The organism is Parvibaculum sp., assembly GCF_045863935.1.
Classification (GTDB): Bacteria; Pseudomonadota; Alphaproteobacteria; order Parvibaculales; family Parvibaculaceae; genus Parvibaculum.
In genome coordinates, this window is record NZ_BTVP01000012.1 from 1 (window position 1) to 57671 (window position 57671).

Consider the following 57671-nt stretch of genomic DNA (forward strand, 5'->3'; position numbering starts at 1 on the left):
CTGTGCTGCGGCATGCCCCAGTCGGCGGCGGGGTCGAAGAGACCGAGAACGCCGACCGTCGTGTTGATGCCGAAGCGGCTCGCCGTCGTGCCGGCGCGTTCCCACTCGCCTTGCAGGAGGTCGTTGGCGAGGATCACCGGGCTTCTCAGATTGTCGAGGAAGTTACGCACGCCGTCGCGACCGGGTTCCGGCACCACGCCGTCGTACCAGGTGGCGACGGGCTTCAGCAGGATCGTGTCGAAGAACTTGTTGAGTTCAAAGAAATAGCGATTCATCGGCTCGAGCGGATCGTTCTCGTCCGCGCCATTGTCGGCGGTCGCTTGTGCGGCAGGCTCGTCGGCCGCCATGGCCGCGTGCGGCGCCGACGTCAGGCCGAACAGCAGCGCGAGCGTGAGGATCGCCTGCATCGCGATGTGCCGTATGCCTGTCCGGTCTCTGGTCTTCATGTCAGCCCGTTCCAATCCTGTGCCCCGGCGAGTCTCGTGCCGTCCCGTCGCCGCAAGCATTCCGTCTGCGGCTTAATTCCATATGAACAAAGGGTCTTTTTCTGCAGTTTCTTGCCGATTCCCGCACCCCAACGGCCCTCCTAGCTACCATAGGAGGGCAAGGTTAACCAGCATGGGGCAAGCGGCCGGGATCAGAATCCCGTGAGGCGTCGAGAAAACGTCACAGTCGAGAAAAAGGTTTTGAAAGACATAAAGATATGTTTATATCCTTCGCGAAACCGTAAGGACTGACTGGCACATGGAGCAACTTCTCGCAGGATTGCGGGCGGCAGGCGAGCCTACAAGGCTGCGTCTTCTGGCCCTTCTGGCGCATAGCGAGCTGACGGTCACGGAACTGACGCAGATTCTGCGGCAGAGCCAGCCCCGCGTCAGCCGGCATCTCAAGCTGCTGTGCGAGGCAGGACTGCTGGAGCGCTTTCGTGAGGGAAGCTGGGTTTTCTATCGCCTGGCGGGCAGCGGGCCGGTTGCCGAACTCGCCGACGTTCTGAGCGGGCTCATCCCGCAAGAGGACCTCGTCATTGCGAGGGATCTCGAGCGGCTGGAGGCGGTGCGGACGGCACGGGCGGAAAAGGCTGCGGCTTATTTCCGGGCCAATGCCGAGGAGTGGGACAGGATCCGGTCCCTCTATGTGCCGGAAGACAAGGTGGAGCAGGCGATGCTCCAGCTCGGTGGTTCCAGCGCGATCGAACTCGTGGCGGATCTCGGTACCGGCACCGGACGGATGCTGGAACTTTTCGGGCCGAAGGCCAAAGCAGGGCTCGGTATCGATCTCAGCCCGGAAATGCTGGCGCTCGCCCGCGCTCAACTTGAGCAGCGCTCGCTTCAGCACTGCTCGGTCCGGCAGGGCGATCTCTACGATCTGCCCATGCAGGACGAGACGGTCGATCTCGTGACGTTGCACATGGTGCTTCACTATCTCGACGATCCGGCCGCTTCCATCGCCGAGGCCGCGCGCGTGCTGAAGCCGGGCGGGCGGTTGCTGATTGCGGATTTTGCACCGCATGAGCTGGATTTTCTCCGCGAGAGCCATGCGCACCGGCGGCTCGGATTCGCGGAAGACGAAGTGAACGAATGGCTCGCGGATGCCGGTCTGGACGTCGCGGAGACAAGGGTTCTGCCTCCGGAAGGTGGCGAAGACGCAAAGCTCACCGTGTTGATCTGGGTTGCCGACAAGCGCGGTGAACCCGCCCGGCGCGCCGCGGCCAAAGTCGAATTCGAAGGAGTGAAGTAGAGGCAATGGCGAAGACGCAGAAAAAAGACGTAAACGAGCGGACGCGCGTGTCGTTCGAGTTCTTCCCTCCGAAGACGCCGGAGATGGAGGAGACGCTGTGGAAGTCCATTCGCCGGCTTGAGCCGCTTCAGCCGGAATTCGTATCCGTGACTTACGGAGCGGGCGGGTCGACGCGCGAGCGCACGCATGCAACGGTGAAGCGCATTCACGACGAGACGTCGCTGGAGCCCGTGGCGCATCTGACCTGCGTCGGTGCCTCGCGCGTGGAAGTCGACGATGTCATCCGCGGTTACTGGGATGCGGGCATCCGGCACATCGTGGCATTGCGCGGCGACATGCCCGAACTCGGCGCGCCTTACCAGCCGCACCCAGAAGGTTATCAGTCGACGCCGGAGCTCATCGAAGGCATCTGCAAGATCGCGGACTTCGACGTTATCGTGTCGGCCTATCCCGAGAAACATCCGGAATCGGTTTCGATCGACGCCGATATCGAACTCCTGAAGCGAAAAGTCGATGCAGGCGCGACACGTGCCATCACGCAGTTCGTCTTCGATACGGACAAGCATATCCGCTTCCTTGAAAAGGCGAGAGCGGCGGGCGTCGAAGTGCCGATCGTTCCGGGCATCATGCCGACGACGAACTTCAAGGGAACGAAGCGCATGGCGGGCCGCTGCGGCGCGAGCATTCCGAAATGGCTCGACGACTATTATATCGGTCTCGACGACGACCTGCCGACGCGGAAGCTGATCGCGGCCTATGTGGCGGCCGAGCAGGTCAATCGTTTGCGGAGCTACGGCTTCGACCGTTTTCACTTCTACACGCTTAACCAGGCGGATCTCACCTTTGCGATCTGTCATGTGCTGGGACTTCGCCCTCAACCCGTTCCGGCAGAACCGGAAGCAGTCTGAGCCGCGAAACGACCCGCACCTGGAGGAATGAACATGTCTCACCCGAAAACACGCGAAGAACGCATCGCCCACCTGAAGAAGGAAGTGAAGGAGCGCGTGCTCATTCTCGATGGCGCGATGGGTACGATGATCCAGCGCTACAAGTTGCGTGAAGAGGACTATCGCGGCGAGCGCTTCAAGGATCACGAGTACGATGTGAAGGGCAATAACGAGCTCATTTCGCTCGTTCAGCCGGATATCCTGCGCGACATCCACCTTCAATATTACAGGGCCGGTGCGGATTTCGCCGAGACCAATACGTTCGGCGCGACGCGCATCGCCCAGGCCGACTACCACATGGAAGACCTCGCCTATGAGATGAATGTGGCGAGCGCACGGATCGCGCGCGAGGCGGCAGACATCTGCGAGAAGGAGGAGCCGGGCCGCGTCTGCTATGTGGCGGGGGTGCTCGGGCCGACGAACCGCACGGCGTCCATTTCGCCGGATGTGAACGATCCGGGCTTCCGCAACGTCGACTTCGACCGGCTCTACGAGGCCTATAAGGAAGCGACGAAGGGGCTGATCGAGGGCGGCGCCGACACCATTCTCGTCGAAACGATCTTCGACACTTTGAACGCCAAGGCGGCGCTCTATGCGGTGGAAGACGTCTTCGAGGAACTCGGCTTCGAGCTGCCCGTGATGATTTCGGGCACCATCACCGATATGTCCGGCCGTCTCCTCTCCGGGCAGACGCCGGAAGCCTTCTGGAACTCGGTCCGGCATGTGCAACCTTTCTCCATCGGGCTCAATTGCGCGCTCGGTGCGAAGGAGATGCGTCAGCACATCGACACGCTTTCGCGTATCTCCGATACGAATGTGTCGGCGCATCCGAATGCGGGCCTGCCGAACGAGATGGGCGAGTACGACGAAAGCCCGGCGCAGATGTCGGCGCTTGTCGGCGAGTTTGCGCAATCGGGCCTCGTCAACATTCTCGGCGGGTGTTGCGGCACGACGCCGGACCATATCAAGGCCATCGCGGATGCGGTGAAGGCCGGAAAACCGCGCGACATTCCGGAGGTCGAGCGGCGGATGCGGCTTTCCGGCCTCGAGCCTTTCGCGGCCGACTGAGCCACGCATCGAAAAGGCGGGCCGCTGCGCTCTTCGAGCCGGCGGCCATGTCCGAAACCAATACGAGTAAAATTCAGATCGGGATGAGATGACTCAAACCACGGCGAACTTCATCAATATCGGCGAGCGGACCAATGTGACGGGCTCCGCCCGCTTCCGGAAAATGATTCAGGAAGACCGCTACGACGACGCGCTCTCGGTGGCGCGCGAGCAGGTCGAAAACGGCGCGCAGATCATCGACGTCAACATGGACGAGGGCATGCTCGATTCCGAGGCCGCGATGATCAAGTTCCTGAACCTGATCGCTGCCGAGCCCGATATCGCGCGCGTTCCGGTCATGATCGATTCCTCGAAATGGAACGTCATCGAGGCGGGCCTCAAGCGCGTTCAGGGCAAGGCGGTCGTGAATTCGATCAGCCTCAAGGAGGGCGAGGAGCCGTTCCTGAAACAGGCGCGCAAGATCAGGCGCTATGGCGCGGCAACCGTCGTCATGGCCTTTGACGAGGAAGGCCAGGCCGATACCGCGGACCGCAAGTTCCAGATCTGCGAGCGGGCCTACAAGTTGCTGACGGAGAAGGTGGGTTTCCCGCCGGAAGACATCATCTTTGATCCGAATATCTTCGCGGTCGCCACCGGCATCGAGGAGCACAACAACTACGCCGTCGAGTTCATCCGGGCTTGCGAACGCATCAAGCAGAACCTGCCTTACGCGCATATTTCCGGCGGCGTGTCCAACGTCTCCTTCTCCTTCCGCGGCAACGAGCTTGTTCGCGAGGCGATGCATTCGGTTTTCCTCTACCACGCCATCCAGGCGGGCATGGACATGGGCATCGTGAATGCCGGCCAGCTTGCCATTTACGACGACATCGACGCGGAGCTTCGCGAGCGTGTGGAGGACGTGATCCTCAACCGCCGCGACGATGCGACCGAGCGTCTTCTCGAAGCCGCCGAACGCTACAAGGGCGAAGGCGGCAAGAAGCGCGAAGAAGACCTGTCATGGCGCGAGAAGCCGGTGAACGAGCGCATTTCGCATTCGCTGGTGAAGGGCATCAATGCGTTCATCGAGGAAGATGTCGAGGAGGCGCGTCATCACTTCGAGCGCCCGCTGCACGTCATCGAAGGCCCGCTGATGGACGGCATGAACGTCGTCGGCGACCTGTTCGGGTCCGGCAAGATGTTCCTGCCGCAGGTGGTGAAGAGCGCGCGCGTGATGAAGCAGGCGGTGGCCTATCTCATGCCCTTCATGGAAAAGGAAAAGGAAGAGCTCGGCATCACCGACGACGATGCGGCGGCGCGCATCCTCATGGCGACCGTGAAGGGCGATGTTCACGATATCGGCAAGAACATCGTCGGCGTCGTGCTTCAGTGCAACAATTTCGAAGTCATCGACATGGGGGTGATGCAGCCGGCCGAGAAGATCCTCGAGGCGGCGAGGGAACACAAGGTCGATATCATCGGGCTGTCGGGCCTCATCACGCCTTCGCTGGACGAGATGTGCCATGTTGCAGCCGAGATGGAACGTCAGGGGTTCAAGGTGCCGCTTCTCATCGGCGGCGCGACGACGAGCCAGATACACACCGCAGTGAAGATCAGCCCCAACTACAAGGCGGGGCAGGCGATCTATGTGACCGACGCGAGCCGTGCGGTGGGCGTGGCGTCCACGCTCATCTCCGAGCGTGCGGACGCCTACATCACCGGCATACGCGAGCAGTACAAGGACCTCGCCGCACGCCACGCCGCGGGCAGGGAAAAGAAGGAACGCCAGACCATTCAGGGCGCACGGGAAAACCGCCCGAAGATCGACTGGAAGGGCTACAAGCCCGTGAAGCCGGCCTTCCTCGGCACCAGGGTGTTCGAAGACTATCCGATCGAGACGCTCGTGCCCTATATCGACTGGACGCCTTTCTTCCAGACCTGGGAGCTGCATGGCCACTACCCGCAAATTCTCGACGACGATAAGGTCGGCGAGGCGGCGCGCTCGCTCTTTGCCGATGCGCAGGAAATGCTGAAGCAGATGGTCGAGGAGAAATGGCTGAAGGCGCGCGCCGTCATCGGCTTCTGGCCCGCGAACGAGATCGATGTGGACGATATCGAGCTCTATGCGGATGACGGCCGGAAGGAGCGGCTCGAAGTGTTCCACACCCTGCGCCAGCAGATGAAGCGTTCGTCGGAGCGCGCGAATTTTGCGCTGTCGGATTTCGTTGCGCCGAAGGAGAGCGGCGTCGCCGACTATATCGGCGGCTTCTGCGTCAGCGCCGGCTTCGGCGAGGACGACATCGCCAGGGGGTTCAGGGAAAAGCACGACGACTATCGCGCCATCCTCTCGCAGGCGCTTGCCGACCGTCTGGCGGAAGCCTTCGCCGAGCACATGCATGAGCGTGTGCGCAAGGAGTTCTGGGCCTACGCCGCGGACGAGAACCTCAGCAGCCAAGAGCTGATCGAGGAGAAGTATCAGGGTATCCGCCCGGCGCCGGGCTATCCGGCGCAGCCCGATCACACCGAGAAAGTGGCGCTCTTCAAGCTGCTCGATGCGGAAGAGAAGATCGGCGTGAAGCTGACCGAAAGCTATGCCATGTGGCCCGGCGCCTCGGTGAGCGGCCTCTATTTCAGCCACCCGCAGTCGGAATATTTCGGCGTCGGCAAGATCGAGCGCGATCAGGTGGTCGAGTATGCAAAGCGCAAGGGAATGGACCTGAAGGTGATGGAGCGCTGGCTGGCGCCGATCCTCAATTACACGCCGGGCGCCGAGCCCGAAGAGGAAGCGGCCTGACAATCAGCCGAGCGTTTTTGCCCATTTTTCGGACCAGACGGTGAGGGGCGTGAGGTGCGAAAGCAGCTCGCGCCCCCATTTTGTGAGCGCATAGCCTTCGTCGGGCTTGAGCTCGACAAGGAGCGCATCGCGCATTTCCGCGAGCCTTGTGTTCAGAACGCTCGGCGACGTGCCGCCGCATGCGGCCTGCAAGTCGCGGAAATTGAGCGGCTCGTCACGCAGTTCCCAGAGAATACGCAAGACCCAGCGCCGGCCGAGAAGGTCGAGCAGGGCCATGACCGGCCGGCCGGTCGAAGACCCGCGCACGCGGCGGCCGGGGCGGGGAGGGCTTTTTGCCTGCTTCGTCATGGATTGTTTCGTCATGAGGCGAGAATAGGACTTGCGCTACGAAAAGAGAAGCGCCATCTTGTTTGCTACGTTAATAGTAGCAATGGAACCGATCATGACCCCTCGCATCGAACCAGCCGCAAGGCCATATGAAGCGGATATGGAGAAAACGCTCGAGAGGCTGATGCCGCCTGGCGTCGAGCCGCTTGTTCTTTTCCGGACATTGGCGCGCAACCCCCGCGTCTTCCGGCGTTTCATGGCGGGCGGGTTGCTCGACAAGGGAACGCTCACGCTGCGCGAACGCGAGATCGTGATCGACCGCGCCTGCGCGCGGTGCGGCGGCGAATATGAGTGGGGCGTGCATGTCGCGTTCTTCGCGGACAAGGTCGGCTTCGGCGAGGAGGAGATTGCGGCGACGGCGGCGGCGGGTACCGATGCTGCCTGCTGGACGCCGCGCGAGCGGCTGATCCTGCGTCTCGTCGACCAGCTTCACGATACGAGCAATGTGGACGACGACCTCTGGGGTCAGCTCAAGGCCGAATTCAGCGACGAGCAATTGCTGGAACTCGTCGTGCTCACCGGCCTCTATCACATGGTCTCGTTCACGGTGAATGCGCTTCGCCTGCCGCTGGAGCCCTATGCGGCGCGCTTTCCAGATTGAAAAATGAAGAGGGCGCATGTTTGTCATGCGCCCTCTGGAATTCTTGAATGCTGTCTGCCCTTCGAGGGGGGCGGCGTGTCCAGTCAGAACACGCCCATCGTTATGGCGCCAACAAAGAGAAATGCCAGTCCGGTCGCCAGGTACCCAATCTTCATCGCAAGCATTCCGGCCTCCCGTATCTTGGGTGGAGGAGGACTCTCGGGCCGAACGATGCCGTTTCGCAAGAGGAATCGTGGCTGCGCTGCGGCATGGGTTTGAAGGCATTTGAAGATCGTGCCGCAAGCCTTTGAATCAGGCTCCGGAATCGCATGTGAATGAATTTCTGTCAGTGTCATCGATTCGTCGCGTATGAGGCGCGGCGGCGGCGGCAAGGCGGCGGATGTGCATTTTCCGCTTCGTCGCTGTGGTTCACTGGCGGAAGTGGATGACGGGCTTGCCGATGCTCTCGCGGTCGAGAAGCCGTTGCAGAACGGAAGGCGCCTGCGCCAAGGGGAAGCTCGCCGAAGGTTCGGGATTGATGCGGCCTTCGCTTGCCCAGTCCGTCAGTGTCCTGAGCAGCGGAATGTTCGCGGCCGGATCGGCGCGGACATAGCCGCCCCAGTCGACACCGACGATGGAGCTGCGCTTCAGCAGCGGCAGGTTCAACGGAATGCGCGGAATGTCGCCCGCGGCGAATCCGACGACGAGGTGGCGTCCGCCCGGCGCGAGACACCGGAAGGCCGTTTCGGACATATCGCCGCCGACCGGATCGTAGACGAGATCGACGTCGCGCCGTCCCGTCAGCGGTTCGAGCGTCTTGCGCCAGTCGGGCGCCGTGTAGTCGATGGCGAAGTCCGCGCCGCGCGCCACCGCGGCCTTGCGCTTTTCTTCGGTGGATGCCGCCGCGACGACGGTTGCGCCCATCGCCTTCGCGACATCGATGGCCGCCATGCCGACGCCGCCCGCCGCGCCGAGCACCAGCACGGTTTCGCCGGGTTTGAGATGACCGCAGGTCTCGAAGCCGTAAAGCGCGGTGCAATAGGAGACGATGAAACCGGCGGCGGCCTCCGCGCTCATTATCGCGGGTACCGGAATGCAGGTGGCGGCGGGAAGCGCGATCTTTTCCGCGAGCGCGCCCACGGGCGAGAGCGCCATCACGCGTTTGCCCATCAGTGCTGCCGGCGCGTCTTCGCCGAGCGCGACGACCTTGCCCGCGACTTCGCTTCCCGGCGTGAAGGGAAGCGGCGTCTTCACCTGATAAAGCCCGGCGACGAGCAGCGCATCGACATAGCCGAGGCCCGCCGCTTCCGTCTCGATCACGACCTGCCCGCGTCCGGGTGCGGGATCGGGGAGGTCTTCGAGCGTCAGCGTGGAGGGCGCACCGTAGTTGACGCAACGGATGGCTTGCATTCGTCTTTCTCCTGACTTTCCGGTGCGCGCATCATGCGCGCCGGGAGAAAAGATGCAAGCGGCTCAGGGCTTTCCGTAGCCGCCGCCTCCCGGCGTCATGGCGATCACGGTGTCGCCCGCATCGAGTTCCGCCGTCGCGGAACCGGCAAGCGTTTCGACAGTGCCATCGGCGCGGCGGATATCGTTCCGCCCGAGCGCGCCATCGCTTCCGCCCGCAAGGCCCGAAGGCGCGACGATGCGATGCGTCGAAAGGATGGAGAGGTGCATGGGCTCGCGGAAGCGGATCGCACGCACCGCGCCATCGCCGCCTTTGTGCTTTCCCTTGCCGCCCGAACCCTTGCGGATGGAAAATTCCTCCAGCAGAACGGGGAAGCGCCATTCGAGCACTTCCGGATCGGTGAGGCGCGAATTCGTCATATGCGTCTGCACGGCGTCGGCGCCGTCGAAGCCGGGTCCCGCGCCCGCGCCGCCCGCAATCGTCTCGTAATACTGGTAGCGACCGTTGCCGAAAGTCAGGTTGTTCATCGTGCCCTGCGCCGAGGCCATGGCGCCGAAGGCGCTGAACAGCGCATCCGTCACTGCCTGGCTCGTCTCCACATTGCCGCCGGCGACCGCCGCCGGATAGCGCGGGGAAAGCATCGAACCTTCGGGAATGACGATCTCGATGGGCCTGAGGCAGCCTTCGTTCAGCGGAATATCGTCGTCCACCATGCAGCGGAACACATAAAGCACGGCCGCGCGCGCGACGGCGGAAGGCGCATTGAGGTTGCTGGCGAGTTCCGCGCTCGTGCCGGTGAAGTCGATCTTCGCCGTTCGCGCTTTCCGGTCGACGCTCACCGCGACATGGATCGCCGATCCGTCATCCATCTTCTGCACGAAGGTCGCGTCCTTCAGCCGGTCGATCACACGGCGGACGTTTTCTTCCGCATTGTCCTGCACATGGCGCATATAAGCGATGACGACATCGAGACCGAATTCGGCAACCGTCTTGCGCAGCTCCTCCGCGCCCTTGCGGCAGGCGGCAATCTGCGCGCGCAGATCGGCGATGTTCTGCTCCGGATTGCGCGCGGGAAATTTGCCGCCGGTCAGCATGGTGCGCATCTCCGCTTCGCGGAAGCGGCCCTCCGCGACAATGCGGAAATTGTCGATGAGGATGCCTTCCTCCTCGACGCTCCGCGAATGCGCCGGCATGGAGCCGGGCGAGATGCCGCCGATATCGGCGTGGTGTCCGCGCGCGGCGACATAGAAGAGGCGCGTCTTTCCTTCCGCGTCATAGACCGGCGCCACCACCGTCACGTCGGGCAGATGCGTGCCGCCATTATAGGGCGCGTTCAGCACATAAACGTCGCCGGGGCCCATTCCCTCGTTCTGCTCGATCACGGCGCGCACGCTCGCGCCCATGGAGCCCAGATGCACCGGCATGTGCGGCGCGTTCGAGACGAGCCCGCCGGCGGAGTCGAAAACGGCGCAGGAGAAGTCGAGCCGTTCCTTGATGTTCACCGAGGACGCCGTGTTCTGCAGCGTGCCGCCCATCTGTTCGGCGATGGACATGAAACGGTTGTTGCAGATTTCGAGCATCACCGGGTCTGCGTCCGTGCCGATGACGGTGCGTCTGGGCAGCGGCGCAACGCGGCGCAGAATAATGTCGTCGGCAAGCGTCACTTCCGCTTCCCATCCGGGCTCCACGGCGATCGTCTGGTTCGGCTCGATGACGAGCGCGGGCCCGGCGGCCCTGTGGCCGGGCTTCAGCGCTTCGCGCCGGAAGATGGCGGTCTCGATCCATCTGCCTCCCATATGGATGCGGCGGCGGTCCGCCGCTACCGGGGCGTCCGCTGCGCGCGCCTGCGCGGCAGTCTGGCGGACGCGCGCGCCGCGCTCTTCGGCGGAAACTTCGACGGCCTCGACGATGATGGTCTTGCCGTCGAAGCTGAAGCCGAACTGCGCGCGATGCACCGCCTCGAATGTCGCCGCGGCTTCGCCGATGTCCTGTGCCGCGAAGGGGATCTGCAGCGAGGTGTCGCTGCCCTCGTAGCGCAAATGGAGCAGGGGCGTGATGGTCACCTCCGATGCCGCGATGCCTTGCGCCACCAGTTCCTTCGTCGCATCGCTTGCGAGCGCCGCAATGGCTTCGCCGATTTCACCCTTGAGTTTTTCTTCGAGCGCCTTCGTCACCGTCCGTGCCCGCGAGGCCGAAATGCGCGCAAGGCCCATGCCATAGGCCGAGAGCAGGCCGGAGAACGGATGGATGTGAACGGTCTTCATGCCGAGAGCGTCGGCGACGAGGCAGGCATGCTGGCCGCCCGCGCCGCCGAAGCAGGAAAGCGCATAGGCGGTAATGTCGTGACCGCGCTCAATGGAAATTTTCTTGATCGCATTCGCCATGTTCTCAATGGCGACGCGCAGGAACCCTTCGGCGATCTCTTCGGGCGTCCTCCCGTCGCCGACGCTTTTCGCGAGCTCTGCGAACTGGCCGCGTACGGCTTCGCGGTCGAGGCTTTCGTTCTGCCCGGGCCCGAAGACGGCGGGAAAGAGGTCGGGCTGGAGCTTTCCCAGCATGACGTTGGCGTCGGTAACGGTCAGCGGCCCGCCGCGCCGGTAACAGGCGGGGCCGGGATTGGCGCCCGCCGAATCCGGGCCCACCTGGAAGCGTCCGTCCCTGTAGTGAAGGACCGAGCCGCCGCCTGCGGCAACGGTATGAATGCGCATCATGGGAACGCGCATGCGCACGCCCGCAATCTCCGTTTCGAAGCTCCGCTCGTACTCGCCGTCGTAATGCGACACGTCCGTCGAGGTGCCGCCCATGTCGAAGCCGATGACGCGCGCGAACCCTGCTTCTGTCGCCGTTGCCGCTGCGCCGACAATGCCGCCTGCCGGGCCTGAGAGGATCGCGTCCTTCCCCTGAAAGAAGGCGGCGTCCGTCAATCCGCCGGAAGACTGCATGAAGAAGAGCCGCGTCCCGGCATCTTCCGTTCCGATGGCGCCCGCGATGCGGTCCACATAGCGGCGCAGCAGCGGCGAGAGATAGGCATCGACCACCGTCGTGTCGCCGCGTGAGACGAACTTGATGAGCGGGCTCACGCGGTGGCTCAGCGAGATCTGTGTGAAGCCCACACGCTGCGCGATCTCGCCTGCCGTCCTTTCATGCGCGGGATGGCGGTAGCCATGCAGGAAAGAGATGGCAACGGAGCGGATGCCCGCATCGAAAGCGTCTTGAAGCGCGCGCCGGGTTTCCTCGCGGTCGAGCGGCGTCAGAACCTCGCCTTCCGCGCTCACCCGTTCCGCCACCTCCGCGACACGTTCGTAGAGCTGTTCCGGCTTTTCGATTTTCAGGCGGAAGAGATGCGGCCGCGCCTGATAGCCGATGGCGAGCGCATCGCGGAAGCCGCGCGTCGTGAGAAGAAGCGTGCGGTCGCCCTTGCGCTCCAGCAAGGCATTTGTCGCAACGGTCGTGCCCATCTTCACCGCGCCGATGCGGCCCGCGGGCAGCGGTTCGCCCGCCGCCACGCCGAGCAGGTCGCGGATGCCTTGCAGCGCCGCATCCTCGTAATGCTCCGGATTCTCGGAGAGAAGCTTCAGCGCCCGCAGGCTTCCGTCCGGCGCCTTGCCGATCACGTCGGTAAAGGTGCCGCCCCGGTCAATCCAGAAGTCCCAGCGGTTGCTCATTTGGTAATCCAAAAACTGTCGCGGTGAGCAATTTGAACGTCCATACTCGAATTCATCTTTCGCATTTCAGTTGCGATTGAAAAAGGGGGGGATTTTTCCATGAGCGACCATACCGGAATTTTGAAGATGGCGGCTGTGTCCGCCGTGCTCGCATTTGCGATGGCTGCGCAAGCGGCTGCCGCCGGATTTCCCGATGGGCCTTCTGCGATCCATCTCATCGTGGAGCCGGATCAGCAATTGGGACAGACGCTTACCGCTTCGGCGGGCGATGTCGTTTATAGCGACGCCCGGATTGCCGCCTATCGCAGGATCGTTGTGAATGGCAACATGCAAGGTATCTGCGCCGGAGGCGTCTGCCACAATGTTCCGGCGGGTGAGGAATATGTTCCGATTCCGTACGGAATGTCGCTCTATTGCACCAAAGGCACCTATGCCGAGCGGAAATCCATGTTCTCCACGCGTCAGGAGCATTCCTGCATCAAGCTGAAAACGCCGGGCGACGTGTCGGATGTCGAAATGTTCTCGATCTCCAGCTTCGAGGACCAGCTAAGGATCATGCCGCAGGCCGTCAATCTCGGGAATTATCTTCGCCTCGACGAAGGTCGGCTCGACAATCTGCCGGAGGGTTTCTCCGATGCCTGGCGCCATTTCTTCGAACCGGTGCAGATCGTCTATCTCGGCGCGTCGGAGGGACGTATCCGCTTCCGGATCGAACCGCGTGCCGATGCCGCTCCCGCGCGTGTCATCAGCTATCCCTATCAGGGCGGTCCGGTGCGGCTTCCCATGTCCGGTACAAACCCCAAGGCGAGCGATACCGACTACGAAAAGATATCCTTCGGAGGCACGGATGAGGAAGTGACAGGGGTGACGATGAACGTCGAAACGGCGGATCAGAATGCCATCTCCTACAGTCTTCAAGAGGTGACCACCGTCCGGCAGTTCATGGGGTCCACCATCAGCCTGTCGCGGGGAGACACGACAATCTCGATGCAATACGGAAGTCGCCCCTGATCCTTAGCTCCATTTACGCAAGGTCACCGGCCGATTTCGCAGGTGCGAGACGGCGAAAAACGTCCTAATCTCTCTCCATGTCGATTTGGGGAAAAATCGCTGGCGCCGGCGTGGGACTAGCCGTCGGTGGGCCATTGGGTGCGCTCCTGGGCGCGGTCGCCGGACATATCGTCATCGACCGCGCGCTCCAGGACAGCGAAGTCGTGTTCACCATCGCCCTCATCGCGCTCTCGGCCAAGATGGCGAAGGCCGATGGCGAGGTCAGCGATTCCGAGATCCGGGCCTTCGAGGAAATTTTCAAGGTTCCGCCGGGCGAGGCGCGGAACGTCGCGCGCGTCTACAAGGTCGCCCAGCAGGACGTCGCGGGCTTTGAAGCCTATGCGCGTCAGGTCGCCCGCATCTATCGGGACCGGCCGGCGATGCTCGAAGACGTGCTCGACGCGCTGTTCCACATCGCCAAGGCCGATGGCCATGTCCATCCGCAGGAGATCGAGTATCTGCGCACCGTCGCCGATATTTTCGGCTTTTCGGAAATCGAGTTCGCGCGCATCCGGGCGAGCCATCTCGGGCAGGAGAAGGGCGACCCCTATCTCGTGCTCGGCATCACGCCCGATATTTCCGATGAAGACCTCAAGAAGGCCTATCGGCGTCTCGTCCGGGAAAACCATCCCGACACGCTGATCGCCCGTGGCGTGCCGAGGGAACTGGTGACCATCGCGAACGAGAAGCTCGCCGCGATCAATGTCGCCTATGGGCGGATTGCGAAGGCGCGCGGGATCGCGGGCTGAGTATTCGCGCGGCGCCCTCCAAGTATTGAGCAGGTAAAGCTGGAAAGGGGGGACACTGGAAATATCATGGACCGGAAGACGGAAAACCGGGGAAAAGGTTCCAGAGAAGAAGACACCCTGCGTTTCGTGACGTTTCGGTGACATTTCAATGACAGTCGGCGGCGGAGTCCCGAGGATATCTCGTTCGCAACAGCAGACCGGGGACAGGTTTCCGGGAATTCGCGCCGGGAAACGAACACCCTGATTTCCGGCTGCGGCGGCTTGCGACAGTTCAATGACATATCGATGACAGTCGGCGCGAAAACGGGCTATTTATCCCCGGCCGGGGCTGGCTGACAGGTCCTTCTTTCTCTTCCCCACCCTATGCGTGGCGTCCGGGCTGCGCTAACAACTGACCGCAAGACGCTGGCCGAACAGGGCGTCCGGAAAGCATGGATTCGCGATGACCCCCCTTCATCTGGGCTTCATGGTGCTCATCAACCTGATCTGGGGCTTTGCCCTGATCATGGCGAAGCTGTCGCTCGACCATTTTCCGCCGCTGCTCTTCGCGGCGTTGCGTTTCACGCTGATCGTGCTCGTGCTGTTTCCGTTCCTCAAGATACACCGGGGACGGATGAAGGAAGTCATCATCATTGCGCTTTGCGCGGGGCCGGTCGGCTTCGGCTTCTTCTTTCTCGGGCTTTCGCTTTCCAATGCGTCGGTCGTCGCGGTAACAAGCCAGCTCGGCGTTCCCTTCGCCACGATCATGTCCGTCGTGTTCCTGAAGGAAGAAGTCCACTGGCGGCGCTGGCTCGGCATTTCGCTGTCCTTCCTCGGCGTCATGGTCATCAGTTTCGACCCGGCGGTCTTTACCTATATCGACGGTCTGCTGTTCGTCGTCGCCTCGGCGCTTGTCGGCTCGGTGGGCACGATCTATCAGCGCCAGATCAGGAATGTGGGCGTCTTCGAGTTGCAGGCCTGGGTGGCGGTTGCCGCCGCGCCGCTGATGCTCGGTGCGTCGCTGGTCTTCGAAGGCAACCTCGTCGGCACGATGATGACGGCGACGCTGCTCCAATGGTCCGGCGTCTTTTATGTCGCCTTCGCGTCGAGCCTTGTCGGTCACGCGGGCATCTACTATCTGCTGCAACGCTACGAAGTAACGCAGACGGCGCCGCTGACGCTGCTCGCGCCGGTGTTCACCGTCTTTTTTGCGGTGACGCTTCTTGGCGAACTCCTCACCACGCGTATGATTGTCGGCGCTCTTGTCGCCTTGACCGGCGTTCTCGTCGTGTCGATCCGCCAGAAGCGGATCGTGGATACGGGTTTCTAATGTCTGTCGATTGCATCGAGCGGCCTTCGCCCAATTTCGACGCGCGTCCGGACGGGCGCGCGGCCGACATTCTGCTGCTGCATTACACGGGCATGGAAAGCGGGGAGGCGGCTGCGTCGCGCCTCTGCGATCCGGCGGCGAAGGTTTCGGCGCATTACATGGTCGATGAAGCGGGTGCCGTCACGCGCATGGTGCCGGAGGAGAAGCGCGCCTGGCATGCGGGCGTTGCTCAATGGGCGGGCGAGAACGACATCAACGGTCTGTCCATCGGCATCGAGATCGTGAATGGCGGACATGATTTCGGTTGTCCGCCTTACCCGGATGCGCAGATGCGTGCGCTCGAAACCTTGTGCCACGAAATTCTTTCACGCCATCCGATCCCGGCGCGGCGCGTGCTCGCGCATTCCGATGTCGCGCCCGCGCGCAAGGCGGATCCCGGCGAGTGGTTCGACTGGGCGCGGCTTGCGCGGGCCGGTGTGGGATTGTGGGTGGAGCCGGAGCCTGTCATCGAAGGCCCGGTGCTTGCGCAGGGCGATCGCGGCGACACGGTTGCCGAACTGCAATACATGCTCGCCGATTATGGCTACGGTCTCGAAGTGCTTGGCCGCTACGACGAGACGACCAAGGCTGTCGTTACGGCGTTTCAGCGTCACTTCCGCCCTCAGCGGGTGGACGGGGTGGCGGACGTTTCGACCGTCGCCACCCTTCGCCGCCTCGCCGATGCCGTGAAGGCCGGTTCTTAAGGGATCAGCGTCACGCGACCGAAAGCCTTGCGGCTTTCGATGAATTCATGCGCCGCCGCTGCGTCCTTCAGCGCGAAGGACTTGTCGAGCACGACCTTCAGCTCGCCCTTGCCGATGTCCTCGATCAGTTTCTGGATGTTGTTGTAGACGCGGTCGGTGAAGATTTCGGCGCCAAGGAAGACGCCGGACAGCGACTGGTTGCCGCCCATCATGGTCGAGACATCGAGTTTCATTTCCTCGCGGCCCGCCTGACCGACCATCGAGATGCGTCCGCGATAGCCGAGAGAGAGGACGGATTTTTGCAAGGTCGAACCGCCGACGGGATCGACGACGAGGTTCACGCCGCGATTGTCCGTGAGGCGCTTCACTTCGGCGACGAGGTCCTGGTCGCGGTAGTTGATGCCGTGATCCATTCCATATTGACGCAGCTTTTCGAGACGGTCGTTGCTCGATGCGGTTGCGATGACGGTCGCGCCCGCGCGTTTTGCGAGCTGGATCGCGGCAAGGCCGACGGCGCCGGCCCCTGCCTGTACGAGCACCGTCTCGCCCTTCTGCAGGCGGCCGAATTCGAACAGGCAATCATGCGCGGTCCCGAAGGGGACGGGGATCGCGGCCGCAGTCTTGATGTCCATGTTGTCGGGGATGGCCCATGCCGTGCGCGCGAAGACGGAGCGCTTTTCGGCATGCGAGCCATACATGTTCACCGTCGTGACGCGCTGGCCGGGTTTGAAGTTCTTCACGTCCGCGCCGACTTCGATGATTGTGCCGGCCGCCTGATAACCGACGATATGCGGGACGGTGACGAGATCGCCGCGCGCGCGGTTGAGCGTGTCGCCGCCCTCGATGCTGACGGCCTCGACCTCGATCACGATGCCTTCGGGCAGGCAGGCCGGGTCTTCGACATCCTCGTATTTGAAAACACCGGGCGGGCCGTTCTCGTAATAGACGGCAGCTTTCATTTTCTTCCTCCCTGTACTGAGTTTGCGTATCGGCGCTATATCGGTGTCCGGGGTGCGATGCGCAAGTGTCTTGACGCGAGCCTTCTTTGCGCGCATGTCGAAAGGGTCAGATGGCCGGATGGCCGCTGCATTCGTGCAGAGGAAAGTCCGGGCTCCACGGAAACACGGTGCCGGATAACGTCCGGCGGGGGCGACCCCAGGGAAAGTGCCACAGAAAGCAAACCGCCGGACCGCGGTCCGGTAAGGGTGAAAGGGTGCGGTAAGAGCGCACCGCGCGGACGGTAACGGACGCGGCACGGCAAACCCCACCGGGAGCAAGACCAAATAGGGGCGGCGTTTCAGGCCTTTAGCCTGGAAAACCCGTTTCCGGGCCGCCGCCCGGGTTGGTTGCTCGAGGCGTCCGGTAACGGGCGTCCCAGATGAATGGCCATCGCCCGCAAGGGCACAGAACCCGGCTTACAGGCCATCTGACACCTTTCACCCCCTCGATTACCAGTCCTGCCTACGTCTTCGGGACGTCAGGGCCTTAACGTTTCGAGATGGCACGGAACGATCTCCAGAACAGTCGGATGTTCTTCTTATGTTCCAACAATATTGGCAATTTTAACGAGCTGTTAAGGCCCCTGAATACCGCCCAAAACCGCGAAAATACTAGGGTTTCCCGTTGACGCCCATGATATCCCATGATATCCCATGATGTCCCGTAAAAAGGCCATGCTGCCCCGATTGGTGCCAGCCGGTCCCGTGGACAAGAGCCCCGAAGGCAGGAGGGGCGGCCCGATAAAGGGGAAGAGGTCGGACGATGGAGTCGTTCCGGGGGCGTTTCACGAACAAGATCGACTCGAAGGGACGGGTATCCGTTCCTGCGAAGTTTCGTGCCGTGACGATCGCCCAGGGCCTCAATGGCGTGATCCTGTTTCCGCCGCTCAATCCGGGCGCCTTCGTCGAGGGCTGCGGCCCCGCGTTTTCGGACATCATCGACCAGATGCTCGACCGGCTCGATCCCTTCGCGCCCGAGCGCCAGACCTTGTCGGCGGTTCTGATCGGCGAGAGCGCGGAGCTGACCTTCGACTCCGACGGGCGCGTGATCCTGCCAGAGACGCTCCGCAACATTGCCGGCATTTCCGATGAAGCGACCTTTGTGGGCATGGGGCAGCGCTTCCAGGTCTGGGAGCCGAAGGCCTATGACGCCTATTACGCCAAGGCGCTGGAGGACGCGCAGAAGTACCGCGATCTGCTGCGGTCCCCCTCGGCGCAGGGTGGGGGCGGCCAATGAGCGGTGCCGGCCAAAGCCATAGCCCTCATGTTCCGGTCATGCTGACCGATGTTCTCGACGTGCTGAAACCCCGCGACGGCGGCATTTATGTGGACGGAACCTTCGGGGCGGGCGGCTATACGCGTGCGATCCTCGGCTCGGCAGATTGCGCGGTGCTTGCGATCGACCGCGACCCGAGCGCGATCCTGCGCGGCCGCGCGCTCGAACCAGAATTCGGCGGCCGCCTCACGCTGATCGAAGGCTGTTTTGGCGACATGGAGCGGCTCGTCCGCGCGCTCGGCCATGAGACGGTGGACGGCGTGGTCTTCGATGTCGGCGTGTCCTCCATGCAGATCGACCAGGCGGAGCGCGGCTTCTCGTTCCAGCAGGACGGGCCGCTCGACATGCGCATGAGCGGGGAGGGCCCTTCCGCCGCCGATGCGGTGAACCATCTGGACGAAAGCGATCTTGCGCGCATCATCGCCGTCTATGGCGAGGAGAAGCGTGCCCGCGCCGTCGCCCGTGCCATCGTGGCGGCGCGCGAGGAAGCGGAGCTCCATCGGACGCTCGAACTCGCGGAGATCGTCTCGCGGGTGATCGGCCGCCGTCCGCAGGACAAGATCCATCCCGCGACGCGAACCTTTCAGGCGTTGCGCATTTTCGTGAACGATGAGCTTGGAGAGCTGGCGCGCGGTCTCTCTGGCGCCGAGGCGCTGCTTCATGACGGCGGCCGGCTCGCCGTTGTCGCCTTTCACTCGCTTGAAGACCGGATCGTGAAACGCTTCCTCGTCGAGCGGACGGGGCGGGCGGGCCGCGCCAATCGCTACATGCCCGCGAGCGAGGAGATCGTACCTTCCTTCCGAGAAATCTCGCACAAGGCGCGCAAGGCTTCGGAAGCCGAGATCGAAACGAATGTCCGCTCCCGCTCGGCGAAGCTTCGTGCCGCCGAACGCACGGGCGCGCCCGCGGTGCCACTCGACCTTGCCGCGCTTGGCATGCGGAACATGCCGTCCTTCCTGGGAGGGGCCGCATGATCCGCGTCATCAACCTTCTGCTGGTGCTTGCCGTCATCGGCCTGTCGGTCGGGCTCTACGACATCAAATATCGCGCCGAGACGGCGGATCGCCATGCGCGCCAGCTCGAGGGCCGGATCGCGAAGGAAGAGGAAGCGATCCGCGTTCTGCGCGCCGAGTGGAGCTACCTCAACCAGCCGGAACGGCTGCAGGAGCTTGCCAAGCGCTACACGGAACTGACGCCACTCACCGCGGCGCAGATCGGTACTTTCGAGGATGTGCCGATGCCGCATATGGCGGACGAATTCTATGTGCCACAGCGCCAGCCGCTCGGCGGCTATGCCGGCGTTTCGACCGGCGGGAGTAGTGTCCAATGATCGGCGCAGGCATCGGATCGAGGATCGGCCGCAACGCCGACATACATTCGCAGGGGCGTTATCTGCCGCCCGGCCACGACGCCATCGCCAAGCCGCGCGCGCGGCGTCAGGGCGGGGCGGAAGGCCGCACGCCCTCGCAGCGCCGCATCTTCCTCTCGCTTGCGCTTTTTGCCGCTTGCTTCACGCTGGTTGGCGCGCGGCTCGTCGGCCTCGCCATCATGGGTGGCGACGGTGGAGACAATATCGCTGTCGCGAGCGGGTCGACGCAAATCCACCGTCCCGACATCGTGGACCGGAACGGCGAGGTCATGGCGACGGATATCGCGACGGCATCGCTCTTTGCCGATGCGCGCTATGTCATCGATCCGGCGGAGACCGCCCGCCAGCTCGTGGGCGTGCTGCCGGACCTCAACGTCAAGGACGTGACGGCAAAGCTTGAAGCCGGCGGGGCTTTCGTCTGGCTCAAGCGCGATCTCACGCCGAAGCAGCAATATGCGGTCCATTATCTCGGTATGCCGGGGCTCGATTTTCGTAGCGAACAGAAGCGCGTCTATCCGAACGGCAAGACCGGCTCCAACGTGCTCGGCATGGTCGATATCGACAATCGCGGCATCGCGGGCATCGAGCGCTACATGGACAAGTCGCTCGGCCGCGCGGATGACACAGGACGGCCCAATTTCGACCGCAACAGCACGCTCATGCTGTCCGTCGACCTTCATGTGCAGCACGCGCTGCGCGACGAACTCGAGAAGTCGATGGCGGAATTCAGCGCGCTGGCCGCAGTCGGCGTCATCATGGACGTGCATACGGGCGAGGTGGTCGCGATGACCTCGCTGCCCGATTTCGATCCGAACGACCCGATGGCCTCATCGGACGAAACGCGGTTCAACCGCGCGACGCTCGGTGTCTATGAAATGGGCTCCGTCTTCAAGGCGGTGACGCTTGCTGCCGCGCTGGACAGCGGGCGGGTCAATCTCGACGGGCGCTTCGACGCGACGCAGCCGCTGCAGGTCGCGCGCTTCAAGATTCACGACTATCACGCCGAAAACCGCTGGCTCTCCGTGCCGGAGGTCTTCGTCCATTCCTCGAATATCGGCACGGCGAAGATCGCGCTTCAGCTCGGCGGGGAAGAGCATCGCCAGTATCTCCAGCGTTTCGGGCTGCTGACGCGGCCGCAGATCGAGTTGCCCGAATCCGGCGCGCCGCTGACGCCCGCGCGCTGGACCGAGCTTGCGACGATCACAACCTCTTTCGGCCACGGCATCGCGGTGACGCCGCTACAGGTCGCGAGCGCCGTTTCGACCATCGTCAATGGCGGCTTCAAGGTGGAGCCGACCTTCCTGCGGCACAACGAGCCGCGGCTCGGCGAGCGGGTGATCTCGGCGGAGACGAGCGCGACCATGCGCGGGCTGTTGCGCCTTGTCGTGATGGAAGGAACCGGACGCAAAGCCGATGTGGCGGGTTATCCCGTGATGGGCAAGACGGGCACGGCGGAAAAGCCGATGAACGGCGGCTATTCGCGCACCAAGCTCATCACCTCCTTCATCAGCGCCTTTCCGGCGAACGATCCACGCTACGCCATGATCGTGATGTTCGACGAACCGAAAGCCACCAAGGAAACCTATGGCTATGCAACGGCGGGCTGGAACGCGGCGCCGGTGACGGCGCGCGTGATCTCGCGCGTGGCGCCGCTGCTCGGCATCAAGCCGGCGACGAAGCCGCAGGAAAGCGATGTGCTGAGGGAGGCGAAGCTCGTCTCCTACCAGACGACGAGCGGACAGTAAATTTCCGGTCCGCTCCAGGTGGAACGGGCGGCGAGGCCAGAAGGCCGATGTTGAGTAGACGGCACGGACAGAATGTTGGGTGACATGCAGCTTGCGGCGTTGATCGGGAAAGAATCCCCGGCGCTTCCCGAAGGGGGAGCGACGGAGATACTCGGCCTGACGGCGGACAGCCGCGCGGTGCGGCCCGGCTATCTCTTTGCTGCGTTGCCCGGCACCAGGCTCGACGGCACGAAGTTCATCGGTCAGGCGCTCGAAATGGGCGCCGCGGCGCTGCTCGTGCCGCAAGGCGCGTCAATCGAAGCGGATGTGCCGGTGATCGCAGATCGCAATCCGCGCCGCCGCCTGGCGCTGATGGCGGCGACCTTTTTCGGCGTGCAGCCGCGCACCATCGCGGCTGTGACCGGCACGAACGGCAAGACCTCCGTTGCGACCTTCACGAGGCAGATCTGGGCGATGCTTGGCGAGCAGGCAGCGAGCCTCGGCACGCTCGGCATCACGAGTCCGAAAGGCGACCGCCCGCTCGGCTATACGACGCCGGACCCGGTGGCACTGCAGGCGGAACTTGCCGCACTGGCGAAAGAGGGCGTGACGCATCTCGCGGTGGAAGCGTCGAGCCACGGGCTTGCGCAATACCGGCTCGATGGAACGAAGCTCGCAGCGGCGGGCTTCACCAACATCACCCGCGATCACATGGACTATCACACAAGCTTCGACGACTACCTTTATGCGAAGCTCCGTCTTTTCGGCGAAGTGATGGGGCCGGGCGGCGTTGCGGTCATCAATGCGGACAGCGCGCAATTCGCCGAGTTCGAGGCCGTTTGCTGGGCCCGCGGGCATCGCGTGATCTCGGTGGGCCGCAAGGGGCGCGACATTTTCCTCGCCGCCGCGCGGCCGACGCTTCGCGGGCAGGTGCTCGACATCGTGCATGAGGGTGCCAACTACGAGGTGAACCTGCCGCTGGTCGGTGGGTTCCAGGCGTCGAATGCGCTTGTCGCGGCGGGGCTTGCCATCGGTTGCGGCGCGGAAGCGGCGCAGGTTTTTGCGGTGCTCGAGAAGCTTTCCGGCGCCAGGGGCCGCATGGAAGAAGTGGCGCATCTGCCGTCGGGCGCCTCCGTCTATGTCGATTATGCCCACACGCCGGATGCGCTGCAGAATGTGCTCGAGGCGATGCGGCCGCATACGCAGAAGCGGCTTCTCGTCGTCTTCGGCTGTGGCGGCGACCGCGACAAGGGCAAGCGCCCTATCATGGGCGAGATCGCGGCGAGGCTTGCCGACGCCGTTTATGTGACCGACGACAATCCGCGCAGCGAAGAAGCGGCCGCGATCCGCGCCGAAGTGATGAAGGGCTGTCCGCAGGCCAGCGAGATCGGCGACCGGGGGCAGGCCATCGAAACGGCGATGCGCGCGCTCGAGAAGGGCGACGTGCTGGTCGTTGCGGGTAAGGGCCACGAGACGGGGCAGATCGTTGGCGACCGGACGATCCCTTTCTCCGATCACGAGGTGATCGAAACGGCGGCTGGAAAGATCGGGGGTGGCGCATGACGACGCCCCTGTGGACGAGTGCGGATGTGATTGCCGCGACGGGCGGCGAGGCTGTCGGCGAAAGCTGGACCGCGAGCGGTGTGTCCATCGACAGCCGTACGCTCGAACAAGGCGATCTCTTCGTCGCCATCGTCGGTGAAAATTCGGACGGTCATGCTCACGTTGAAGGCGCGCTGAAAAAAGGCGCGGCGGCGGCGCTTGTTTCCCATGCGAGCGACGCGATGCGCGCGGCGGGGCCGCTCGTGCTCGTGCCGGATACGCTCGTGGCACTTAATGCGCTCGGACGCGCGGCACGCAGGCGGACGCAGGCGAAGGTTGTGGCCGTGACGGGCAGCGTCGGCAAGACGGGTACGAAGGAAGCGCTTCGCCTCATCCTGTCCGGGCAGGGGGCGACCCATGCCTCCGCCGCCTCCTACAATAATATGTGGGGTGTACCGCTATCGCTCGCGCGGATGCCCGCCAATACGCGCTTCGGTATCTTCGAAGTGGGGATGAACCATCCCGGCGAGATCACGCCGCTGTCGAAGCTGGTGGAGCCCTTCGCGGCTCTCATCACGACCGTCGAAGCGGTGCACATGGCCTTCTTCGACAGCGTCGAGCAGATCGCGGATGCGAAGGGCGAGATTTTCGACGGCCTGCAGAAGGGCGGCGTCGCCATCCTCAACCGCGACAATCCGCATTACGCGCGGCTGCGCGCGAAAGCGGAGACGAGCGGCGCGGGGCGCATCATCTCCTTCGGCGAACACCCGGAAGCGGACGCACATCTCGAAAAGGCGGCGCTGAAGGAAGATTGCTCCTGCGTCTCGGCCACGATCTGCGGCCAGCCCGTGACCTACAAGCTCTCGGTGCCGGGGCATCACATCGTGATGAACTCGCTTGCGATGCTTGCCGTCGTTCATGCGCTCGACGCGGACCTCGCCATGGCGGCGCTTGCGATGGCGCATCTGAAAGCGCCGAAGGGCCGGGGCGAACGTCACCGCGTCGAGACGCCGCTCGGTGCCTTCACGCTGATCGACGAGAGCTACAACGCGAACCCGGCTTCCATGCGCGCGGCGCTGGAAGCGCTCGGCCAATCGAAGCCGGAAGGCAAAGGCCGCCGTATTGCCGTCATCGGCGACATGCTCGAACTTGGGGATGCCTCCATCGAGATGCATCGCGGGCTTGCCGAACCGATCAAGTCGGCGGGCATCGACCTCGTTTTTGCGAGCGGGCCGCATATGCGCGAGCTGTTCAAGGCGCTGCCTGCGAGCGTGCAGGGAGCTTATGCGGAAACGTCCGACGAACTCGGGCAGGCGCTCAGCGAGGCGGTGGAGCCTGGCGACGTCGTGATGGTGAAGGGATCTCTCGGTTCCCGCATGGGACCCATCGTCGAATTGCTGAGGGGGCTCGGCGACGACGAAGGCGAGAGCATAAGGCGCAACAGGGGGGGCAACTGATGCTTTACGATCTTCTCGGCGGCATGGCGGACAATGTGGCGGGGCTCAACGTGTTCCGGTACATCACCTTCCGCACGGGCGGGGCGACGGTGACGGCGCTTCTCATCAGCTTCCTGTTCGGGCCGCGCATGATCGCGCTCCTGCGCGCGCGGCAGCGGCGCGGCCAGCCGATCCGCGAGGACGGGCCGCAGACTCATGTGCTCCAGAAGCAGGGCACGCCAACCATGGGCGGGTTCCTGATCCTGGTCGGGCTCGTGCCTTCCGTGCTGCTCTGGGCGGACTGGAGCAATCGCTATGTGTGGATCGTGCTCTTCGTGACGCTCGGTTTCGGCGCGGTGGGTTTTGCCGACGACTATCTGAAAGTGTCGAAGATTTCGCCGCAGGGCGTTCCGGGCCGCGTGAAGCTGCTGTTTGAATTCGCGATCGCGCTCGTCGCCATGTGGGCGCTGGTGCTGGTGTCGAGCGAACCCTTGCAGACGGCGCTGACGGTGCCCTTCTTCAAGACAGTGCTGATCCAGCTCGGCGGCTTCTTCTTCCTGTTCGGCGCCCTGGTGATCGTCGGATCGTCGAACGCCGTAAACCTCACCGACGGGCTCGACGGGCTCGCCATCGTTCCGGTGATGATCGCCGCCGCTTCGCTCGGCCTCATCGTCTATCTCGTCGGTAACGCGGTGTTTGCCGATTATCTGCAGATCCATTTCGTGCCCGGGACCGGCGAGCTTGCGGTTTTCTGCGGGGCGCTGATCGGCGCGGGGCTCGGCTTCCTCTGGTACAACGCGCCGCCGGCCATGGTGTTCATGGGCGACACGGGGTCGCTTGCGCTCGGCGCGGCGCTGGGCGCGATCTCGGTCGCGGCAAAGCACGAACTCGTGCTGGCGATCATCGGCGGCCTCTTCGTTCTCGAGGCGGTGTCGGTGATCGTGCAGGTCGCCTCGTTCAAGCTGACGGGCAAGCGCGTCTTCCGGATGGCGCCGCTGCATCATCATTTCGAGCAGAAGGGCTGGGCGGAGCCGACCGTCGTCGTGCGCTTCTGGATCATCTCGGTCGTGCTCGCCATGGCGGGCCTTGCGACGCTGAAGTTGAGGTGAGGGGATGATCGCGGCGACAGGCTTCGACAAGCGGAACGTGGCGGTGCTGGGACTCGGCAAGTCCGGCCTCGCGACCGTGCGCGCGCTCGAGGCCGGCGGCGCGAAGGTTTTCGCCTGGGACGATGCACCGGCTAAACGCGAGGAGGCGGCGCGGGCGGGCTTTGCGCTCGCCGATGCGTCGGGCTGGGACTGGAACGTTTTTTCGGCACTCATCCTGAGCCCCGGCATTCCGCTGACGCATCCGGTACCGCATCCAGCCGTGCTGAAGGCGCGGGCGGCAAATGTCGAAGTCATCGGCGATATCGAACTTTTCCAGCGCGCCGTGAACGCGAGCGGCGTGCCGGCGCACATCGTCGCCGTCACGGGCACGAACGGGAAGTCGACGACGACGGCATTGATCGGACACATGATCCGGCGTTGCGGCGGCGATGCGCAGGTCGGTGGCAATATCGGGCGCGCGGTGCTCGATCTCGATCCGCCGCAGAAGGGGACGGTCTATGTGGTGGAGGTATCCTCCTACCAGATCGACCTGGCGCCGGGACTTGCACCCGATGTCGCGGTGCTGCTCAACATCACGCCCGATCATATCGACCGGCATGGCACGCTTGACCACTATGCCGCCGTAAAGGCACGCATCTTCGCGCGGCAGGCGCAGGGCGACACGGCGGTGATCGGCGCCGACGATGCGATCACCATGGAAATCTGCACGCGCGAAAGCGCGCGGCGCGCGGAGGCGGTCGTGCCGGTTTCGATCGGCAAGGCGCTGTCCCGTGGCATCTACGTGCTCGAGGGCAACATCTACGACAGCACGGGCACGCAGACGGCGAAGGCGGGCGATCTGCGCGAAATAAAGACGCTGGCGGGAACTCATAACTGGCAGAATGCGGCGTCGGCTTATGCGGTGGGCCGCGCGCTCGGCTATCAGCGCGAGCGCATCCTAGCCGCTTTCGAGAGCTTCCCCGGCCTTGCGCACCGCATGGAAATCGTGGGCGAGGCAGATGGCGTGCGCTTCGTGAACGACAGCAAGGCGACCAATGCGGACGCCGCCTCGAAGGCGCTGGCAACCTACGACAACATCTACTGGATCATCGGCGGAAAGGCGAAGGAGGGCGGCATCTCCTCGCTTGAGCCCTGGTTTGCGAAGGTGCGCCGGGCCTATCTCATCGGCGATGCGGCGCATGACTTTGCGGCGGCGCTGAAGGGCAAGGTCGAGGCCATTCAGTGCGGTACGCTCGACCGCGCCGTGGAAGCTGCCTCGCGCGACGCGGTGGCGGACAAGGCGGACCTCAAGGTCGTTCTGCTCTCGCCGGCTTGCGCCTCCTTCGATCAATTCAAGAGCTTCGAGGAGCGCGGCGACGTCTTTCGCGCGGCCGTGCAGGAGCGCCTGAAGGCGAAGGGAGGGGCAGCGGCATGATTCGTCTCGCGCGCACCAACCGCAGCCTCTTTGCCGAATGGTGGTGGACTGTCGACAAGTGGACACTGGCCGGGTTGTTCAGCCTGATGCTGCTGGGCGGCGTGCTGGCGCTCGCGGCGAGCCCGGCGGTCGCCACCCGCATTCACCTGCCGCCGTTTCATTTCGTCTATCGGCAGATGGCGTTCCTTCTGCCGTCCATTGGCGTTCTGATCGGTGTGTCGCTTCTCAATGTGCGGCAAGTGCGCCGCGTCGCCGCCGCCGTCTTCGCCGTTGCTTTTGTGCTCATGGCACTCACGCCGCTCATCGGACCGGAGGTGAAGGGAGCGCATCGCTGGCTCCAGATCGGCCCCTTCGGCGTGCAGCCCTCGGAATTCGTGAAGCCCTCCTTCATCGTGCTGGTCGCATGGCTCTTCGCGGAGGCGCAGCGCACGCCGGGCGTGCCCGGCACGGCGATCGGCCTTGGGCTTTTCGGCATGGTGGTTTCGGTTCTCGCTATCCAGCCCGATTTCGGCCAGCTCATGCTCGTCACCATGGTCTTTGGTGCGATGCTCTTCATGGCTGGCCTGTCCTGGGGGTGGATAGGTTCCCTTGCCACGCTCGCGCTTGTCGGGGCGATCTCCGCTTACTCGCTGATGCCGCATGTGGCGAGCCGCGTCGACCGTTTCCTCAATCCGGAATCGGGCGACACGTATCAGATCGACCGGGCGCTCGATGCGGTGAATGCAGGTGGCATTATGGGGCGCGGACCGGGCGAGGGCGTCGTGAAACGCATTCTGCCAGATGCGCATACGGATTTCATTTTTGCGGTCGCGGCCGAGGAGTACGGCATCATCGCCGGTCTCGTCATCATCGGCATTTTCGCTTCCATCGTGATCCGCACACTTCGTCACGCGATGGACGAGCCGGACCTCTTCGTGCAATTCGCGTCATGCGGCCTCGTCGCGCTGTTCGGGTTGCAGGCGCTCATCAACATGGCGGTCAATGTGAACCTCATGCCCGCAAAGGGAATGACGCTGCCCTTCATCTCCTATGGCGGCTCGTCTCTCTTCGCGCTCGCCTTCGCGATGGGCATGTTGCTCTCGCTGACGCGCCGCCGCGCGGGTTCCCATGTCGCGCGGCAGAACGGACGGGGGATCGGCGCATGACGCATTATCCCCGCGGTCCCATCGTCATTGCCGCCGGCGGCACGGGCGGACATCTTTTCCCCGGTCAGGCGCTCGCGCAGGAATTGCGCCGCCGCGGCCGCAAGATCGTGCTGATGACGGATGAGCGCGTGCAGCGTTTCGACCGTCTGTTCCCGGAAGCGGATATCTATGCCGTTCCGTCGGCGACACCTTCAGGCAAAGGCCTCGCCGGCCTGTTGAGGGCGGCGCCTGCCATTCTCGCGGGCGTCGCTCGCTCCTTCGCGATCCTGCAGCGGGTGAAGCCTGCCGCGCTGATCGGCTTCGGCGGCTATCCGACACTGCCGCCCGTCGTGGCGGCGATCCTGCGCGGCGTGCCGACCTGCGTGCATGAACAGAATGCCGTGCTCGGCCGGGTGAACCGCCTCGTCGGTCCGCATGTAGAGGCGATCGCGTCCACCTTCGACAAGCCGAAATTCCTGAAAGCCCGTGATGCGGGCAAGCTCGTGCTCACCGGCAATCCGGTGCGCGACGCGGTTATCGCGCAGGCGGGTGCGCCCTATGATGCGCCGCAGCCGGGCGGCGACATCCGTCTTCTCGTTTTCGGCGGCAGCCAGGGCGCGCGCGTGATGAGCGATGTCGTTCCCGCTGCCTTGTCGCGTCTGCCGGAAGGGATGTGCCGCCGCCTTCGCGTGGTGCAGCAGGCGCGGCCCGAGGATATCGAGCGCGTCGGCCGCATCTATGCGGAAGCGGGCATCGGCGCGGAACTCAACTCCTTCTTTGATGACATGCCGGAGCGCATCGCCGCGTGCCACCTCGTCGTCGGACGGTCCGGCGCTTCCACGGTGAGCGAACTTGCCGTGATCGGGCGTCCGTCGATCCTCGTGCCGCTGCCGCATTCGCTCGACAATGACCAGAAGGCGAATGCGGAGAAGCTGGCAAGCGTGGGGGCGGCCTGGATGATCGAGCAAAAGGACTTCACCGAGGAAGCCTTCGCGCAGCGGATCGAGCAGCTTTTTGCCGCACCGGCAGATCTCGAAGCGGCAGCCGCCGCCGCAAAGGGCCAGGGCCAGCCCAATGCCGTGCGCGATCTCGCCGACCTCGTGGAGGCGCTGGGGCGCGGCGAATACCGCGCGCTCCGCAATCGCGGGCGCGGGGAAATCGCGCAGAGCGGCGGCAACAATCTCGAATTCGCGATCGGAGGTGCATGATGCGTCCGGCACCTCTCGACATCGGCAACATCCACTTCGTCGGCATCGGCGGCATCGGCATGAGCGGCATTGCCGAGGTCATGCACAATCTCGGCTACAAGGTGCAGGGCAGCGATCTCGCCGACAGCGCCAATGTGAAGCGCCTCAGGGCGCTCGGCATCGAGGTCTTCATCGGCCAGAAGGCAGAGAATGTGAAGGAGGCGCAGGTCGTCGTCGTCTCCTCCGCGATCCGGGCCGACAATCCCGAACTCATGGAGGCGCGGGCGCGCTTCCTGCCCGTGGTGCGGCGCGCGGAAATGCTTGCGGAGCTGATGCGCCTCAAGAGCTGCGTCGCGATTGCCGGTACGCATGGCAAGACGACGACGACGTCCATGGTCGCCGCCATTCTCGACAAGGCGGGGATTGACCCGACCGTCATCAATGGCGGCATCATCAATGCCTATGGCACCAATGCGCGCCTCGGCGCGGGCGAGTGGATGGTGGTGGAGGCGGACGAGTCCGATGGCACTTTCGTGAAGCTGCCGGCGACCGTCGCCATCGTGACCAATATCGATCCCGAGCATCTCGACTATTACGGGACGTTCGAGGCGGCGAAGGACGCTTTCCTCACCTTCGTCGAGAATGTGCCTTTCTACGGCGCGGCCGTCATGTGCATCGACCACCCGGAAGTGCAGGCGCTGATCGGGCGCGTGCGCGACCGCCGCATCGTGACCTATGGCACGAACCCGCAAGCCGACATCCGCGCGACGAATGCGCGCGTCGAGGACGGCTTCAACGTGTTCGATGTCGCGATCACCGACCGCAAGACGCGGGAGACGCGCGAGCTGAAGGGCGTGCGCCTCGCCATGCACGGCACGCATAACATGCTGAACAGCCTCGCTGCCATCGGCGTCGCGCTGCAAATGGGCATCGGCGACGGACAGATCCGCGCCGCGCTCGAAGGTTTCGGGGGCGTCAAGCGGCGCTTCACCTTCGTGGGCGAATGGAACGGCGTGCGCATCTATGACGACTACGGTCATCACCCGGTCGAGATCGCGGCGGTGCTGCAGGCCGCGCGTTCGGCGAGCGCGGGGCGCACCATCGCCGTCGTCCAGCCGCATCGCTACACGCGGCTTCACAATCTCTTCAACGAGTTCTGCGCCTGCTTCAACGACGCGGATGCGGTGATCGTCGCCGATGTCTATGAGGCGGGCGAAAAGCCCATCGAGGGTGCGAACCGCGATGCGCTGGTGCAAGGGCTTCGCGATCGCGGACATCGCGACGTGATGCCGCTCGAAGGGCCGGAAGCTCTGCCGGGTCTCATCGCGAAAGTGGCGAAGCCCGGCGATCTCGTCGTCTGCCTCGGTGCGGGCAACATCACCTATTGGGCGAACGACCTTGCCGCGAACCTCGAAGCGCTCGGCAAGAAGAAGCCTGCGACAGCGAAGCCTGCGGCGAAGAAGCCGGGGAGGAAGAAATGATGGCTGCGAAAGCCCGCACTTCCTCGCTGCTCGACCGCCTGCCGCCCGTGCGGGGTGAGCTCATTGCCGATGCGCCGCTCGCGCCGCTCACCTGGTTCCGCGTCGGCGGTCATGCGGAAGTTCTGTTCCGTCCGGCGGATGCCGACGATCTTGCCGCCTTCCTGAAGGGTACGCCTGAAGACGTGCCCGTGACGGTGGTCGGCGTCGGCTCGAACCTGCTGGTCCGCGAAGGCGGCGTGCCGGGCGTTGTCATCCGGCTCGGCCGTGAGTTCATGAATATCGACGTTCAAGAGGGGGACTGCGTTCGCGCAGGCGCGGCGGCGCTCGACGTTGCCGTGTCCCGCGCGGCGCAGGAAGCGGGCATCGCGGGGCTCGAGTTCTTCCGCGGCATCCCCGGCTCCATCGGCGGCGCGCTGCGCATGAATGCAGGCGCCTATGGCCGCGAGACGAAGGACGTGCTCGTCGCCGCCGTCGCGATCGACCGCAAGGGCGAGCGGCATGTGTTGACGCTTGCCGACATGGATTACAGCTACCGTCACAGCGGTGCGCCGGAAGAGCTGATCTTCGTGGAGGCGCTGTTCCAGGGCGCGCCGGGCGACAAGGCGGAAATCCTCGTTCGCATGAACGAAATCACGGCTTCGCGTGAGGCGACACAGCCGATCCGCACGCGCACCGGCGGTTCCACCTTCAAGAACCCGGACGGCAAGAAGTCCTGGCAGCTCATCGACGCGGCGGGTTGCCGCGGGCTTCGCAAGGGCGGGGCGCAGGTGTCGGAGCTGCACTGCAATTTTCTCATCAACACCGGCGACGCGACCGCCACCGATATCGAAGACCTCGGCGAAGAGGTGCGCGCGCGTGTGAAAGAGACAAGCGGCGTGACGCTCCACTGGGAAATCCGCCGGATCGGCGTCCGCGCCGAAGACACGAACAAGAGCGGGGGCCGCGCATGAGCAACGGAAAGCACGTCGCGGTTCTGAAGGGCGGATGGAGCGCGGAGCGCGAGGTGAGCCTCGTCTCGGGGCGCGGCTGCGCGGAAGCGCTGAAGAGCCGCGGCTACCATGTGACCGAGATCGACGCGGGGCGCGATCTTGCGGACCAGATTCTGAAAGTGAAGCCGGACGTCGCCTTCAATGCGCTGCATGGGCGCTGGGGCGAGGATGGCTGCGTGCAGGGGTTGCTCGAAATCCTGCGCATTCCCTATACGCATTCGGGCGTGCTCGCTTCCGCGCTCGCCATGAACAAGGAGCGGGCGAAGCCCGTCTTCCGCGCGGCGGGGCTTCCCGTTGCCGAAAGCGTTGTCGTGCCGCGCGAGCAGGCGGCTTATGGCCATGTCATGGACCTGCCCTATGTCATCAAGCCGGTGAGCGAGGGCTCTTCCGTCGGCGTTTTCATCGTGCGCGAGGGCGACAACAGGCCGCCGGCCGAACTCACCTCGCCGGAATGGAATCTCGGCAACGAAGTGATGGTGGAACGCTACATCGCGGGCCGCGAACTCACTTGCGCTGTGATGGGCGAGGAGATCTTCGGCGTCACCGAAATCATCGCCAACACCGCCTTCTACGATTACGAAGCGAAGTACCAGACGGGTGGGTCGCGCCATGTCATTCCGGCGCCGCTCGACGAGCATGTTTATGCAGAGGTGCAGCGCCTCACGCTCGCCGCGCACAAGGCGCTCGGCTGCCGCGGTGTTTCCCGCGCCGATTTCCGCTTCGACGACACACGGCCGGGCAAGACCGAACTCATTCTTCTCGAAGTGAACACGCAGCCCGGCATGACGCCGACATCGCTCGTGCCGGAACTTGCGGGCCTTGCTGGCTATTCCTACGGCGAACTCGTGAGCTGGATGGTGGAGGACGCATCATGCGACAGGTGAAGGCCCAGTCGCGCACCGGCGTCCGTGCGGCGCCAAAGAAGAAGAGCTCGAAGATCGCGCCGGGCAAGCGGCGCAATGCGAGCGCCATGAGCACGTTCGGCCGCCGCAGGGAGCGTCCTGCGGGTCCGCTTGCGCTCTGGTTCGAGAACCTGCGCGAGGGGAACTTCGGCACGCGGCCTTTCACCATGGGCGCGGTCGCGCTCATCGCGGGAGTCATCGTCTACGGCATCGTGATCGGCGGCCATGCACAGGCGGCGGTGGATGCGACGGGGCGGCAGGTGAACCGCGTGCTCGCACTGTCCGGTTTTTCCATCCAGGACGTGACCGTGACGGGCCGCGCGCAGACGCGGAAGGACGACCTTCTCGCGGCCGTGGGCGTGGACCGTGGCGATCCGATTTTCGGCTTCGACACGGAGGCGGCGCGCCAGCGGATCGAGCGGCTCGGCTGGGTGCGCTCGGCAACGGTGACGCGGCTCCTGCCCGACACGATCCGCATCGAGGTGAGCGAACGCGAGCCTTTCGCCTTGTGGCAGCGCGGCGGTGCGCTTTCGATCATCGATGCCGAAGGCCAGCCGATCACGGATGAAGGCGTGCAGGACTTCGCACATCTTCCCTTCATCGTCGGCTTCGGCGCGCCGCGCGAGACGCCGGCGCTCCTCAATCTCATGCGGGCCGAGCAGCCCCAGCTTCTGCAGCGCGTGCGTGCCTTTGTGCGCGTGAGCGACCGGCGCTGGAATCTCCGGCTCGAAAACGGCGTGGACGTGAAGCTGCCGGAAATGGGCGTCGGCAAGGCGCTTGCCGATCTCGCGGCCTACGACACGAAGTACAAGGTGCTCTCCCGCGACATCGTTTCCGTCGATCTCCGTCTGCCAGACCGCGTTTCGGTTGAGCTGACGGAAGACGCGGCGGCGACCAAGGGAATTGCGACGGAAGCGAAAACAAAGAACGGCGTTGTGCGGCCGGGTGGCGCCGCACGTGGAGGCAATACATGAATATGGTTTCTCTGGGTTCGAGGAGCTTTCAGGGGCGGCCGGTGGCGGCGGGACGGTCGGGCACGATCGCCGCGCTCGATGTCGGGTCGAGCAAGATTTCCTGTTTCATCGCGAAGATCGAGCCGGGGCGGACGTCCAATGGGCACGCGCCGGTGCGCGTCATCGGGATCGGTCACCAGGTCTCGCGCGGCATCCGGGCGGGCGCCATCGTCGACATGGATGCGGCCGAGGAGGCGATTCGCGTCGCGGTCGATGCTGCCGAACGGATGGCGGGCGTCACGATCCGCGAAGTGGTGGTCGGTTTCTCGGGGGCGGAACCGAAGAGCCAGACGGTCGGCGTGCGCGCCTCGATCACGGGCGGGGAGGTCAGCGATGTCGACCTTTCGCGGCTCATCCATCATGCGCAGGCAAACTTTCAGCCTGAGGGACGCGACGTCATGCACGCGATCCCGACGAACTATTCCGTGGACGGCAGCCGGGGCGTGCGCGATCCGCGCGGCATGTTCGGCGAGAAGCTCGGCGTCGAGGTGCATATGGTCAGCGTGCTGCGCGGGCCGCTCCGGAACCTCGAACTCTGCATCGAACGCTGTCACCTGTCGGTTGCGGGCGTCGCCGTGTCGCCTTACGCGAGCGGCCTTGCCTGTCTCGTCGAGGACGAAATGGACCTCGGTGTCGCCATGATCGACATGGGCGGGGGGACGACGTCGTTCGCAATCTTCTTCGAAGGCGCGATGGTTTACTGCGATTCCGTGTCAATCGGCGGGAATCACATTACTAATGACATTGCGCGGGGACTCTCCACGCCGCTCGCACATGCCGAGCGGATGAAGACTCTATACGGGAGCGCGCTGGCGAGTCCTTCGGACGAAAGAGAGATGATCGACGTGCCGCAAGTGGGCGAGAGCGATGCCGATTCGGCCAATCACATACCGAGGTCGATGCTGACAGGCATCATCCAGCCGCGGCTGGAGGAAACTTTCGAACTCGTGCGGGACCGGATGGAGGCGAGCGGCTATGGGCGGCTCGCGGGACGGCGCGTCGTGCTGACGGGCGGTGCGGCGCAGCTCAACGGCGCGCGGGAGCTTGCCGCGCGCATGCTCGACAAGCAGGTCCGCGTCGGCCAGCCGGTGCGGTTGACGGGGCTTGCCGAAGCGACGGGGGGCCCCGCCTTCTCCACCTGTGCGGGCCTTCTTGCCTACTCGCAAATCTCTCCCCTCGAAGCGGCCGGCGCCGGAGACGACGCCGGACAGGCCGCGTCCGCCGGACAGTTCCGGCGGTTCGGCCGTTGGCTGAAGGAGAACTTCTGATGAAACGCGCAAAACCGGGAACGAGTTTCGTTGAACGTGCCCTGGGACGGCTGGCGGCGCCGCCCGGCAGAGCGGGCATAAAACCGCCGCCTCGACGATGCGCGGCGACCCCGACCCCGGTTTTCAAACTTCGCTCCCAGGAGGCTTAACATGAGCATCAAACTTTCGGTTCCGCAGGCAAAGGAACTCAAGCCCCGGATCACCGTCTTCGGCGTCGGCGGCGCAGGCGGCAATGCGGTCAACAACATGATCGAGGCTGGCCTCGAAGGGGTCGACTTCGTGGTCGCGAACACGGATGCGCAGGCGCTGGCGCTCTCATCCGCCGAACGGCGCATCCAGCTCGGCGCGTCGATCACGGAAGGGCTCGGTGCGGGCTCGCGTCCCGAAGTCGGCTGTGCGGCGGCCGAGGAGGCGCTTCACGAGATCGTGGAGCACATCCAGGGTGCGCACATGGTCTTCATCACGGCCGGCATGGGTGGCGGCACGGGCACGGGTGCGGGCCCCGTCATCGCCCGCGCGGCGCGCGAGCAGGGCGTGCTCACCGTCGGCGTCGTTACGAAGCCCTTCCAGTTCGAGGGCTCGCGGCGCATGCGGCTCGCGGAAGAAGGCATTCGCGACCTGCAGCAATATGTCGACACGCTCATCATCATCCCGAACCAGAACCTCTTCCGGGTCGCGAACGAGAACACGACCTTCGCCGACGCTTTCGGCATGGCGGACCAGGTGCTGCATTCGGGCGTGGCTGGCATCACCGACCTCATGATGAAGCCGGGCCTCATCAATCTCGACTTCGCGGACGTTCGCACCGTGATGAACGAGATGGGCAAGGCCATGATGGGCACGGGCGAGGCCAGCGGCGAGAACCGGGCGATCGAAGCCGCGGAAGCCGCGATCTCGAACCCGCTTCTCGATGAAGTGTCGATGAAGGGTGCCAAGGGCGTCCTCATCAACATCACGGGCGGCATGGACCTCACTCTTTATGAAGTGGACGAGGCGGCAAACCGCATCCGTTCCGAGGTCGATCCGGACGCGAACATCATCGTCGGCTCCACCTTCGACACCTCGCTCGACGGGCGCATGCGCGTGTCCGTGGTCGCGACCGGCATCGAGGCGGAAGAAGCCCAGCTCAACCGGCCGGAGACGCAGGCCCAGGCACGTGCCGTGGCCGAGCGGGCCCCGGCGCGCGGCACGGCGGCGACTTTCCCCGCGCAGCAGACGGCCCGCACCCTCAATCCGGTGCAGGCGCAGGTCGAGCGGATCGAGGAGCGCATGGCTCCCGCGGCGGAAACGGCCCGGCAGACGGAGCTCGGCATCGAGGAAGAAGCCCCGGCGCCCCGGGCCGGCGGTCAGTTCGACGCGAAGGACTTCGAGGCCGAGGTCATCATCCACAAGCCCGAACCTCGGCAGGCGGTCCGTCAGGAACCGGAAGCCCCCGTCGTCGCGGCGAGTGCCGTCCGTGCGGAGCCCAAGACGCCGGCGCGTCCTTATATTCCGGGCGATCTGGACCGGGTGCAGAAGGGCGATCTCCCCTCCTTTCTTGGCCAGAAGGGCCAGCCTGTGCAGCAGTCCCGCGCCCCGAAGAAAGGCCCGACCTTCTTCGAGCGTCTGACCGGCGGCCGCCGGAAGGAAGCGGAAGAAGAGGCGGCTCCGGCGCCGCGGCGCGAGCCCGGAATGGCGCAGCGCCAGGCCCGGCCCGAACCCGCGCGTCAGGTCCCGGCCGAGACGGCCAGGCCGCAGCAGGAAAGCCTCTCTCCCTCGACCGAGAGCCGCCTCGTGCAGCCCTCCTATGAAGAAGAGCAGCTCGAGATCCCGACCTTCCTGCGCCGCCAGGCGAACTAAGCCTTCGAACCTGCCGGCGGGAACCCGCCAGGCAGGGTCATTTTCGAGGTTGAACCCGCCCTTTTCGGGGTTAATTCCCGAAGGGCGGGTTTTCCTTTCAGGTCAGGGGCTTAGGCGCCACCGCTGACCGTAACATTCAGTAAAAATCTGTTATTTGAGGGGGATTCGGCCTGCTGCTAGAACCATCCTCGCAGACCAGAGGGGGCGGGACTGCGTCGGGGGTAGTGAAAGTGTTCCAAGTGCCGAAATCCGAATTCGAGACAATCATGCTGGAAAATGTCCGGCGCGAGCGGCGCATCCGTGCGATCGCTTTTCCGCAGATGACGCTGGTCCGGCCCGTCGTGATCGACGGCGTGGGCCTCCATAGCGGCGCGCCCATCCACATGGTGCTGCATCCGATGGAAGCCGACAGGGGCGTCGTCTTCCGCCGGACCGATCTCGTGGCGCAGGGCCGCGAAGTCTCCGACATCCGCGCCACCTTCGGCAACGTCGTCAGCACCACGCTGTCGACCGAAATCGGCAATGCCGCAGGCGCCACGGTGAGCACGGTCGAACATCTGATGTCGGCGCTCTCCGCGCTCGGTATCGACAATCTTCTCGTCGAGATCGACGGGCCGGAAGTGCCGGTGCTCGACGGCAGCAGCGAAATCTTCCTCGAAAAGATCGAGGCGGCGGGCATCGAGAAGCTCGATGCGCCGCGCAAGGCAATTCGTATCCTGAAGCCGGTCGTGGTCGAAGACGGACAGAAACGCGCGGCGCTGCTGCCGGGTGAGGGCTTCCGTGTCGCCTTCGAGATCGACTTCGACAATCCGGTGATCGGGCATCAGTCGATCGAGGCGGATTTGCACGATCCCTTCTTCGCCGAGGACATTCTGCGGGCGCGGACTTTCTGCCTGCGCCGCGACATCGAGGCGATGTGGGCGGTGGGGCTCGCCAAGGGCGGCTCGCTGGACAATGCGGTGGTCGTGGACAACGACCATGTGATGAATGAGGACGGCCTGCGCTACGAAGACGAATTCGTGCGCCACAAGGTGCTGGACGCCGTGGGCGACCTCGCTCTTTCTGGCCTGCCGCTGATCGGCCGCTACGAGGGCTCCCGTGCGGGCCATGCCATGAACAATCGCGTGCTCCGCGCGCTGATGGCCGACCCCTCGGCTTATGAGGTGGTGGACTTCGCGGAAGCGCGGCGTCCCGCTCCGATGGCTCGGGAACTTGCCATTTCGGCGGATTGATTTCAGCCTTTCAAGCTATGAAGGGCGCGTCCCGGGACGCGCCCTTTTTCATGTTTTCTTCCCGTTATCCGGCCGGCCTCGCCCCTCGTTCCGGCGCTATGGTCTCGGGGCACTTATTGAGATAGAAAAAGGCTCCGGATCGGCCCGCTTGAGGGGACGAGTCGGCAGGAATTCACGCATCGGGCGTCCGGTGCGGCCCGAAAATCGAACGAAATGGACTTTGCCCGAATGAGTGAGGCCAGGTTGCCCATCCGCCGTCATCCCGCCGTTTCCTTCCGCGCCCTTGTTGCGGGCGTCTTCGTCCTCGCCGCCGCCGGTCTGGCCGGCTGTTCGTCCGACGACGAGCTCCCTTACGAGGAGCGGGCGGTCGAGCAGATCTACAACAAGGCGATGGACCACATGGAGGCCAAGGAATACATCCCGGCCACCAAGGAATTCGACGAGGTCGAGCGGCAGCACCCCTATTCGGAGTGGGCGCGCCGGTCCATGCTGATGGGCGCCTATGCGAACTACAAGGTCAACCAGTACGACGAGGCGATCCTCAGCGCGCAGCGTTTCATTTCGCTGCATCCGAGCAACAGGGACGTGCCCTACGCCTACTACCTGATCGGGCTGAGCTATTACGAACGCATTTCGGATGTCGGCCGCGACCAGAAGATGACGGAGAACGCGCTCAACTCATTCTACGAACTGACGCGGCGTTTCCCGGCCAGCGAGTATGCGCGCGACGCCAAGCTCAAGATCGATCTCACACTCGATCACCTGGCGGGCAAGGAAATGGAAATTGGCCGCTACTACCTCAATCGGAGCGACTACATCGCCGCGATCAACCGTTTCCGCGTCGTGATCGAGAAGTATCAGACGACCACGCATACGCCGGAAGCGCTGGAGCGGCTGACGGAGGCCTATCTCTCGCTCGGCATCAAGACCGAAGCGCAGACGGCGGCGGCGATCCTCGGCTACAATTTCCCCGGCAGCGACTGGTACGAAGACAGCTATGCGCTGCTGGCCGAACAGGGGCTCGAGCCACAGGAGAACAAGGACTCCTGGATCAGCCGTGCCTGGAACTCCGTTTTCTGATCTCTCGGGTTTTCCTTAGAAGGCGTGTTTCATGCTCGCCGCGCTGTCGATCCGCGACATCGTCCTCATAGACCGGCTTGAGCTTTCGCTCGACAAGGGCCTGTGCACGCTGACCGGCGAGACCGGTGCCGGCAAATCGATCCTTCTCGACTCGCTCGGCCTTGCGATCGGCGCGCGCGCCGATGCCGGGCTCGTGCGCCAGGGGGCGGAACAGGGCAGCGTCACCGCCGTGTTCGATCTTCCCGCCGATCATCCCGCCCGCGCCCTTCTGGAAGAGAACGGCATCGACACCGATGGCGACCTCATTCTCCGCCGCGTGCAGACGCGGGACGGGCGCTCGCGCGCCTTCGTGAACGACCAGCCGGTGAGCGTCGGTCTGCTGCGCCAGCTCGGCGACATGCTGGTCGAGATTCACGGTCAGCATGACGAGCGCGGGCTTCTGGACGCGTCGGGCCACCGCGCGATCCTCGATGCCTTTGGCGGCCTTGAGCCGAAGTTGCGCGAGGTGCGCAAGCTCTGGGCGGCGGCGTCGGCCGCGCGCGAGGCGCTGGCGGGGCACGAGGCGGCGCTCGCAAAGGCCAAGGCCGAGCAGGACTACCTCACTCATGTCGTCGGCGAACTCGACGAGCTCGCGCCCGAACCAGGTGAGGAAACGACGCTCGCCGAAGAGCGCACGCTGATGATGCATTCGGAAAAGATCGCCGCCGATCTCGCCGAGGCGGAAGAGGCGCTTTCGGGCGATGGCGGGCTCGATGCGCGGCTCAACATCGCGTTGCGCCGCATGGCGCGCGTGGCGGAGCAGGCGGGCGGGCGGCTCGACGGGGCGATCGCGGCGCTGGAGCGGACGCTCAACGAAGCGGCGGAGGCGCGCGACCAGGTGGCGCAGGCGCTCCGCGCAATGGAGTTCGATCCCGCGCGGCTCGAGCATGTGGAGACGCGGCTCTTTGCGCTCCGTGCCGCCGCGCGCAAACACAATGTGCAGGTGGACAGCCTTGCCGCGCTCGCCGAGACGCTGCGCGGACAGCTTGCCGAGATCGAGGGCGGCGAGACGAAGCTCCGCGAACTCCGTCAGGCGGCGGAGCAGGCATCCGCCGCTTACAAATCCGCGGCGCAGGCCTTGTCGGAGGCGCGCGCAAAAGCGGCGGCGAAGCTCGACAAGGAAGTGATGAAGGAACTGAAGCCGCTGAAACTCGACAAGGCGAGCTTCAGGACGCAGATCGACGTGCTCGCCGAAGGCGGACCGGACGGCCTCGACCGCGTGTCCTTTCTCGTTTCGACCAATCCCGGCGCTCCTTTCGGTGCGCTCATCAAGATCGCGTCGGGCGGCGAGCTTTCGCGCTTCGTGCTGGCACTCAAGGTCGCGCTCGCCTCGCGGGGCAGCGCGCCGACGCTCATCTTCGACGAGGTGGATGCGGGCGTCGGCGGCGCGGTGGCGGAAGCCGTCGGCCTTCGCCTCGCGGAACTTTCGCGCGAGGTGCAGGTTCTCGTCGTGACGCATTCGCCGCAGGTCGCCGCGCGGGCACGGCACCATTTCCGCATTTCGAAGAACGAGGCCGGCGAGACCAAGGCGAAGAAGGATGCGCGGCTTGCGACACGCGTCGAGACGCTCGATGCCGATGCGCGGCGCGAGGAGATCGCGCGCATGCTCGCGGGCGCGACCGTGACCGACGAGGCGCGCGCCGCCGCCGACCGGCTGATCGGAGGACATCCTTGAGTAAGGGCAGCGCAAAAAAGAAGAGCGAGGCGCGCGAAGGCGGCGAAGCGCTGGCGCGCAAGCCCGTCGATCACCTGACGATGGACGAGGCGGCGGAAGAGCTCGAACGGCTTGCGGGCGAGATCGCCGAACACGACAAGCTCTACTACCAGAAGGACGCGCCGCGCATTTCCGACGCGGATTATGACGCGCTGCGCAAGCGCAACGACGCTATCGAGGCGCGCTATCCCGAACTCGTGCGCGAGGACAGTCCGAGCCTGAAGGTGGGGGCTGAGCCTGCGGAAGGTTTCGGCAAGGTCGTGCATCGCGTGCCGATGCTTTCGCTCGGCAATGCCTTCGACGATGAGGATGTGACGGATTTCTGGAACCGCATCCGGCGTTTCCTGAACCTCAAGGAGAACGACGCGCTCGCTGTCACCGCCGAACCGAAGATCGACGGGCTTTCGGCGTCGCTGCGCTACGAGAAGGGCCGGTTCGTGCAGGGCGCGACGCGCGGCGACGGGCGCGAGGGCGAGAATGTCACCGACAACATCGCCACCATCGCCGACGTCCCGAAGGTGCTCAAGGGAAAGAACATTCCCGACGTCGTGGAGGTGCGCGGCGAAGTCTATATGTCCCATGAGGACTTTGCGAAGCTGAACGAGCGTCAGCGCGAGGCGGGCAAGCCCGTCTTCGCCAATCCGCGCAACGCGGCGGCGGGTTCGCTTCGCCAGCTCGATCCCAAGGTGACCGCGTCGCGGCCACTGCGCTTCTTCGCCTATGCGTGGGGCGAGATGTCGGACATGCCCGCCGATACGCAGAAGGGCATGGTCGAGGCATTCGAGGGCTGGGGCTTCACCGTGAACCCGCTCTTCAATCGCTGCGACAGCATCGAGGCGCTGATCGCTTTCTATCACGATGTCGAGGAGCGCCGCGCGTCGCTCGGCTACGACATCGACGGTGTCGTCTACAAGGTGGACCGGCTCGACTGGCAGCAGAGGCTCGGTTTCGTCTCGCGCTCGCCCCGTTGGGCCATCGCGCACAAATTCCCCGCCGAACAGGCGATGACGGTGCTCGAAAAGATCGAAATTCAGGTCGGGCGCACGGGTGCGATGACGCCGGTTGCGCGGCTCACGCCGGTCACCGTCGGCGGTGTCGTCGTATCGAATGCGACGCTCCACAATGCGGACGAGATCGAGCGGCTTGGCGTCCGTCCCGGCGACACGGTGGTCGTGCAGCGGGCAGGCGACGTCATCCCGCAGATCGTGCGCGTGGTCGAGGACCGTCCGCGTGGCAAGAAGAAATTCGAGTTCCCCGACACATGCCCCGAATGCGGCAGCCATGCGGTGCGCGAGATGAACCCGAAGACGGGCAAGCTCGATGCCGTGATGCGCTGTACCGGCGGCCTCGTCTGCCCGGCGCAGGCGGTGGAGCGGCTCCGGCATTTCGTCTCGCGCAATGCCTTCGACATCGAGGGGCTCGGCGAGAAGCAGATCGCCGCCTTTTATGAAGACGGACTGATCGCGAAGCCGGACGACATCTTCACGCTGGAAGAACGCGACAGCAAATCGCTCAAGAAGCTGAAGGACCGCGAGGGCTGGGGCGCGACCTCGGTGAAGAAGCTCTTCGACGCCATCGATCAGCGTCGCGAGGTCGAACTCGACCGTTTCATTTTCGGGCTCGGTATCCGCCATGTCGGCGAGACGAATGCGCGGCTGCTGGCGCGGAGCTATGGCACGCTCGAGAACTTTGTGGAGCAGATGCGCGCCGCCGCCGATCCGGAAAGTGAGGCGCGGGCCGAACTTCTCTCCATCGACGGGGTGGGCGAGGTGCTGGCCGAAGCGCTCACCGATTTCTTCGCCGAGAAACACAATCGTGACGTGATCGAGGGCCTGAAGAAGGCGGGCGTGAAGGCCGTGCCGCTCGAAGCGCAGCAGACGGATTCCCCCATCGCCGGCAAAACCGTCGTCTTCACCGGCTCGCTCGAACGCATGACGCGCTCCGAGGCGAAGGCGCGAGCCGAACAGATGGGCGCGAAGGTTGCGGGCAGCGTGTCGGCGAAGACCGATCTCGTCGTCGCCGGTCCCGGCGCGGGTTCCAAGATCGCAAAGGCGCGCGAACTCGGCATCGAGGTCATCGACGAGGATGCGTGGATGGGAATGGCGGAGGGCTAGATCGCCCTTGTCGCTTCCTCAAGCCAGGCGCGCGTTTCCGCATCGAGCCCCGGCGACAGCGCCGCGCGCACGCGGGCGTGATAGGCGTTGAGCCATTCCGCCTCTTCTTCCGTCAGCAGGCTTCTCTCGACCAGCGCCAGATCGATGGGGGCGAGCGTCAGCGTCTCGAAGCCCATCATCATGCGCTCGCCGCCCTCGACGGGGGCGGGCGGCGTTACCACGCAGAGATTTTCGATGCGGATGCCATAGGCGCCTGCCTTGTAGTAGCCGGGCTCGTTGGAAACGATCATGCCGGGCTTGAGCGGCTGATGGCCCATCTTCGAAATGCGCTGCGGCCCTTCATGCACGGAGAGATAGGAGCCGACGCCGTGGCCCGTGCCGTGGTCGTAGTCGAACCCCGCCTTCCACAGCGCCATGCGCGCGAAGGCGTCGAGCTGCGCGCCCGATGTGCCTTCCGGGAAGCGCGCGGTGGCGATGCCGATATGGCCCTTCAGCACGCGGGTGAAACGGTCGCGTTCTTCCTCGCCCGGCGTTCCGATGGCGATGGTGCGCGTCACATCCGTTGTGCCGTCCACATATTGCGCGCCGGAATCGACGAGAAAGAGTTCGCCCCGCCTGAGCGGCATGTTGGTCGCGGTCGTCACCCGGTAATGCACGATGGCGCCGTTCGCGCCCGCGCCCGAGATCGTGTCGAAGCTCACATCCTTCAACTCGCCCGTTTCGGCGCGGAAGGCTTCGAGGCGTTTTGCCGCGTCGATTTCGGTCACGCCGCCGCCCGGTGCTTCCGTCGCCACCCAGCGCAGGAACCTCGTCAGCGCCCGCCCGTCGCGCAGATGCGCCGCGCGGGTGCCCGCCACTTCCGCCTCGTTCTTGATCGCCTTCGGCAGTTCGCAAGGGTCTTGCCCGCGCTTCACTTCCGCGCCGGCAGCGGCGAGCCGCGCCTCGATCCAGGAAGCGCAGGTCGCGGGATCGACCAGCACCGTCTTCTTCGCTCGCCCGAGCGCATCCAGCGCGCCGCCCAGCGCATCGCGCGGATGCACGGTCACGATGTTGCCGAGATGGGCGCGCGCCGCGTCGTCCAGTTTCCGCTCGTCGATGAAAAGGTCGGCATGGCCGTCTTCATGCAACAGCGCGAAGGAGAGCGGCAGCGGCGTGTGCGGCACGTCGCTCCCTCGAATATTGAACACCCAGGCAATCGAATCCGGCATGGTCAGCACGGCCGTGTCCGCATCGCCCGACATGAGGTCGCCGGCAAGGCGCCTGATCTTGTCGGCGGCGGGTTCGCCCGCATACTCGATGGCGTGGGGGTGAACCTTCGCCACTGGCGGTTCCGGCTGGTCCTCCCACACGGCGTCGAGCGGGTTCGTGTCGACCGGCACCAGCGTGCCGCCCGCCTTTTCCGCCGCCTTGCGGAGCCGCGCCACCGCGTCGATCGTGTGCAGCCAGGGGTCGTAGGCGAGCTTCGCGCCCTTGGGCAGGTTTTCCTCGATCCAGCGCGCGGGCGGCTCGTCCATCAGGTGCTTCGCCTCGAAGGTATCGAGGTCGACCTGGGTGCGCACCTGCAACGTGTAGCGTCCGTCGACGAAGATCGCGGCCTTGTCCTTCAGCACGACGGCCATGCCGGCCGAGCCGTTGAAGCCCGTCAGCCAGCGCAGGCGTTCGGCATGGGGCGGCACATATTCGCCCTGGTGCTCGTCCGCGCGGGGGATGAGGAAACCGTCGAGCCCGCGGCGGCCGAGCTCCTCGCGGAGCATCGCGGCACGGGTCTTTCCGAGCGCCGGGTTGGCGCTGTCTTCATAGGTCTGGAACATGGCTAGAATGTAAGTGGCGGCCGGGGCGGGGGCAATGGGCTAGCCTTCCATCCGGAGCGTCACCCAGTCGCCCTTCGGTTTCCGCGAAACGAGCTTCAGCCCCTGCAGGGCCATGGCGCTGCGCACCATCGCCTCCTGCGTCCGCAGCGTGCCGGACAGGATCAGCGTGCCGCCGGACCTCAGATTGGCCCGGAAGGACGGTGCGAGCGAAACGAGCGGGCGGGCCAGGATGTTTGCGACGATGAGGTCGTAGGGCGCGCGGGCGCGAAGCGCCTGATGGCCGAAGCCCTTCGCGGTCACGGCGCTGACGAAGGGCGCGACGCCGTTCGCCCGCGCATTCGCCCGCGTCACCTTCACGGCCACGGGGTCGATATCGGAGGCGAGCACGTTCACCCGCGCGAGCTTCGCGATGGCGATGGCGAGAACGCCCGTCCCCGTGCCAATGTCGAGCGCGTTCAGGGGCACGCCCGGCTTCACCAGTTCGGAAATATATTCGAGGCATCCCGCCGTCGTTTCGTGGTGGCCTGTGCCGAAGGCCTGTCCCGCATCGACGAGAAGGGGGATCGCGCCCGCGGGCCGTTTCTCCGCGTCATGGCTGCCATGAACGAAGAAGCGCCCGGCGCGCACGGGGTCGAGCCCTTCGAGCGAGCGCGTCACCCAGTCCTCGTCGGGAACGGGCTCGATCCGGAAGCCTTCCGCCGTCGCACCGGTCTCCTGTTCGACGCGAGTAATCAGCTCACGGAGCGTTTCTTCTTCCGGCGCCTCGGCATAGAGCGCCTCGATCCGCCAGTCCCCATGCGCTTCCACCTCGTTCCATTCGGAAGCCGTCTGCACGAGCGGCGACGTGCCGGGCTCGGCTTCCGTCATCGAGACGGCGAGAACTTCCGGCCAGATCGCCGCTTCCAGCGCATCGGAGAAGGTCTCCGCCGCTTCATGGGGCACGGCGAAGGAAAGTTTCCAGAGGGAGGTCAATTTACTGCACCCCTCAAAACATATGTGTCACCCCGGCGAAAGCCGGGGTCCATGGGCCTGTCATCGCGTTCCGCGTTTGCCGGAACGCACATGGATCCCGGCTTTCGCCGGGATGACAATATTGGGTGTAGGGAAGGCGCACTCACGCTCACGCCCGCTCCAGGAAACTGTCGATCACCTTCTTTCGCCCTGCCTTGTCGAAATCGACGGTAAGCTTGTTGCCGTCGATCTCGGCCACATGGCCATAGCCGAATTTCTGGTGGAAGACGCGTTCGCCCGCGCCGTAGCTCGCGGCGGAGGGATCGGATGTCGCAACGAGTTCCGCATGCGCTTCATAGGCGGGCGGCCTGGTGCGCATCTCCGAATTCGCCTGCGCGCGGCGCCAGCCGGGACTCGAATAGTTGCTGCCGCGCGCGAAGTCCTGCGCGAAGCGGCTCTGGTTGTAGTTCTGGTAGCTCGCGCCCGCCATCGCGTTTTCCGTTACCTCGACATGGATTTTCGGCAGCTCGTCCACGAAGCGCGACGGGATCGAGCTCTGCCACAGCGCATGGATGCGGCGGTTCGCGGCAAAGGAGATATAGGCGCGCTGCTTCGCCCGCGTGATGCCGACATAGGCGAGGCGGCGTTCCTCTTCGAGGCCGGCAAGGCCGTTCTCGTCCAGCGAGCGCTGATGCGGGAACAGGCCTTCCTCCCAGCCGGGCAGGAACACCGTGTCGAATTCGAGCCCCTTGGCGCTGTGCAGCGTCATCAGGTTGATCTTGTCGGCGGTTTCGTTCTGCTCGAACTCCATCACCAGCGAGATATGTTCCAGATAGCCTGCCAGATCGTCATGGCTCTCCATGGAGCGCACGAGTTCCTTCAGGTTCTCGAGCTTGCCGGGCGCGTCCGCCGACTTGTCGTTCTGCCACATCTCCGTGTAACCGGATTCATCCAGAATGATTTCGGCCAGTTCGGTGTGCGGAAGCCCGCCGACCAGCGAGCGCCAGCGCTCGACCATTTCCACGAAGTTGGCTACAGCGCGTCTCGCCGCAGGCTTCAGTTCTTCCGTCCCGATCAGCGTTCTCGCCGCGCGATAGGGCGATACACCCTGCAGGCGCGCCGTTTCCATGATCGTCTGCAGCGCGACCTTGCCGATGCCGCGCGCCGGCCGGTTCACGATGCGCTCGAAGGCGAGCCCGTCGTCCGGCTGCGCGACGAGGCGGAGATAGGCGTTGGCGTCGCGGATTTCGGCGCGCTCATAGAAGCGCGGGCCGCCGACCACGCGGTAGGGAATCCCGAGATTGATGAAGCGGTCTTCGAATTCGCGCATCTGGAACGAGGCGCGGACAAGGATCGCCATGTCGCGCAGCAAATGCCCCTGCCGCTGCAACTGCTCCACCTCCTCGGCCACGGAGCGGGCTTCCTCCTCGCCGTCCCAGTAGGAGGCGATCTTGATCTTCTCGCCCTCGTTTCCTTCCGTCTCCGTCCAGAGCGTCTTGCCGAGGCGCTGTTCGTTCGCGGCGATCAGGCCCGAGGCCGCGCCGAGGATATTCGCCGTCGAGCGGTAGTTGCGTTCGAGGCGGATCACCTTCGCGCCGGGAAAGTCCTTTTCGAAGCGGAGAATGTTATCCACCTCCGCGCCGCGCCAGCCATAGATCGACTGGTCGTCGTCGCCGACGCAGCAGATGTTCCTGTGCTTCTGCGCCAGCAATCGCAGCCACAGATATTGCGCGACGTTGGTGTCCTGGTACTCGTCCACCAGCATGTATTTGAAGCGCTCCTGATATTCGGCGAGCACTTGCGGGTGGTTCTGGAAGATCGTCAGCACTTCGAGCAGCAGGTCGCCGAAGTCGGCTGCGTTCAGCACCTTCAATCGCGCCTGATAGGCGGCATAAAGCTCGCCGCCCTTGCCGTTCGCGAAGGCCTGCGCCTCGCCGGCGGGCACCTTGTCGGGGGCGAGGCCGCGGTTCTTCCAGCCGTCGATATAGGAAGCGAGTTGGCGCGCGGGCCAGCGCTTCTCATCGATCCCTTCGGCCTGGATGATCTGCTTCATCAGGCGCACCTGGTCGTCGGCGTCCAGAATGGTGAAGTCGGAGCGCAGCCCCGCAAGTTCCGCATGACGGCGCAGCATTTTCGCGCCGAGCGCATGGAAGGTGCCGAGCCATTGCATGCCTTCCACAGCGCCGCCGATGAGCCCGCCGATGCGTTCGCGCATTTCGCGCGCCGCCTTGTTGGTGAAGGTCACGGCGAGGATCTGTCCCGGCCAGGCGCGCTTCGTCGCCAGCAGATGGGCGAGCCGCGTCGTCAGCACGCGCGTCTTGCCCGTGCCCGCGCCCGCCAGCACCAGCACCGGCCCATCGAGACTTTCCACCGCCTCGCGCTGCTCGGCATTCAGCCCCTCGAGCCAGGGCGCGCGCATGGCTCCCATCGCGCGCTCGCTGGTCGTGAGCCCGCTCGACCGGGCAGTCGTTTCCTCGGGGATGCTCCCGAGATCGAAGGGATCACTCGTCATTATTGTCTTTCGGGCTCTTCCGGCTTGAAGGGCGGCGCCCGGAAATGGTCCGGCGGGCGAATCCGCGCTGCACCTTGCAAGCATAACATGGGGAGGCCTCGGCCCGCTTCCCGCGCCGCTTGAGCGCTGCTTGAGCGCGTGCTAAGGGTTCTAATCCTTAAGTCCTTGTAATTCCAGAAAAAAGAGGGGCGGGACGTGAGCGGGGCAGACAGTGCGCGTGACGACACGCGCGAGGTCAACATGATCGTGCTCACCGTGCTGGCGCTGGCCGTCGGGCTTGCCACGGGTGTCGGCGCGGTGATCTTCCGCTCCATGCTGGTCGGCCTCCACAACCTCTTCTTTTTCGGCCAGCTTTCCCTCACCCCGACATCGGGCGCGACGGGGCCCTTGAGCCCGCTCGGGGTTCTCATCATCCTCGTGCCGGTCGCGGGCGGCCTCGCCGTCGTCTGGATCACGCGGCGTTTCGCGCCGGAGGCGAAGGGCGGCGGCATCACCGACGTCATGGACGCCGTCTACCACCGCGAAGGAAAGATCAGGCCGCGCGTCGCCGTGGTGAAGACCATCGCCTCCGCGCTGTCCATCGGCTCCGGCGCCACGGTCGGCCGCGAAGGCCCCATCGTGCAGATCGGTTCGGCTATCGGCTCGGCCGCCGCCCAATTCGCGCGGCTGCCTTCCTGGCAGCGGATCACGCTGCTCGCCGCCGGTGCGTCGGCCGGCATTTCGGCCACCTTCAACACGCCGCTCGGCGCCGTGCTTTTCGCGCTCGAGCTCATCCTGCCGGAAATCAGCGCGCGCACCTTCCTGCCGGTCGTCATCGCCACGGGCTCGGCCACTTATGTCGGGCGCGTCGTCTTCGGCTCCTATCCGGCCTTCGTGCTGCCGGAGATGTATTTCGCGGCCTCCGAGATGGACCACATCTTCAATCTCGGCGCCTTCGTCGTGCTCGGGCTTCTGTCCGGTCTCGTCGCCTGGGGCTTCATCCGCACGCTTCTCTTCGCGGGCGAGGTCATGCCGCGCCGCTTCCCCAACGAATATGTGCGCGCCGCCGCGGGCTTCACCGGCATCGGCATCGCGCTCTTCCTCTTCGCGCAGTTCACCGGCCACTACTACATCATCGGCGGCGGCTACGATGCCATCGCCGCGATCCTCGAAGGCCATGTAACCACCTTCGCGCTCCTTGCCGTGCTCTGCCTCGCGCAGGTGCTGGCGACATCGCTCTCCATCGGCTCGGGCGCGTCGGGCGGCGTCTTCGCGCCCATGCTGTTCATCGGCGCGGCGCTGGGCGGTGCCTTCGGCGCGTTTCTGCATCTCATCGACCAGAGCCACGGCATCGGCATTCCCGACTACGCGATCATCGGCATGGCGGCCGTCGTCGGCGGCGGCACGGGTGCCGCCATGACCGCCATCACCATGAATTTCGAGATGACGCGCGACTACAACATCATCGTGCCGCTCATCATCGCGGTTGCCGTCTCCATCGGCCTTCGCCGCGCGCTCATGGGCGACAACATCTTCAGTGCCGAGCTGGTGCGCCGCGGCCGTCCCGTGCCGAAGGACCGCTACTCCAATCTCTATCTTGTGCGCAGTGCCCGCGAAGTGATGGATGCGAACATCGCCATCATGGCGGCGGAGCTTCCCGTCGCGGATGCGGCACAATGGGTGAGCGAGGCGGGCATGCCGAATTTCCTCATCCTGCGGGAGGGGAACCGCATCGCCGGAATCGTCTCACTCGACAGCCGCATCCGCACGCCGGAACTGCTCGGCCCGCATCCCGAAACGATGCGCGACATGGCGATCGCCGATTATGTGATCGTGCGCGAGAACAACATTCTCGAAGAGGTGATGCGCCGTCTCGGCCAGCGCAACGCGACGCTTGCCCTCGTCGTGAAGGACAAGCCCGGCGTGCCGCGCCCCGCCGATGTGCTCGGCGTCATCGGCAAACCGCAGCTCGCCGACGCGATCCTCAAGGCGCAGATGGGGTGACGCTGCCTATTTCCATCAAACAACATTGTCATTGCCGGGCTTGACCCGGCAATCCAGTAGCCGCCGTCAGGCGGCGTCTCTCTTCGCAAGATCTCTTGCGCGCGGAATTTGATCTGAGGTGGTCGCTCGGCGCCCTGGATGCCCGGGTCAAGCCCGGGCATGACGACTTTGGTTTTGTGGAGCGGCGCTTCCTCTTACTTCCTCCTGATCCCGATCACCCGCCCTGCCTGCGCCGGTCGCGCCAAACCCTCATGCGCCTTTGCGAGCGCCGCGATCTTCTTCTGCGTCGCCTCGGGGAAGGGCGATGCGCGGCGCGCTTTCATGTCCACGTGAATGCACATCTGTTCGCTCGTCGCGGCGAGGTAGCCCTTTTCCGCGTGATACATGTGACCGAAGACATGGATGCGCTTTTCGTCCGCGTCGAGAAGCTGATAAGTCACGCGCAAGGGATCACCTTCCTTCACCTCGTCGAGGTAGCAGACATGCACCTCCGCCGTGAAGCAGGAGCCCTCGCCTTTCTGCGTGTAGTCCCAGCCGATGCCGAGCGCCGAAAAGGCCACGTCCAGCGACTCGTCGAAAACGAGATGGTAATAGGCCATGTTCATGTGGCCGTTGAGGTCGACCCATTGCGGCTCGACCTTGCGCAGCGGACATTCGAGCGGGGCGGCGAGGGCGGTATCGGTCATGGCGTTCCTTCCGGCGGTCGGGCTTTTCTGCCCTGCTTCTCTTATCTTGTCCTTTAAGTCGTCATGACCCGCTTCATGCGGGTCATCCACGTCTTTCTTGCTTCCAATGCCGTTCAAGACGTGGATGGCCCGGACAAGCCGGGCCATGACGATTTGAGGTATGTTACCTTGGTTCTAACAGGGAGCAAGGAACCCATGAGCAAAGCAGCGCGAAAGGAAGGCAGGGAGGCGGCGCTCGCCGAACTCGGCGCGCTGCTTGGCGAGCGTCTGACGACGGCTCATGCCGTCCGCGAGACGCATGGGCGCGACGAGTCATGGCATGCCGTCGCCATGCCCGATGCCGTCGCCTTTGCGGAGACGACGGAGGAGGTCGCCGCCATCGTCGGCATCTGCGCGGCACATGACATGCCGATCATTCCCTTCGGCGCGGGCACCTCGCTCGAAGGCCATGTCTCCGCCGTTCATGGCGGTCTCTCGCTCGACCTCTCGCGCATGGATCGCATCCTCGAAGTGAATGCCGCCGATCTCGATGTCCGCGTCGAGGCGGGCGTCACGCGCAAGGCATTGAACGAACATCTCCGCGACACAGGCCTCTTCTTTCCCATCGACCCCGGCGCCAATGCGACGCTTGGCGGCATGGTGGCGACGCGCGCCTCCGGCACCAATGCGGTGCGCTACGGCACGATGCGCGAAAACGTTCTCGCACTCACTGCCGTCATGGCGGACGGGTCCATCGTCCACACCGGCACGCGGGCGCGAAAGTCGTCTGCCGGCTACGATCTCACGCGCCTTCTCATCGGCTCGGAGGGCACGCTCGGCGTCGTCACCGAGGTGACGCTCCGTCTCTACGGCATTCCGGAAGCCGTGCGTTCCGGCGTCGTGCCCTTTGCCACGCTCGAAGGCGCGGTCGATGCCGTCATCGAGACGATCCAGTCGGGCCTTCCCATCGCGCGCATTGAAATTCTCGACCCGCTCTCGATCCGTGCCTGCAACGCCTATTCGAAACTCACGCTCGCCGAAGTGCCGACATTGTTTGTCGAGTTCCATGGCACCGAGGCTTCCGTCGCCGAACAGGCGGAGCGTTTCGCCGCCATTGCGTCGGAGCATGGTGCGGGCGGCGCGACATGGGCCTCAAAGGCGGAAGACCGCACGCGGCTCTGGGAAGCGAGGCACAATGCCTATTACGCGGCGCTTGCCTATGCTCCGGGCAAGAAGGGCATGGTGACGGATGTCTGCGTGCCGATCTCGCGTCTCGCCGAAGCGATTTCCGGCACGCTCTGCGATCTCGAAACCTCATTCCTCAAGGCGCCCATCGTCGGCCATGTCGGCGACGGCAATTTCCACATGCTGCTCTTGATGGATCCAACCGACCGCCGCGACCTTGCCGAGGCGACACGCCTCCACGACCTCATGGTCGCGCGCGCCCTCTCGCTCGGCGGCACATGCACCGGCGAACACGGCATCGGCGAGGGCAAGATCAAGTTCCTGGAAACGGAGCACGGCCCCGGCGTCGCCGTCATGCGCGCGATCAAACAGGCGCTCGACCCGAAGGGGATTTTGAACCCGGGGAAGATTTTTGCTGAGTGAGGGAGTTATCCCCGCCGCTTTGTGACAGTCACCCTGAAAACCGGGGATTAAAATTTTTCGCGGGGATTTCTTTCAGGCGCATGACCCGTGGTTCATCCCCGCCAAGACACTGCATGACGGTTCGATGACATTTCGATGACAGTCGGGCCGGTTTATCCCCGGTTCCGCCTCAGTCGAGCGTCTGGCGATAGCGGTTCAGGGAGACGATGGAAACCGCCGTCAGGAAGGCGAGGAGGGCGAGAAGGTCCGGCGCAATCTCCGCCATTCCGTTTCCCTTGAGCAGGATGCCGCGCACGATTCTGAGAAAGTGCGTGAGCGGAAGAACCTCGCCGAGCCACTGCGCCCATATCGGCATGCCGCGAAACGGAAACATGAATCCGGAAAGCAGGATCGACGGCAGGAAGAAGAAGATCGTCATCTGCACCGCCTGCAACTGATTGCGGGCCAGCGTCGAGAAGGTGAAGCCGACGGCGAGGTTCGCGGCGACGAAGAAAAAAAGCACGAAGGAAAGAAGTCCGAGGCTTCCGACAATCGGCACGTCGAAAAGCCAATAGGCGGCGGCGAGAACCACCGCGGCCTGTATGTAGCCGACGATGATGTAGGGCAAAATCTTTCCCATCATCACTTCGAACGGACGCACCGGCATCGTGAGAAGATTTTCCATCGTGCCGCGTTCCACCTCGCGCGTCATCGCGAGCGCGGTGAAGATGATCATTGTCATCGTCAGGATGACGCCGATCAATCCCGGCACGATGTTGAGTTCCGTGCGTCCTTCCGCATTGTAGCGCCGGTGGACGATGAGGTTCACGGGTTCGGCTCGGGGGCGGAGTGTCGCGAGCGGTCCTTCGAGGTCGCGGTTGAGGACGGTCGCAGCAAGAACCTTGATGTTGGCGACTGCGTTTCCTGTTGCGGCGGGATCGGTTGCATCCGCGTCCAGCAGGAGTTCGGGGCGCTGCCCGCGCAGCAGCTCGCGGCTGAAGTCGGGCGGTATCTGCAGCACGAACTGCACCTTGCCCGTGCGGATCAGTTCGTTTGCCTCCTCTGCCGTTTCCGGCCTTGCGACGATGTCGAAATAGTCGGAGTTCTCCATTCCCTTCACGATGCTGCGCGTGAAGACGGAGTGATCCTGCGCGAAGAGGGCGGTGGGCAGGTGCTTCGGATCGGAATTGATCGCGTAGCCGAAGAGCACGAGCTGCATCACTGGCACGCCGAGCATCATCGCGAAGGTCAACCGGTCGCGCCGCATCTGGATGAATTCCTTTCGGATCATCGCGCCGAGACGAAAGAGCGAGAAGCTTCTTGCCATCGCATCACCCGAAATTGTCGGAGGCTGACTGCATCATGTGGATGAAGACGTCTTCGAGTGTCGGCTCGACCTTCTGCCAGTCGAGCCCGGATTCGTTCCGCCACGGGGCGACCGCGGCGTCGAGTGCATTGTCGTTCGCGCCGCTCACATGGAGCGTCGCGCCGAAAGGGGCCACCATCTCCACGCCGCTCCGGTCCGCGAGTTCGCGGGCGAGGCGATTGATGCGCCGTTGCGAGTTCGCGCTTACGAGCCAGGTGACGAGACCGGATTGCCGCACGACCTCGTTCACCGTGCCGCGCGCGAGAAGTTTTCCATAGGCGAGATAGCAAATCTTGTGGCAGCGCTCGGCTTCGTCCATGTAGTGCGTGCTCACAAGGACGGTGAGGCCGGTGTCGGCGAGCGCATGGATTTCGTCCCAGAATTCGCGCCGCGCCTTCGGGTCGACGCCTGCGGTCGGTTCGTCGAGCAGAAGCAGTTTCGGTTCGTGCATGATCGCCGCTGCGAGCGCGAGGCGCTGTTTCCAGCCGCCCGACAGCGCCCCCGCGAGCTGGTTCGCGCGGCTTTCGAGGCCCAGTTTTTCAAGCGTTTCACGCACCGCCTGCGCGGGCTTCTTCAACCCGTAGATGGAGGCGACGAAGGCCAGGTTCTCGCGGATGGAGAGGTCTTCGTAGAGGCTGAAGCGCTGCGTCATGTAGCCGACCTTCAGCTTGATCTTCGCGCTTTCGGAAACGATGTCGTGGCCGAGGCAGGTGCCTTCGCCGGCATCCGGCGTCAGCAGCCCGCAGAGCATGCGGATCGTCGTCGTCTTGCCACTGCCGTTCGGTCCGAGGAAGCCGTAGATCTCGCCTTCACGCACCTGCATGTCGATCCCGTCGACGACTTTCGTTGCGCCGAAACTTTTGGAGAGGCCGCGCACGTCGATGACGAGCGGTGCGTCGGCTGCGGCTTCGGCGTGATGCGTCTGGCTCATGACCGGCTCATTCGGCAGGCGGTGAGGCAAGAGATACCGTCACGGGCTGGCCGGGGCGCAATTCTTCCGGCCGTTCGTCCGGTGTGGCTTCTGCCATGTAGACAAGCTTTTCCTTCGACTGGTCGCTGTAGATGACGGGCGGCGTGAACTCGGCTTCCGTCGAGATGAAACGGATCGTGCCTGTCAGCTCCGCCGTGCAACCGCTGCATGTGAGGTGCACCTTGCCGCCTTCCGCGATATGGGCAAGTTCCCCTTCGGGGACGAAGAAGCGCACCTTGATGTTCTGCGGCGGCAGCAGCGAGACGACGGGCTGGTTCGGCGCCGCGCTCTCGCCTTCACGGAACATCACATCCTGCACCACGGCATCTGCCGGGGCGCGGCCTTCGCGGCGCGCCAGACGCCATTTGGCCTGCGTCAGCGCGGATGCGGCGGCGAGCGTTGCGGCGCCTGCGCGGTCGCGGCGCGCCTGCGCGGTGTCGACTTCCGCTTGCGCCACGTTGCGCTGTTTGCGCAGCGCGAGCTTGCGCTGATATTCGAGTTCCGTCTCGCGCAGCGTTGCCTTCGCTTCGGTGAGGTTCGCCTTGGCGCTTTCCAGCGCCGCTTCTTCGGAGGCCGTCTCGAGCCGGAAGAGAAGGTCGCCGCTTTTCACGCGGTCGCCGCGTTTCACTTCGATCGTCTCGATGAGGCCACCGTCGATGGGCGCGACGCGGACATAGTCGCCCTCGGCGTATCCTTGCCAGGTGTTCTCCGGGCGCTCGTTGCAGCCGGTGAGAAGGAGCGCGGTCCCGCAGGCAAACAGGAGGGGAAGGAGGCGCATCGCTCACGCCTCCCTGTCTGTTGCGAGACCGCGCGCGACGAACTCCGCATGGGCGGTAAAGAAACCGTCGGGATCGAGTTGCGGAAGGTCGCCGAAGGTGTTTCGCGCGAGTGTGTTCATGAGAATGGGGAAGATGATTTCCTGTACCGCCGCATCGACGTTGCAATCGCGGAACTCGCCGCGCTCGATGCCGCGTTCGATTACGCGCGCGAGATTGCCGAAGCCGCGCAGGATGATGTGGTCGCGATAGAAGGTGCGGATCTCGGGAAAGTTGGCGGACTCGGAGAGAATGATTTTTACAAGCGCCGGCAGTTCCGTACCCATGACGATGTCTCGCAGCTTTCCGATCGCGAAGGCGAGGAGGTCGCCGCTTGGACCGTCATAACCGTCGATCAGCTGTTCGATGTCGTCGAAGCGCGGCGTCGCGATGTCCTTGACGATGGCGGTGAAGAGCTCCGTCTTGCTCTCGAAATAGAGATAGATCGTCGCCTTGCTGACGCCCGCCGCTTCCGCGACTTCCTCCAGCCGCGCCGCCGCAAATCCCTTTTCCGCAAAAATCTTCAGCCCCGCCGCCATGATCTCGGCAGGGCGCTCTTCCTTGCGCCTCTGGAATTTCTGTTCGGGGGCCGGTGCGGACATGGGGGGTCTTTTCCAAGTAAATAACTGACCAGTCAGTTATTTATTCCTCACACGGCGCGAAGTCAATGCAGCACGCGTTGCCATTCGCTAACCAACTGAAATAAATATGTTTTTCTTTCTCTCGAACAGGATAAACCCGTCGAAGCGAGGCGGGGACAAGTCCGCCTCCTGCCAATTTGACCCTAAACGAAGGGCGGCGGTCAGTCGCCGCGTTCGCCGTCCGGATCGGTCTCGCTATCGGCTGGCAGACGTTTTCCCTCCAGCTCGCGGCGGCGTCGCTCTTCTTCGATCTTCGCGCGCTTCTTGTCCGCGCCGGTCCGCCCGAATTTCACTCTGTTGGCGGCGGCCTTGTTGCTCTCGCGCTTTTTTTCCGCACGCTTTTGCGCATCGCGCTGCGTTTTCCGGAATGAGGCGAAATTAACTATATTTCCGCGATCCGAATCCATAATTTGCCTGCCATATGACGTCAGGCGGCCTACCGCCTTCGCTATTGGTGCGAGACTAGGCCAAAGGTGGTTCGCAGGAAACGGGGGTGGAGGTGTGCCGTCCCTGCATCCCGCCTTGCCGAACTGGAGAGATTTTTGAACTCGATACTGACCTATATCGCCGGGCTGCTGGTCGTTCTGCTCTTTGCGGCTCTGGTGGGTCCGAGTCTCGTTGACTGGAACCAGTTCCGCGAAGAGATCGAAGCGCAGGCAAGCGAGGCGGCGGGACGGCCCGTGAGCATCGATGGCGATATCCGCTTTCGTATTCTGCCGGCGCCGCATCTGACGCTTGGCAAGATCAAGGTGGGCCAGAACCCCGAAGCGGATTCGCTTCCCTCCGATCTGAACTTCGTCACTTTCGCCGAGATCGATGGAGAGGTTGCGCTGGCGCCGCTTCTCAGCGGCGATATCGAAATCACCAGCGTTCGTATCGTCGAACCGGAGTTCAACCTGGAAGTGCTTCCGGACGGTTCGGGAAACTGGCGCGGCATAACACTCGGCGAACGCATGCCTGAAGAAGGAATGTTTTCGCTCGCGTCCATCAGCCTAGAAAAAGCGAGCTTCGTCAACGGCACGGTGAACTATCGCAATCGGCTGAACGGGCGGAGATGGAAGGCCAAAGATGTGAGCGGAGAGGTCGTTGCGACGTCGCTGCTCGGCC

At 64.3% G+C, this 57671-nt stretch carries 44 protein-coding genes, 1 other RNA gene and 1 pseudogene (1 of these 46 running past the window's edge); 32 read left to right on the forward strand and 14 right to left on the reverse strand.

Annotation, left to right across the window (positions count from 1 at the left end; translation table 11 throughout):
• Positions 1-446: MlaA family lipoprotein (locus ACKUUH_RS06790; RefSeq protein ID WP_407949131.1), on the reverse strand; the 446-nt coding region annotated here is incomplete at its 3' end.
• 298 nt (positions 447-744) lie between these two features.
• Between ACKUUH_RS06790 and ACKUUH_RS06795 the strand changes: the two genes are divergently transcribed.
• The 3 genes and pseudogenes from ACKUUH_RS06795 (at position 745) to metH (ending at position 6522) form a co-directional block, all read left to right on the forward strand.
• Positions 745-1737: an ArsR/SmtB family transcription factor gene (locus ACKUUH_RS06795; RefSeq protein ID WP_407949132.1), complete on the forward strand. Its 993-nt coding sequence runs from the start codon at positions 745-747 to the stop codon at positions 1735-1737.
• Between the two features lie 5 nt (positions 1738-1742).
• The gene (gene metF, locus ACKUUH_RS06800) at positions 1743-2645 is read left to right on the forward strand and encodes a methylenetetrahydrofolate reductase [NAD(P)H] (RefSeq protein WP_407949133.1); all 903 of its coding nucleotides are present in this window, start codon (positions 1743-1745) and stop codon (positions 2643-2645) included.
• 27 nt (positions 2646-2672) lie between these two features.
• Positions 2673-6522 (forward strand): annotated as a pseudogene (metH, locus tag ACKUUH_RS06805) (methionine synthase).
• A 3-nt stretch (positions 6523-6525) separates the two neighbouring features.
• On the opposite strand, the gene ACKUUH_RS06810 reads toward metH, so the two are convergent.
• Positions 6526-6870, reverse strand: coding sequence for a winged helix-turn-helix transcriptional regulator (locus ACKUUH_RS06810; protein WP_407949134.1), 345 nt, complete (start codon positions 6868-6870; stop codon positions 6526-6528).
• Between the two features lie 139 nt (positions 6871-7009).
• Between ACKUUH_RS06810 and ACKUUH_RS06815 the strand changes: the two genes are divergently transcribed.
• Positions 7010-7510, forward strand: a complete 501-nt coding sequence (locus ACKUUH_RS06815; RefSeq protein ID WP_407949135.1) for a carboxymuconolactone decarboxylase family protein — start codon at positions 7010-7012, stop codon at positions 7508-7510.
• A gap of 408 nt (positions 7511-7918) precedes the next feature.
• On the opposite strand, the gene ACKUUH_RS06820 is transcribed toward ACKUUH_RS06815, so the two are convergent.
• Both ACKUUH_RS06820 and ACKUUH_RS06825 read right to left on the reverse strand, forming a co-directional pair.
• Positions 7919-8899 carry an NADPH:quinone oxidoreductase family protein gene (locus ACKUUH_RS06820; protein WP_407949136.1) on the reverse strand — a complete coding sequence of 327 codons (981 nt, stop codon included), beginning with the start codon at positions 8897-8899 and terminating at the stop codon, positions 7919-7921.
• Between the two features lie 63 nt (positions 8900-8962).
• Complete coding sequence (locus tag ACKUUH_RS06825) at positions 8963-12562, reverse strand: hydantoinase B/oxoprolinase family protein (RefSeq protein WP_407949138.1); 3600 nt, start codon at positions 12560-12562, stop codon at positions 8963-8965.
• A 99-nt stretch (positions 12563-12661) separates the two neighbouring features.
• On the opposite strand from ACKUUH_RS06825, the gene ACKUUH_RS06830 reads away from it, so the two are divergent.
• From ACKUUH_RS06830 to ACKUUH_RS06845, 4 genes are all read left to right on the forward strand, one after another.
• The gene (locus tag ACKUUH_RS06830; RefSeq protein ID WP_407949139.1) at positions 12662-13573 is read left to right on the forward strand and encodes a hypothetical protein; all 912 of its coding nucleotides are present in this window, start codon (positions 12662-12664) and stop codon (positions 13571-13573) included.
• A gap of 77 nt (positions 13574-13650) precedes the next feature.
• Complete coding sequence (locus ACKUUH_RS06835; protein ID WP_407949140.1) at positions 13651-14361, forward strand: TerB family tellurite resistance protein; 711 nt, start codon at positions 13651-13653, stop codon at positions 14359-14361.
• A 442-nt stretch (positions 14362-14803) separates the two neighbouring features.
• Entirely contained in the window at positions 14804-15670 is an 867-nt protein-coding gene (locus ACKUUH_RS06840; protein ID WP_407949141.1) for a DMT family transporter, read from the forward strand.
• A complete protein-coding gene (locus tag ACKUUH_RS06845; RefSeq protein ID WP_407949142.1) occupies positions 15670-16413 on the forward strand; it encodes an N-acetylmuramoyl-L-alanine amidase in 744 nt (247 codons plus the stop codon). Before ACKUUH_RS06840 ends, ACKUUH_RS06845 begins: the two co-directional genes overlap by 1 nt.
• Here ACKUUH_RS06845 and ACKUUH_RS06850 read toward each other — a convergent pair.
• Positions 16410-17372 carry a zinc-binding alcohol dehydrogenase family protein gene (locus ACKUUH_RS06850; protein ID WP_407949143.1) on the reverse strand — a complete coding sequence of 321 codons (963 nt, stop codon included), beginning with the start codon at positions 17370-17372 and terminating at the stop codon, positions 16410-16412. The genes ACKUUH_RS06845 and ACKUUH_RS06850 overlap by 4 nt on opposite strands.
• A gap of 106 nt (positions 17373-17478) precedes the next feature.
• Here ACKUUH_RS06850 and rnpB point away from each other — a divergent pair.
• From rnpB to ligA, 21 genes are all read left to right on the forward strand, one after another.
• Positions 17479-17847, forward strand: an RNA gene (gene rnpB / locus ACKUUH_RS06855) — RNase P RNA component class A.
• A gap of 327 nt (positions 17848-18174) precedes the next feature.
• On the forward strand, positions 18175-18648 hold the full coding sequence (locus ACKUUH_RS06860; protein WP_322311581.1) for a division/cell wall cluster transcriptional repressor MraZ: 474 nt from the start codon (positions 18175-18177) through the stop codon (positions 18646-18648).
• Positions 18645-19661, forward strand: coding sequence for a 16S rRNA (cytosine(1402)-N(4))-methyltransferase RsmH (gene rsmH / locus ACKUUH_RS06865; protein WP_407949144.1), 1017 nt, complete (start codon positions 18645-18647; stop codon positions 19659-19661). The genes ACKUUH_RS06860 and rsmH overlap by 4 nt, the downstream gene beginning before the upstream one ends.
• Positions 19658-20017 carry a hypothetical protein gene (locus ACKUUH_RS06870; RefSeq protein WP_322311583.1) on the forward strand — a complete coding sequence of 120 codons (360 nt, stop codon included), beginning with the start codon at positions 19658-19660 and terminating at the stop codon, positions 20015-20017. The genes rsmH and ACKUUH_RS06870 overlap by 4 nt, the downstream gene beginning before the upstream one ends.
• Entirely contained in the window at positions 20014-21801 is a 1788-nt protein-coding gene (locus ACKUUH_RS06875; RefSeq protein WP_407949145.1) for a peptidoglycan D,D-transpeptidase FtsI family protein, read from the forward strand. Before ACKUUH_RS06870 ends, ACKUUH_RS06875 begins: the two co-directional genes overlap by 4 nt.
• Positions 21802-21885: 84 nt before the next feature.
• Complete coding sequence (locus ACKUUH_RS06880) at positions 21886-23343, forward strand: UDP-N-acetylmuramoyl-L-alanyl-D-glutamate--2,6-diaminopimelate ligase (protein WP_407949202.1); 1458 nt, start codon at positions 21886-21888, stop codon at positions 23341-23343.
• Entirely contained in the window at positions 23340-24779 is a 1440-nt protein-coding gene (locus ACKUUH_RS06885; RefSeq protein ID WP_407949146.1) for a UDP-N-acetylmuramoylalanyl-D-glutamyl-2,6-diaminopimelate--D-alanyl-D-alanine ligase, read from the forward strand. The genes ACKUUH_RS06880 and ACKUUH_RS06885 overlap by 4 nt, the downstream gene beginning before the upstream one ends.
• On the forward strand, positions 24779-25867 hold the full coding sequence (mraY, locus tag ACKUUH_RS06890) for a phospho-N-acetylmuramoyl-pentapeptide-transferase (RefSeq protein WP_407949147.1): 1089 nt from the start codon (positions 24779-24781) through the stop codon (positions 25865-25867). The genes ACKUUH_RS06885 and mraY overlap by 1 nt, the downstream gene beginning before the upstream one ends.
• A gap of 4 nt (positions 25868-25871) precedes the next feature.
• Entirely contained in the window at positions 25872-27281 is a 1410-nt protein-coding gene (gene murD / locus ACKUUH_RS06895; RefSeq protein WP_407949148.1) for a UDP-N-acetylmuramoyl-L-alanine--D-glutamate ligase, read from the forward strand.
• Positions 27278-28426, forward strand: a complete 1149-nt coding sequence (ftsW, locus tag ACKUUH_RS06900; RefSeq protein ID WP_407949149.1) for a putative lipid II flippase FtsW — start codon at positions 27278-27280, stop codon at positions 28424-28426. Before murD ends, ftsW begins: the two co-directional genes overlap by 4 nt.
• Positions 28423-29613 (forward strand): undecaprenyldiphospho-muramoylpentapeptide beta-N-acetylglucosaminyltransferase, encoded by a 1191-nt coding sequence (gene murG, locus ACKUUH_RS06905; protein WP_407949150.1) that lies wholly within the window; start codon positions 28423-28425, stop codon positions 29611-29613. Before ftsW ends, murG begins: the two co-directional genes overlap by 4 nt.
• Entirely contained in the window at positions 29613-31073 is a 1461-nt protein-coding gene (gene murC / locus ACKUUH_RS06910) for a UDP-N-acetylmuramate--L-alanine ligase (RefSeq protein WP_407949151.1), read from the forward strand. Before murG ends, murC begins: the two co-directional genes overlap by 1 nt.
• Positions 31070-32023 (forward strand): UDP-N-acetylmuramate dehydrogenase, encoded by a 954-nt coding sequence (gene murB / locus ACKUUH_RS06915; protein WP_407949152.1) that lies wholly within the window; start codon positions 31070-31072, stop codon positions 32021-32023. Before murC ends, murB begins: the two co-directional genes overlap by 4 nt.
• Complete coding sequence (locus ACKUUH_RS06920; protein WP_407949153.1) at positions 32020-32946, forward strand: D-alanine--D-alanine ligase; 927 nt, start codon at positions 32020-32022, stop codon at positions 32944-32946. Before murB ends, ACKUUH_RS06920 begins: the two co-directional genes overlap by 4 nt.
• Positions 32934-33938 carry a cell division protein FtsQ/DivIB gene (locus tag ACKUUH_RS06925; protein ID WP_407949154.1) on the forward strand — a complete coding sequence of 335 codons (1005 nt, stop codon included), beginning with the start codon at positions 32934-32936 and terminating at the stop codon, positions 33936-33938. Before ACKUUH_RS06920 ends, ACKUUH_RS06925 begins: the two co-directional genes overlap by 13 nt.
• Positions 33935-35245, forward strand: coding sequence for a cell division protein FtsA (gene ftsA, locus ACKUUH_RS06930; RefSeq protein WP_407949155.1), 1311 nt, complete (start codon positions 33935-33937; stop codon positions 35243-35245). The genes ACKUUH_RS06925 and ftsA overlap by 4 nt, the downstream gene beginning before the upstream one ends.
• A 150-nt stretch (positions 35246-35395) precedes the next feature.
• Complete coding sequence (ftsZ, locus tag ACKUUH_RS06935; protein ID WP_407949156.1) at positions 35396-37084, forward strand: cell division protein FtsZ; 1689 nt, start codon at positions 35396-35398, stop codon at positions 37082-37084.
• A 266-nt stretch (positions 37085-37350) separates the two neighbouring features.
• A complete protein-coding gene (lpxC, locus tag ACKUUH_RS06940) occupies positions 37351-38316 on the forward strand; it encodes a UDP-3-O-acyl-N-acetylglucosamine deacetylase (RefSeq protein WP_407949157.1) in 966 nt (321 codons plus the stop codon).
• Between the two features lie 213 nt (positions 38317-38529).
• On the forward strand, positions 38530-39396 hold the full coding sequence (locus ACKUUH_RS06945; protein ID WP_407949158.1) for an outer membrane protein assembly factor BamD: 867 nt from the start codon (positions 38530-38532) through the stop codon (positions 39394-39396).
• A gap of 31 nt (positions 39397-39427) precedes the next feature.
• The gene (gene recN / locus ACKUUH_RS06950) at positions 39428-41110 is read left to right on the forward strand and encodes a DNA repair protein RecN (protein WP_407949159.1); all 1683 of its coding nucleotides are present in this window, start codon (positions 39428-39430) and stop codon (positions 41108-41110) included.
• An 80-nt stretch (positions 41111-41190) separates the two neighbouring features.
• Positions 41191-43263 (forward strand): NAD-dependent DNA ligase LigA, encoded by a 2073-nt coding sequence (gene ligA / locus ACKUUH_RS06955; RefSeq protein WP_407949203.1) that lies wholly within the window; start codon positions 41191-41193, stop codon positions 43261-43263.
• On the opposite strand, the gene ACKUUH_RS06960 is transcribed toward ligA, so the two are convergent.
• The 3 genes from ACKUUH_RS06960 to ACKUUH_RS06970 all read right to left on the reverse strand — a co-directional run bounded on the left by ACKUUH_RS06960 (position 43260) and on the right by ACKUUH_RS06970 (position 48537).
• Positions 43260-45074 carry an aminopeptidase P family protein gene (locus ACKUUH_RS06960; protein WP_407949160.1) on the reverse strand — a complete coding sequence of 605 codons (1815 nt, stop codon included), beginning with the start codon at positions 45072-45074 and terminating at the stop codon, positions 43260-43262. The two genes, ligA and ACKUUH_RS06960, sit on opposite strands and share 4 nt — an antisense overlap.
• A gap of 39 nt (positions 45075-45113) precedes the next feature.
• Positions 45114-46046, reverse strand: a complete 933-nt coding sequence (locus ACKUUH_RS06965; RefSeq protein ID WP_407949161.1) for a 50S ribosomal protein L11 methyltransferase — start codon at positions 46044-46046, stop codon at positions 45114-45116.
• 148 nt (positions 46047-46194) lie between these two features.
• Positions 46195-48537, reverse strand: coding sequence for an ATP-dependent helicase (locus ACKUUH_RS06970; RefSeq protein WP_407949162.1), 2343 nt, complete (start codon positions 48535-48537; stop codon positions 46195-46197).
• Positions 48538-48732: 195 nt separating this feature from the next.
• On the opposite strand from ACKUUH_RS06970, the gene ACKUUH_RS06975 reads away from it, so the two are divergent.
• Complete coding sequence (locus ACKUUH_RS06975; protein ID WP_407949163.1) at positions 48733-50520, forward strand: chloride channel protein; 1788 nt, start codon at positions 48733-48735, stop codon at positions 50518-50520.
• A gap of 194 nt (positions 50521-50714) precedes the next feature.
• Here ACKUUH_RS06975 and ACKUUH_RS06980 read toward each other — a convergent pair whose 3' ends face one another.
• Entirely contained in the window at positions 50715-51206 is a 492-nt protein-coding gene (locus ACKUUH_RS06980; RefSeq protein WP_407949164.1) for a thioesterase family protein, read from the reverse strand.
• A gap of 195 nt (positions 51207-51401) precedes the next feature.
• Between ACKUUH_RS06980 and ACKUUH_RS06985 the strand changes: the two genes are divergently transcribed.
• Positions 51402-52793, forward strand: a complete 1392-nt coding sequence (locus ACKUUH_RS06985) for an FAD-binding oxidoreductase (RefSeq protein ID WP_407949165.1) — start codon at positions 51402-51404, stop codon at positions 52791-52793.
• A 169-nt stretch (positions 52794-52962) separates the two neighbouring features.
• On the opposite strand, the gene ACKUUH_RS06990 is transcribed toward ACKUUH_RS06985, so the two are convergent.
• The 5 genes from ACKUUH_RS06990 to ACKUUH_RS07010 all read right to left on the reverse strand — a co-directional run bounded on the left by ACKUUH_RS06990 (position 52963) and on the right by ACKUUH_RS07010 (position 56971).
• The gene (locus ACKUUH_RS06990) at positions 52963-54099 is read right to left on the reverse strand and encodes an ABC transporter permease (RefSeq protein WP_407949167.1); all 1137 of its coding nucleotides are present in this window, start codon (positions 54097-54099) and stop codon (positions 52963-52965) included.
• Positions 54100-54103: 4 nt separating this feature from the next.
• Positions 54104-55069 carry an ABC transporter ATP-binding protein gene (locus ACKUUH_RS06995; protein WP_407949168.1) on the reverse strand — a complete coding sequence of 322 codons (966 nt, stop codon included), beginning with the start codon at positions 55067-55069 and terminating at the stop codon, positions 54104-54106.
• Positions 55070-55076: 7 nt separating this feature from the next.
• On the reverse strand, positions 55077-55886 hold the full coding sequence (locus tag ACKUUH_RS07000; protein ID WP_407949169.1) for an HlyD family secretion protein: 810 nt from the start codon (positions 55884-55886) through the stop codon (positions 55077-55079).
• Between the two features lie 3 nt (positions 55887-55889).
• A complete protein-coding gene (locus ACKUUH_RS07005) occupies positions 55890-56525 on the reverse strand; it encodes a TetR/AcrR family transcriptional regulator (protein WP_407949170.1) in 636 nt (211 codons plus the stop codon).
• A 200-nt stretch (positions 56526-56725) separates the two neighbouring features.
• Positions 56726-56971, reverse strand: coding sequence for a DUF4169 family protein (locus tag ACKUUH_RS07010; RefSeq protein WP_407949171.1), 246 nt, complete (start codon positions 56969-56971; stop codon positions 56726-56728).
• Between the two features lie 135 nt (positions 56972-57106).
• Between ACKUUH_RS07010 and ACKUUH_RS07015 the strand changes: the two genes are divergently transcribed.
• Positions 57107-57671, forward strand: partial view of an AsmA family protein gene (locus ACKUUH_RS07015; RefSeq protein ID WP_407949172.1) — the 5' portion only. The gene runs 2873 nt beyond the window's last position; the window shows 565 of its 3438 coding nt (coding positions 1-565); its start codon is at positions 57107-57109; the stop codon falls past the right edge of the window.

Bases quoted from the DNA above. Each gene is read 5' to 3' on its own strand.
- ACKUUH_RS06875 (WP_407949145.1), top strand. From the start codon at position 20,014: ATGATCGGCGCAGGCATCGGATCGAGGATCGGCCGCAACGCCGACATA.
- ftsZ (WP_407949156.1), top strand. From the start codon at position 35,396: ATGAGCATCAAACTTTCGGTTCCGCAGGCAAAGGAACTCAAGCCCCGG.
- ACKUUH_RS06925 (WP_407949154.1), top strand. From the start codon at position 32,934: ATGCGACAGGTGAAGGCCCAGTCGCGCACCGGCGTCCGTGCGGCGCCA.
- ACKUUH_RS06995 (WP_407949168.1), bottom strand. From the start codon at position 55,069: ATGAGCCAGACGCATCACGCCGAAGCCGCAGCCGACGCACCGCTCGTC.
- mraY (WP_407949147.1), top strand. From the start codon at position 24,779: ATGCTTTACGATCTTCTCGGCGGCATGGCGGACAATGTGGCGGGGCTC.
- ACKUUH_RS06860 (WP_322311581.1), top strand. From the start codon at position 18,175: ATGGAGTCGTTCCGGGGGCGTTTCACGAACAAGATCGACTCGAAGGGA.
- ACKUUH_RS06960 (WP_407949160.1), bottom strand. From the start codon at position 45,074: ATGTTCCAGACCTATGAAGACAGCGCCAACCCGGCGCTCGGAAAGACC.
- murD (WP_407949148.1), top strand. From the start codon at position 25,872: ATGATCGCGGCGACAGGCTTCGACAAGCGGAACGTGGCGGTGCTGGGA.
- ftsW (WP_407949149.1), top strand. From the start codon at position 27,278: ATGATTCGTCTCGCGCGCACCAACCGCAGCCTCTTTGCCGAATGGTGG.
- ACKUUH_RS06920 (WP_407949153.1), top strand. From the start codon at position 32,020: ATGAGCAACGGAAAGCACGTCGCGGTTCTGAAGGGCGGATGGAGCGCG.
- murG (WP_407949150.1), top strand. From the start codon at position 28,423: ATGACGCATTATCCCCGCGGTCCCATCGTCATTGCCGCCGGCGGCACG.
- ACKUUH_RS07000 (WP_407949169.1), bottom strand. From the start codon at position 55,886: ATGCGCCTCCTTCCCCTCCTGTTTGCCTGCGGGACCGCGCTCCTTCTC.
- ligA (WP_407949203.1), top strand. From the start codon at position 41,191: ATGGACGAGGCGGCGGAAGAGCTCGAACGGCTTGCGGGCGAGATCGCC.
- ACKUUH_RS06885 (WP_407949146.1), top strand. From the start codon at position 23,340: ATGACGACGCCCCTGTGGACGAGTGCGGATGTGATTGCCGCGACGGGC.
- ACKUUH_RS06825 (WP_407949138.1), bottom strand. From the start codon at position 12,562: ATGAGCAACCGCTGGGACTTCTGGATTGACCGGGGCGGCACCTTTACC.
- rsmH (WP_407949144.1), top strand. From the start codon at position 18,645: ATGAGCGGTGCCGGCCAAAGCCATAGCCCTCATGTTCCGGTCATGCTG.
- ACKUUH_RS06845 (WP_407949142.1), top strand. From the start codon at position 15,670: ATGTCTGTCGATTGCATCGAGCGGCCTTCGCCCAATTTCGACGCGCGT.
- ACKUUH_RS07010 (WP_407949171.1), bottom strand. From the start codon at position 56,971: ATGGATTCGGATCGCGGAAATATAGTTAATTTCGCCTCATTCCGGAAA.
- ACKUUH_RS06985 (WP_407949165.1), top strand. From the start codon at position 51,402: ATGAGCAAAGCAGCGCGAAAGGAAGGCAGGGAGGCGGCGCTCGCCGAA.
- ACKUUH_RS06870 (WP_322311583.1), top strand. From the start codon at position 19,658: ATGATCCGCGTCATCAACCTTCTGCTGGTGCTTGCCGTCATCGGCCTG.
- ACKUUH_RS06850 (WP_407949143.1), bottom strand. From the start codon at position 17,372: ATGAAAGCTGCCGTCTATTACGAGAACGGCCCGCCCGGTGTTTTCAAA.
- ACKUUH_RS07005 (WP_407949170.1), bottom strand. From the start codon at position 56,525: ATGTCCGCACCGGCCCCCGAACAGAAATTCCAGAGGCGCAAGGAAGAG.
- ACKUUH_RS06815 (WP_407949135.1), top strand. From the start codon at position 7,010: ATGGAGAAAACGCTCGAGAGGCTGATGCCGCCTGGCGTCGAGCCGCTT.
- murC (WP_407949151.1), top strand. From the start codon at position 29,613: ATGCGTCCGGCACCTCTCGACATCGGCAACATCCACTTCGTCGGCATC.
- ACKUUH_RS06945 (WP_407949158.1), top strand. From the start codon at position 38,530: ATGGACTTTGCCCGAATGAGTGAGGCCAGGTTGCCCATCCGCCGTCAT.
- ftsA (WP_407949155.1), top strand. From the start codon at position 33,935: ATGAATATGGTTTCTCTGGGTTCGAGGAGCTTTCAGGGGCGGCCGGTG.
- recN (WP_407949159.1), top strand. From the start codon at position 39,428: ATGCTCGCCGCGCTGTCGATCCGCGACATCGTCCTCATAGACCGGCTT.
- ACKUUH_RS06840 (WP_407949141.1), top strand. From the start codon at position 14,804: ATGACCCCCCTTCATCTGGGCTTCATGGTGCTCATCAACCTGATCTGG.
- ACKUUH_RS06795 (WP_407949132.1), top strand. From the start codon at position 745: ATGGAGCAACTTCTCGCAGGATTGCGGGCGGCAGGCGAGCCTACAAGG.
- ACKUUH_RS06990 (WP_407949167.1), bottom strand. From the start codon at position 54,099: ATGGCAAGAAGCTTCTCGCTCTTTCGTCTCGGCGCGATGATCCGAAAG.
- metF (WP_407949133.1), top strand. From the start codon at position 1,743: ATGGCGAAGACGCAGAAAAAAGACGTAAACGAGCGGACGCGCGTGTCG.
- ACKUUH_RS06820 (WP_407949136.1), bottom strand. From the start codon at position 8,899: ATGCAAGCCATCCGTTGCGTCAACTACGGTGCGCCCTCCACGCTGACG.
- murB (WP_407949152.1), top strand. From the start codon at position 31,070: ATGATGGCTGCGAAAGCCCGCACTTCCTCGCTGCTCGACCGCCTGCCG.
- ACKUUH_RS06970 (WP_407949162.1), bottom strand. From the start codon at position 48,537: ATGACGAGTGATCCCTTCGATCTCGGGAGCATCCCCGAGGAAACGACT.
- ACKUUH_RS06880 (WP_407949202.1), top strand. From the start codon at position 21,886: ATGCAGCTTGCGGCGTTGATCGGGAAAGAATCCCCGGCGCTTCCCGAA.
- lpxC (WP_407949157.1), top strand. From the start codon at position 37,351: ATGCTGGAAAATGTCCGGCGCGAGCGGCGCATCCGTGCGATCGCTTTT.
- ACKUUH_RS06810 (WP_407949134.1), bottom strand. From the start codon at position 6,870: ATGACGAAGCAGGCAAAAAGCCCTCCCCGCCCCGGCCGCCGCGTGCGC.
- ACKUUH_RS06980 (WP_407949164.1), bottom strand. From the start codon at position 51,206: ATGACCGATACCGCCCTCGCCGCCCCGCTCGAATGTCCGCTGCGCAAG.
- ACKUUH_RS06835 (WP_407949140.1), top strand. From the start codon at position 13,651: ATGTCGATTTGGGGAAAAATCGCTGGCGCCGGCGTGGGACTAGCCGTC.
- ACKUUH_RS06830 (WP_407949139.1), top strand. From the start codon at position 12,662: ATGAGCGACCATACCGGAATTTTGAAGATGGCGGCTGTGTCCGCCGTG.